Origin of the sequence: Novosphingobium sp. ST904, assembly GCF_001298105.1 — a bacterium.
Lineage (GTDB): Bacteria > Pseudomonadota > Alphaproteobacteria > Sphingomonadales > Sphingomonadaceae > Novosphingobium.
In genome coordinates this window covers 1-57671 of sequence record NZ_LGJH01000165.1, presented here as the reverse complement: position 1 = coordinate 57671, position 57671 = coordinate 1, and the positions used below count along the sequence as shown (strand labels likewise).

Annotated in this window: 48 protein-coding genes and 5 pseudogenes (1 of these 53 running past the window's edge); 33 read left to right on the top strand and 20 right to left on the bottom strand. The window is 65.4% G+C overall.

Going from position 1 to position 57671, the window contains the following annotated elements; genetic code table 11:
• The 3 genes and pseudogenes from ADT71_RS26705 to ADT71_RS26695 all read right to left on the bottom strand — a co-directional run.
• On the bottom strand, window positions 1–122 hold the 5' end (the start) of the coding sequence (locus ADT71_RS26705; protein WP_054441808.1) for a TonB-dependent receptor. Its footprint begins 2383 nt before the window's first position; the window shows 122 of its 2505 coding nt (coding positions 1–122); it begins with the start codon at window positions 120–122; its stop codon lies off the left edge, out of view.
• A gap of 136 nt (window positions 123–258) precedes the next feature.
• Window positions 259–1836, bottom strand: coding sequence for a cytochrome P450 (locus tag ADT71_RS26700; protein WP_054441806.1), 1578 nt, complete (start codon window positions 1834–1836; stop codon window positions 259–261).
• A 58-nt stretch (window positions 1837–1894) separates the two neighbouring features.
• Window positions 1895–2214, bottom strand: a pseudogene (locus ADT71_RS26695) (2Fe-2S iron-sulfur cluster-binding protein).
• Between the two features lie 289 nt (window positions 2215–2503).
• Here ADT71_RS26695 and ADT71_RS34560 point away from each other — a divergent pair.
• Window positions 2504–3115, top strand: a pseudogene (locus ADT71_RS34560) (glycosyl hydrolase); the annotation flags it as partial.
• Here ADT71_RS34560 and ADT71_RS34555 read toward each other — a convergent pair.
• The gene (locus ADT71_RS34555; RefSeq protein ID WP_231636279.1) at window positions 3080–3460 is read right to left on the bottom strand and encodes a hypothetical protein; all 381 of its coding nucleotides are present in this window, start codon (window positions 3458–3460) and stop codon (window positions 3080–3082) included. The pseudogene ADT71_RS34560 and the gene ADT71_RS34555 sit on opposite strands and share 36 nt — an antisense overlap.
• Here ADT71_RS34555 and ADT71_RS26690 point away from each other — a divergent pair.
• Together ADT71_RS26690 and ADT71_RS26685 are read left to right on the top strand one after the other, a co-directional pair.
• The gene (locus tag ADT71_RS26690; RefSeq protein ID WP_231636221.1) at window positions 3447–5999 is read left to right on the top strand and encodes a glycosyl hydrolase; all 2553 of its coding nucleotides are present in this window, start codon (window positions 3447–3449) and stop codon (window positions 5997–5999) included. The genes ADT71_RS34555 and ADT71_RS26690 overlap by 14 nt on opposite strands.
• 344 nt (window positions 6000–6343) lie before the next feature.
• Complete coding sequence (locus ADT71_RS26685; RefSeq protein ID WP_054441805.1) at window positions 6344–7864, top strand: glycosyl hydrolase; 1521 nt, start codon at window positions 6344–6346, stop codon at window positions 7862–7864.
• A 63-nt stretch (window positions 7865–7927) separates the two neighbouring features.
• Here ADT71_RS26685 and ADT71_RS26680 read toward each other — a convergent pair whose 3' ends face one another.
• Window positions 7928–8734, bottom strand: a complete 807-nt coding sequence (locus ADT71_RS26680; protein ID WP_231636220.1) for an SDR family NAD(P)-dependent oxidoreductase — start codon at window positions 8732–8734, stop codon at window positions 7928–7930.
• A 195-nt stretch (window positions 8735–8929) separates the two neighbouring features.
• Here ADT71_RS26680 and ADT71_RS26675 point away from each other — a divergent pair, with 195 nt between their 5' ends.
• Window positions 8930–9685: an SDR family NAD(P)-dependent oxidoreductase gene (locus ADT71_RS26675; RefSeq protein ID WP_054441803.1), complete on the top strand. Its 756-nt coding sequence runs from the start codon at window positions 8930–8932 to the stop codon at window positions 9683–9685.
• A 92-nt stretch (window positions 9686–9777) separates the two neighbouring features.
• Window positions 9778–10815, top strand: coding sequence for a dihydroorotase (gene pyrC / locus ADT71_RS26670; protein WP_054441802.1), 1038 nt, complete (start codon window positions 9778–9780; stop codon window positions 10813–10815).
• Between the two features lie 99 nt (window positions 10816–10914).
• On the opposite strand, the gene ADT71_RS26665 is transcribed toward pyrC, so the two are convergent.
• The 3 genes from ADT71_RS26665 to ADT71_RS26660 are packed head-to-tail and all read right to left on the bottom strand — an operon-like array spanning window position 10915 to window position 12087.
• The gene (locus ADT71_RS26665; RefSeq protein WP_231636268.1) at window positions 10915–11529 is read right to left on the bottom strand and encodes an ROK family protein; all 615 of its coding nucleotides are present in this window, start codon (window positions 11527–11529) and stop codon (window positions 10915–10917) included.
• Window positions 11412–11822 (bottom strand): hypothetical protein, encoded by a 411-nt coding sequence (locus ADT71_RS34550; RefSeq protein ID WP_231636219.1) that lies wholly within the window; start codon window positions 11820–11822, stop codon window positions 11412–11414. The genes ADT71_RS26665 and ADT71_RS34550 overlap by 118 nt, the downstream gene beginning before the upstream one ends.
• 10 nt (window positions 11823–11832) lie before the next feature.
• Window positions 11833–12087: a hypothetical protein gene (locus ADT71_RS26660; RefSeq protein WP_156336842.1), complete on the bottom strand. Its 255-nt coding sequence runs from the start codon at window positions 12085–12087 to the stop codon at window positions 11833–11835.
• Window positions 12088–12297: 210 nt separating this feature from the next.
• Here ADT71_RS26660 and ADT71_RS35290 point away from each other — a divergent pair, with 210 nt between their 5' ends.
• The 4 genes from ADT71_RS35290 (at window position 12298) to ADT71_RS34540 (ending at window position 17215) form a co-directional block, all read left to right on the top strand.
• Window positions 12298–13650 (top strand): TonB-dependent siderophore receptor, encoded by a 1353-nt coding sequence (locus ADT71_RS35290; protein WP_054441799.1) that lies wholly within the window; start codon window positions 12298–12300, stop codon window positions 13648–13650.
• The gene (locus tag ADT71_RS26650; protein ID WP_369818351.1) at window positions 13557–14987 is read left to right on the top strand and encodes a TonB-dependent receptor domain-containing protein; all 1431 of its coding nucleotides are present in this window, start codon (window positions 13557–13559) and stop codon (window positions 14985–14987) included. Before ADT71_RS35290 ends, ADT71_RS26650 begins: the two co-directional genes overlap by 94 nt.
• Before the next feature lie 78 nt (window positions 14988–15065).
• On the top strand, window positions 15066–16904 hold the full coding sequence (locus ADT71_RS26645; protein WP_231636218.1) for a hypothetical protein: 1839 nt from the start codon (window positions 15066–15068) through the stop codon (window positions 16902–16904).
• Window positions 16892–17215, top strand: a complete 324-nt coding sequence (locus tag ADT71_RS34540) for a PKD domain-containing protein (RefSeq protein ID WP_231636217.1) — start codon at window positions 16892–16894, stop codon at window positions 17213–17215. The genes ADT71_RS26645 and ADT71_RS34540 overlap by 13 nt, the downstream gene beginning before the upstream one ends.
• Here ADT71_RS34540 and ADT71_RS26640 read toward each other — a convergent pair.
• Window positions 17208–18782, bottom strand: a complete 1575-nt coding sequence (locus ADT71_RS26640) for an amidohydrolase family protein (RefSeq protein WP_054441797.1) — start codon at window positions 18780–18782, stop codon at window positions 17208–17210. The genes ADT71_RS34540 and ADT71_RS26640 overlap by 8 nt on opposite strands.
• Before the next feature lie 571 nt (window positions 18783–19353).
• Here ADT71_RS26640 and ADT71_RS26635 point away from each other — a divergent pair.
• On the top strand, window positions 19354–21846 hold the full coding sequence (locus ADT71_RS26635) for a TonB-dependent receptor (protein WP_054441796.1): 2493 nt from the start codon (window positions 19354–19356) through the stop codon (window positions 21844–21846).
• Here ADT71_RS26635 and ADT71_RS26630 read toward each other — a convergent pair.
• Window positions 21773–22951 (bottom strand): lipase family protein, encoded by a 1179-nt coding sequence (locus ADT71_RS26630; protein ID WP_082370582.1) that lies wholly within the window; start codon window positions 22949–22951, stop codon window positions 21773–21775. The two genes, ADT71_RS26635 and ADT71_RS26630, sit on opposite strands and share 74 nt — an antisense overlap.
• Before the next feature lie 235 nt (window positions 22952–23186).
• Here ADT71_RS26630 and ADT71_RS31735 point away from each other — a divergent pair, with 235 nt between their 5' ends.
• Together ADT71_RS31735 and ADT71_RS26620 are read left to right on the top strand one after the other, a co-directional pair.
• Window positions 23187–23570, top strand: coding sequence for a hypothetical protein (locus ADT71_RS31735; protein WP_156336839.1), 384 nt, complete (start codon window positions 23187–23189; stop codon window positions 23568–23570).
• Window positions 23564–24457 carry an MFS transporter gene (locus ADT71_RS26620; protein WP_054441793.1) on the top strand — a complete coding sequence of 298 codons (894 nt, stop codon included), beginning with the start codon at window positions 23564–23566 and terminating at the stop codon, window positions 24455–24457. Before ADT71_RS31735 ends, ADT71_RS26620 begins: the two co-directional genes overlap by 7 nt.
• Here the strand turns inward: ADT71_RS26620 and ADT71_RS26615 are convergent.
• Window positions 24406–25131: an SDR family NAD(P)-dependent oxidoreductase gene (locus tag ADT71_RS26615; protein WP_165913207.1), complete on the bottom strand. Its 726-nt coding sequence runs from the start codon at window positions 25129–25131 to the stop codon at window positions 24406–24408. The two genes, ADT71_RS26620 and ADT71_RS26615, sit on opposite strands and share 52 nt — an antisense overlap.
• 138 nt (window positions 25132–25269) lie before the next feature.
• Here ADT71_RS26615 and ADT71_RS26610 point away from each other — a divergent pair, with 138 nt between their 5' ends.
• The 3 genes from ADT71_RS26610 to ADT71_RS26600 are packed head-to-tail and all read left to right on the top strand — an operon-like array spanning window position 25270 to window position 27739.
• A complete protein-coding gene (locus ADT71_RS26610) occupies window positions 25270–26085 on the top strand; it encodes a D-glutamate cyclase family protein (protein ID WP_054441791.1) in 816 nt (271 codons plus the stop codon).
• A gap of 3 nt (window positions 26086–26088) precedes the next feature.
• Complete coding sequence (locus tag ADT71_RS26605) at window positions 26089–27042, top strand: phytanoyl-CoA dioxygenase family protein (RefSeq protein ID WP_197283130.1); 954 nt, start codon at window positions 26089–26091, stop codon at window positions 27040–27042.
• Window positions 26945–27739: an SDR family NAD(P)-dependent oxidoreductase gene (locus ADT71_RS26600; protein ID WP_054441788.1), complete on the top strand. Its 795-nt coding sequence runs from the start codon at window positions 26945–26947 to the stop codon at window positions 27737–27739. Before ADT71_RS26605 ends, ADT71_RS26600 begins: the two co-directional genes overlap by 98 nt.
• A 58-nt stretch (window positions 27740–27797) precedes the next feature.
• On the opposite strand, the gene ADT71_RS26595 is transcribed toward ADT71_RS26600, so the two are convergent.
• Both ADT71_RS26595 and ADT71_RS26590 read right to left on the bottom strand, forming a co-directional pair.
• Window positions 27798–29237: a glutamine synthetase family protein gene (locus tag ADT71_RS26595; protein WP_054441786.1), complete on the bottom strand. Its 1440-nt coding sequence runs from the start codon at window positions 29235–29237 to the stop codon at window positions 27798–27800.
• Between the two features lie 12 nt (window positions 29238–29249).
• Window positions 29250–30572, bottom strand: coding sequence for an aromatic ring-hydroxylating dioxygenase subunit alpha (locus ADT71_RS26590; RefSeq protein ID WP_054441784.1), 1323 nt, complete (start codon window positions 30570–30572; stop codon window positions 29250–29252).
• 261 nt (window positions 30573–30833) lie between these two features.
• On the opposite strand from ADT71_RS26590, the gene ADT71_RS26585 reads away from it, so the two are divergent.
• Window positions 30834–31421, top strand: a complete 588-nt coding sequence (locus tag ADT71_RS26585) for a TIGR00730 family Rossman fold protein (RefSeq protein ID WP_054441781.1) — start codon at window positions 30834–30836, stop codon at window positions 31419–31421.
• A 184-nt stretch (window positions 31422–31605) separates the two neighbouring features.
• Here the strand turns inward: ADT71_RS26585 and ADT71_RS26580 are convergent.
• From ADT71_RS26580 to ADT71_RS26560, 5 genes and pseudogenes are all read right to left on the bottom strand, one after another.
• Window positions 31606–32937, bottom strand: a pseudogene (locus tag ADT71_RS26580) (aldehyde dehydrogenase); the annotation flags it as partial.
• A gap of 4 nt (window positions 32938–32941) precedes the next feature.
• Window positions 32942–33358 carry a DUF3830 family protein gene (locus ADT71_RS26575; protein WP_054441779.1) on the bottom strand — a complete coding sequence of 139 codons (417 nt, stop codon included), beginning with the start codon at window positions 33356–33358 and terminating at the stop codon, window positions 32942–32944.
• A 19-nt stretch (window positions 33359–33377) separates the two neighbouring features.
• On the bottom strand, window positions 33378–34373 hold the full coding sequence (gene metC, locus ADT71_RS26570) for a cystathionine beta-lyase (protein ID WP_231636216.1): 996 nt from the start codon (window positions 34371–34373) through the stop codon (window positions 33378–33380).
• Entirely contained in the window at window positions 34370–34573 is a 204-nt protein-coding gene (locus ADT71_RS34535; protein ID WP_231636215.1) for a hypothetical protein, read from the bottom strand. The genes metC and ADT71_RS34535 overlap by 4 nt, the downstream gene beginning before the upstream one ends.
• A 14-nt stretch (window positions 34574–34587) precedes the next feature.
• Window positions 34588–35339 (bottom strand): annotated as a pseudogene (locus ADT71_RS26560) (SDR family NAD(P)-dependent oxidoreductase).
• A 252-nt stretch (window positions 35340–35591) separates the two neighbouring features.
• Between ADT71_RS26560 and ADT71_RS26555 the strand changes: the two are divergent.
• The 3 genes from ADT71_RS26555 to ADT71_RS26545 are packed head-to-tail and all read left to right on the top strand — an operon-like array spanning window position 35592 to window position 40352.
• A complete protein-coding gene (locus ADT71_RS26555; RefSeq protein ID WP_054441774.1) occupies window positions 35592–36599 on the top strand; it encodes an isopenicillin N synthase family oxygenase in 1008 nt (335 codons plus the stop codon).
• 7 nt (window positions 36600–36606) lie between these two features.
• Window positions 36607–38685 (top strand): hydantoinase/oxoprolinase family protein, encoded by a 2079-nt coding sequence (locus tag ADT71_RS26550; protein WP_054441772.1) that lies wholly within the window; start codon window positions 36607–36609, stop codon window positions 38683–38685.
• Window positions 38682–40352 carry a hydantoinase B/oxoprolinase family protein gene (locus ADT71_RS26545; RefSeq protein WP_054441771.1) on the top strand — a complete coding sequence of 557 codons (1671 nt, stop codon included), beginning with the start codon at window positions 38682–38684 and terminating at the stop codon, window positions 40350–40352. The genes ADT71_RS26550 and ADT71_RS26545 overlap by 4 nt, the downstream gene beginning before the upstream one ends.
• Before the next feature lie 51 nt (window positions 40353–40403).
• Here the strand turns inward: ADT71_RS26545 and ADT71_RS26540 are convergent, their stop codons facing one another.
• On the bottom strand, window positions 40404–41387 hold the full coding sequence (locus tag ADT71_RS26540; RefSeq protein WP_054441770.1) for a LysR family transcriptional regulator: 984 nt from the start codon (window positions 41385–41387) through the stop codon (window positions 40404–40406).
• Between the two features lie 213 nt (window positions 41388–41600).
• Here ADT71_RS26540 and ADT71_RS26535 point away from each other — a divergent pair, with 213 nt between their 5' ends.
• The 4 genes from ADT71_RS26535 to ADT71_RS26520 all read left to right on the top strand — a co-directional run bounded on the left by ADT71_RS26535 (window position 41601) and on the right by ADT71_RS26520 (window position 46473).
• Window positions 41601–42377 carry an SDR family NAD(P)-dependent oxidoreductase gene (locus tag ADT71_RS26535; protein ID WP_231636214.1) on the top strand — a complete coding sequence of 259 codons (777 nt, stop codon included), beginning with the start codon at window positions 41601–41603 and terminating at the stop codon, window positions 42375–42377.
• 26 nt (window positions 42378–42403) lie between these two features.
• Window positions 42404–43843, top strand: a complete 1440-nt coding sequence (gene allB, locus ADT71_RS26530) for an allantoinase AllB (protein WP_231636213.1) — start codon at window positions 42404–42406, stop codon at window positions 43841–43843.
• Window positions 43844–43936: 93 nt separating this feature from the next.
• Window positions 43937–44362, top strand: a complete 426-nt coding sequence (locus ADT71_RS26525; RefSeq protein ID WP_054441767.1) for a heme-binding protein — start codon at window positions 43937–43939, stop codon at window positions 44360–44362.
• Window positions 44363–44367: 5 nt separating this feature from the next.
• Window positions 44368–46473 (top strand): malate synthase G, encoded by a 2106-nt coding sequence (locus ADT71_RS26520; RefSeq protein ID WP_054441766.1) that lies wholly within the window; start codon window positions 44368–44370, stop codon window positions 46471–46473.
• 676 nt (window positions 46474–47149) lie between these two features.
• On the opposite strand, the gene ADT71_RS30810 is transcribed toward ADT71_RS26520, so the two are convergent.
• The gene (locus tag ADT71_RS30810; protein ID WP_082370580.1) at window positions 47150–48157 is read right to left on the bottom strand and encodes a site-specific integrase; all 1008 of its coding nucleotides are present in this window, start codon (window positions 48155–48157) and stop codon (window positions 47150–47152) included.
• 153 nt (window positions 48158–48310) lie between these two features.
• On the opposite strand from ADT71_RS30810, the gene ADT71_RS26515 reads away from it, so the two are divergent.
• The 10 genes and pseudogenes from ADT71_RS26515 (at window position 48311) to ADT71_RS26465 (ending at window position 57641) form a co-directional block, all read left to right on the top strand.
• Complete coding sequence (locus tag ADT71_RS26515; protein WP_054441765.1) at window positions 48311–49681, top strand: EAL domain-containing protein; 1371 nt, start codon at window positions 48311–48313, stop codon at window positions 49679–49681.
• A 294-nt stretch (window positions 49682–49975) separates the two neighbouring features.
• Complete coding sequence (locus ADT71_RS26510; protein WP_054441764.1) at window positions 49976–50263, top strand: hypothetical protein; 288 nt, start codon at window positions 49976–49978, stop codon at window positions 50261–50263.
• 109 nt (window positions 50264–50372) lie between these two features.
• The gene (locus ADT71_RS26505) at window positions 50373–50960 is read left to right on the top strand and encodes a hypothetical protein (RefSeq protein ID WP_054441763.1); all 588 of its coding nucleotides are present in this window, start codon (window positions 50373–50375) and stop codon (window positions 50958–50960) included.
• A pseudogene (locus ADT71_RS36045) lies at window positions 50884–51782 on the top strand (sugar transferase). The gene ADT71_RS26505 and the pseudogene ADT71_RS36045 overlap by 77 nt, the downstream one beginning before the upstream one ends.
• A 77-nt stretch (window positions 51783–51859) precedes the next feature.
• Window positions 51860–53125 carry a nucleotide sugar dehydrogenase gene (locus ADT71_RS26490; protein WP_054441760.1) on the top strand — a complete coding sequence of 422 codons (1266 nt, stop codon included), beginning with the start codon at window positions 51860–51862 and terminating at the stop codon, window positions 53123–53125.
• A gap of 2 nt (window positions 53126–53127) precedes the next feature.
• Window positions 53128–54453 carry a glycosyltransferase gene (locus ADT71_RS26485; RefSeq protein WP_054441759.1) on the top strand — a complete coding sequence of 442 codons (1326 nt, stop codon included), beginning with the start codon at window positions 53128–53130 and terminating at the stop codon, window positions 54451–54453.
• Entirely contained in the window at window positions 54450–55799 is a 1350-nt protein-coding gene (locus ADT71_RS26480) for a hypothetical protein (RefSeq protein WP_054441758.1), read from the top strand. Before ADT71_RS26485 ends, ADT71_RS26480 begins: the two co-directional genes overlap by 4 nt.
• Entirely contained in the window at window positions 55796–56098 is a 303-nt protein-coding gene (locus ADT71_RS35210; RefSeq protein WP_054441757.1) for an acyltransferase, read from the top strand. The genes ADT71_RS26480 and ADT71_RS35210 overlap by 4 nt, the downstream gene beginning before the upstream one ends.
• A complete protein-coding gene (locus tag ADT71_RS26470; protein ID WP_054441756.1) occupies window positions 56080–56874 on the top strand; it encodes an acyltransferase in 795 nt (264 codons plus the stop codon). Before ADT71_RS35210 ends, ADT71_RS26470 begins: the two co-directional genes overlap by 19 nt.
• A gap of 59 nt (window positions 56875–56933) precedes the next feature.
• Window positions 56934–57641 carry a polysaccharide biosynthesis/export family protein gene (locus ADT71_RS26465; RefSeq protein WP_165913208.1) on the top strand — a complete coding sequence of 236 codons (708 nt, stop codon included), beginning with the start codon at window positions 56934–56936 and terminating at the stop codon, window positions 57639–57641.
• Window positions 57642–57671: the final 30 nt, after the last annotated feature.

Here is a 57671-nt window from a genome sequence, read left to right as displayed (position 1 = left end):
AGCGACAGCGCTGCATTCGCCTCGCCCGTTGCCGCCGGTTCGGTCTGTTGCCGGGCAAGTGCCGGCGTGGACATTGCAAGCAGGCTGGCGCCCGCGAGCGTGAGAGCCCGTTCCCTACGCATCGAATCCCCTTCCCTTCTGTTTTTTATATTACGCATTTCGTGCGATACTGTATCGCATTGGTCAATCTGTTTTCATAAATTGGATTGACCATTCCCTTCGCCCCGTGCGTCCGGCGAGGCGAAGGGAAACGGTGCATCAGCCGGTCGGCAGTGCCGCCAGGTCCAGGTCAACGGCATCCAGCGCTTCGTTGGTAAACTGGCCGGGCGCGAACTTCTGGATGGCGCGCAGCGTCATCGATTTCGCCATGCCGATCCGCTTGTCTGCCGTGATCCCCGGAAAATGCGCATCGAGCACCGCCTTGGCTGCCTCGTCCTTTAACAGCACTGCCAGTCTGGTCCCGGCCGTGGAGTAACCCGCCGGAGCGACCGGTGACGGCGACGCCTCGACCGCAGGGGTCTTCCCGAGGATCGAAGGCTGCGCCGCGTTGAGATCGACGCCGTCTGCCGGGGTCAGTTTCAGATGCAGTTCCGCCAGCCCGCGAATGATGAAGCTCGGCTCGAAGTCGAGCTTTCGCGCACCGCGCGGCCCATGAACCGCGGGATCGAGGTCGATATCCGACGTGTACCTGAGCAGCTTCTCGAGAATGATCCGGACCTCGACACGCGCCAGTGGAGCGCCCGCACAGGTATGCGCGCTCCGCCCGAATGCGACATGCTCCCTGATCTTCGGGCGATTTAGCCTGAATTCCTGGGGATCTTCCCAACGTGCCGGATCGCGATTGGCCGCCGCGATCGCCAGCATGATCTTCGTTCCGGCAGGAACCTCGAGATCGCCGATCTTCGTGTCCTTGCGCGCCAAGCGCGCGGTCTGCTTGGTGGATCCTTCCAGCCGCAGCACTTCCTCGATCAGGGCCGGGATCAGCGCGGGGTCGGCACGGAGCCGGTCCTGAAGGCCGGGCTGATCGACTATGAAGCGCATCGCATTGCCCAGCAGCTTGGCGCTGGTGTCCTGCCCCGCCCCGAACATGAACATGCCCAGTTTGACGATGGCCATCTCGTCCGGAAGCGTCCCATCGGGGTAACGGGCGTTCGCCAGCTCGGAAAGGATGTCCTCGGTCGGATTGGCGCGGCGATCGGCAACGTATTGGGCGAAGTAGCCGCCCATGATCACGAAAGGATGGTCCTCGGCGTCAAGATCGAGTTCGCCGTCCAGATTTCCGGGGGGCGGCGCGTTCTCGATGATCTCGATGAAGCGCTGGCGATCCTCGGCGGGGATACCCAGAAGATCGGCAATGACCAGCGTGACGAACGGGGTCGCGATCGCCCGGACCAGTTCGACACTGCCGTTCGCCACCGCATCGCGCGCCAGTTCGTCGGAGAAGGCCTGGATGAATGCCTCGTTCGCCTTCAGGCGCGAAGGCGTGAACAGGCGGTTGACCAGCGACCGCAACTGAAGATGGGCATTGTCGTCCAGGTTGACGAGCAGGTCGCCGCCGTGGAAAGCCTCGCGGTGCGCCTCGATCTCGGCGGTGATATCGCAGCCCCGGGGTGTGAACGGCAAGGGCGCCGAGGCGCCCTGAAGCCCGATGATCGCCGAGAAATCCTCGGAATTGCGCATGATTTCGAGGGTCTCCTCGAACCCCGTGACGATCAGGTAATCCTTGCCCTTGGGTCTGTAGATCCCGCCCTTCCCGCGCACGGCCTCGAAATAGGCGTAGGGATCGACAAGGATTTCATGGTCGGTGAAATAGTCCCGATCGGCCAGTTCAGTCATCTATCCTGCTCCTGTTCCTTGCGCGGGTGCGTTGCCCGCAAGCAAGTGTTTCGGTGTTTCAGTCTTCGGGGGCGATCCTCACGCGCAGGCCATCGAGCGCATCGGTGACCTGCAACTGACACGAGAGCGCGAGCGCTCATTCCGGTGGCTCGACGAATCCAGCAGATCGCTTTCATCATCGCTCATGGGATCGAGGGCCTTCGTCCCCTGCACATGTTCGACATGGACGTGGCAGGTCGCGCAGGAGCAACAGCCCCCGCACAGCGCCAGCAGTTCATCGAACCCGGCATCCCGGATGATTTCCATGACGGTTTGCCCCGGCCTCGCCTCCAGGGCTCTTTCCTCTCCGGACGCGCCCACAACGATAATCGTCGTCATTTTCCAGCCCTCTCCCGCACCGCGGCCCCACCGGCTTCAAACCGGATCTCGTTTTTACGCGATACAGTGGCGCATAAACCTGACGCCGCATATGCGTCAAGCCCGAACGAGGATGGGAAGGGGGCATGCGGCGGCATCAGCCGGCCGAACCGCGTCACTGGCTTGACAGCGCTTCAATCCATTAATACGCGATACTGTATCGCAAAAAATACATGGCGCCGGAGACAGTACGCAAGGGCCTGTTCCGGCCAGGCATTCTTCGCGCAACGATGCAGGAACGGGCAGAGACATGGCAGCAGGGAATTTTCGTTTTGATGCCAAAGTGTTGAAGCAGTTTCTGTTACTCTCGGCCGCCATCTGCTCGCCCCCCGCGCTTGCCGATGGAGCAGATCCCGCCCAGCCCGCGGAAGCACGGGGTCTCGAAGCCGCCTTCAACGATCCTCCCATGGAAGCGCGGCCGCGCGTCTGGTGGCACTGGATCAACGGCAACATCACGCAGGACGGACTCCTCAGGGATCTTGCCTGGATGAAGCGCGCCGGTATCGGCGGTGCACAGTCCTTCGATGTCAATCTGCAGAGCCCGCAGATCGTCGACCAGAGACTGGTCTACATGACGCCCGCCTGGAAATCGGCGTTCAGGGCCGCCGCTCGGGAAGCTGACCGGCTCGGCATCGAACTGGCCATCGCCTCTTCGCCGGGATGGTCCGAAACCGGCGGGCCATGGGTGCCGCCCGCCGATGGCATGAAGAAACTGGTCTGGAGCGAGGTGACTATCGAAGGCGGAAAACCGTTCTCGCGGGCGCTCCCCGCGCCGCCTGCTATAACCGGGCCCTTCCAGTCGATCGCGGCAAAGTCGGGAACGAACTCAACCATTAACGAGAAGGCGCCCGAAGTTCCGCAGCCCTTCTACCGCGATGTCGCCGTGCTGGCTTTTCCAGCCGCCGTAAACGAGGTGCCGGCGCCCGCATCCTACAGGGACGGCCCCGGGCAGAAGATTGACGGAGCCGCCCTGGCGGACGGCGATCTCGAATCCGCGGTTGACCTCGCCAAGGCGGCGAAAGGCCCCTCGGTCCTGGAACTGGACTACGCCCGGCCACGCACGGTCCGGTCCGTGACGCTCTTCGTGCCCGGCGGTTCCGGCAAATTCGTCGGCGCCAACCTCAAGGCCAGACTGGAAGCCGAAAACGACCGGTGGGACGTGGACGGCAGTATCCGAAATACCGCTTTCGCGCGTGCCCACGACCATGGCCTTCCCGCCCGTGAAGGCAAGCCGGTTCCGCGCCGTGTTCGAGGAAGTCAGCAGCCTGCCCAACATCGCGCCGCCACCCGCAGGCGTCGATCTTTCCGCTCTGGCGGCAGGGTTTTCCGGCACCGGGCAGGCGAAGACCATCCGCATTGCCGAATTCGTCCTTTCCGAAACCGATCGCATCCATCGTGCCGAAGCCAAGGCCGGGTTCGACGTCGTGCCGGACTACTACGATCTCGACCACGGGCTCATCGACACACCGGGAACGCCCCCGACCGATGTGATCGACGTGACAGCGCGCCTCCGCCCCGACGGCACGCTGGACTGGCTGCCGCCAAAGGGGCGGTGGCGGATCATGCGGTTCGGCTATTCGCTCGTCGGCACCATGAACCACCCGGCGCCGCTGGAGGCCACCGGGCTCGAGGTGGACAAGTACGACGCCGCAGCGGTGCAGCGCTACATGGATCACTACCTTGAAACCTATCGCGACGCGGCCGGTCAGGACCTGATGGGCGGAAAAGGGATCCGGGCCATCCTGACCGACAGCATCGAAGTGGGCGCATCGAACTGGACGCCCGGCATGATCGACCGGTTCCGGCGCCTGCGCGGATACGATCCGGTTCCCTGGATGCCTGCCCTCACCGGGAGGATCGTCGGATCGCGAAGCCGGAGCGACCGCTTCCTCCATGACTTCCGCCGGACTTTGGCGGAACTGCTCGCCAGCGAGCATTACGGTACGGTCGCCCGGTCAGCCCACGAACACGGCATGATCGTCTACGGCGAAGCCCTGGAGGACCACCGTCCCATGCTGGGCGACGACATGGCCATGCGCAAGTTCGCCGACATTCCCATGGCCGCAATGTGGGCCTTCCCTCGCGCAGGAGGACCCAAGCCCACCTATCTAGCTGACATGAAGGGCGCGGCATCCGTCGCTCATATCTATGGCAGGACATTCGTGGCGGCGGAATCACTGACGTCCATGCTCTCGCCGTGGTCCTATGGTCCGGCCGATCTCAAGCGCATGATCGACCTGGAATTCGCAAGCGGCATCAACCGGCCGGTCATCCACACCTCGGTTCATGTGCCGGTGGAAGACCGCAAGCCGGGACTGCGCCTTTCGATCTTCGGGCAGGATTTCAATCGCAACGAAGCATGGGGCGAACTCGCGCGGCCGTGGATGGATTACATCGCACGCAACGCGCTGATGCTGCAGCAGGGAAGGAACGTTGCCGATGTCGCCTATTTCCACGGCGAGGAAGCGCCCCTCACGTCCCTTTTCGGAGATGGGCAAACTACCGGCGTTCCCACAGGCCATGCGTTCGACTTCGTGAATGCCGATGCGCTCATGGAAGCCGTGAAAGTCGATCGCGGCGAACTCGCCAGCATCGGCGGCGCACGTTACCGCGTGCTCTATCTCGGCGGTTCCTCCAGCCGGATGAGCCTTGCCGTGCTGCGCAGGGTCGCTTCCCTGGCAGAACAAGGCGCGATCGTGGTGGGCCGGCGGCCGATCGGCGACCCGGGGCTGGAAACGGACAAGGACCTATACGCTGGCCTGCTCGGCAAGCTCTGGCCGGGCCGGCCGGACACCGCCGTCGGGCAAGGCCGCGTGTTTAACACTAACGATCTCGCTTCCGTCCTGACCGATATCGGCGTCAGGCCCGACTTTTCCTACACCGGCGCGCAGGCCGACAGCCATCTGCCGTTCGTGCACCGACAGTCGCAGGAGGCCGACATCTACTTCATTTCCAATCAGAAGGACCGAACCGAGACGATCGAAGCCCGGTTCAGGATAGCCGGCAGGATACCCGAATTGTGGCATGCGGAGACCGGCCGATCCGAATCCGTCAGCTTCACGATCCGGGACGGCATCACGATCATCCCCCTGACCTTGCAGGCCGACGAATCCGTAAACGTGGTGTTTCGCAAGGAAACCCCGGCACGCCAGCAATCCGCGCCATCCCGCGATCCCGTCCCGCTGGCGACGGTTCCGGGCCTCTGGAATGTCGCGTTCGAACCCGGCCGCGGCGCGCCCGCAAGCGTTCGCATGGCGCTGGCGCCGCTGGACGAAAACGACGATCCGGCGATCCGCTACTTTTCCGGCGTGGCCACATACTCGCGCGAGATAGATACGCCGCGCGGCTGGAAGGCAGGCCAGCCTCTCCAGCTCGATCTGGGAGAAGCGCGGGAGATCGCGGAAATCAGCATCAATGGCCGCATTGCCGGCCACGCCTGGCATGCGCCTTACCGCGTCGACATCGGCGCGTTCATGAAACCGGGCAGGAACCGCGTGCAAGTCCGCGTCGCCAACCTCTGGGTCAATCGCCTCATCGGCGATGCCCAGCCGGGAGCGGACAAGGTGACATGGACCGCGACGCCCACCTACCGGAAAGACGCGCCCTTGCGCCGCGCGGGATTGATCGGTCCAATCCGGCTGCTCGGCTTCCCGTTGCAGAATTCCGGCAACGTCAACATGGACCGCAATGCAGCATTAAAAGCATCGCCGGGAAGAAAACGTGTGTCAGCGTCAGAAACACGGTAACAATCACTGGTCAGACCAATAAACAGAAAACGTGAAGGCCAAAAAAATTGCCGCGCGACATTATGGGAGATGACAAAGGCAAACGGCCGGCGACTTGTCGCTTCGATCGCTATGGGCGCCGCGCTTGCCGTGCCCGGCTCTGCACGTCCTTCCATCGAGCGTCCCAGCCGCTGGCTCGGGTCTGGCGATCACCACCGACCTGCTGAAAGAAGCGGGCGCCCTGCTCGCGGAAGTAACCCGCAGCTTACACGTCACGGTCACAGCTCGCCGGCTCAAGCTCGATTTTCGAAATAGAAATGGCGCACTGATCCTTCCGCGCATCCGACAATATTGTGGAGAGAAGCATGTTTGATCGACGTACATTCCTGGCATCCGGTGCCGCGGCGGCGGCCCTTGCCGCAAGGGGCGTCCGCGCGGCCGATATGGCGGTCCAGACCGTTCGAGTGGACACCCGCGCCGTAACCGGGCCGCTGCCCCACGTGTGGGAAGAATCGGTAGGCTCGGACCGCGCCGCGATCACCATGCGCGAGGAATGGCGGCAGGACATGCGGATCGGCCGGGCCGAAGCGGGCTTCAAGCGCGCCCGCTTCCACGGCATCTTCAATGACGAGCTCGGCGTATTCGGCAAGAGCATCCTGGAAATGCGCCGCAACGGCGGGCCGAACTGGCTGAATGTACACCGCGTCTACGACGGCCTGCTCGACATCGGCATCAGCCCTTATGTCGAACTGAGCTTCATGCCGGGGAAACTGGCCTCCGGCAAAACCCAATTCGGTTTCTACGGCGGGAACATCACCCCGCCGACTTCCGACGCGGAATTCGCCGGCTTCCTGAAGTCGTTCACCGCCGCGATGGTGGACCGTTACGGCATGGAAACCGTGCGCACCTGGCCGTTCGAGGTGTGGAACGAGCCCAATCTCGCGTTCTTCTGGACAGCGGACAAGCAGCGCTACTTCGATATGTACAAGGCCGCCGCAGTCGCCATCAAGTCGGTCGATCCGCGCATTCAGGTAGGCGGACCGGCAACGTCGAAAACGGCTTGGATCGGGGATTTCGCGCAGTGGTGCGCGGCGAACAACGCGCCGGTCGATTTCTTCGCCACCCACGTCTACGCCGGTGACGACCAGAACGACGTCTTCGGCAAGGACGCGCCCCGGCGCAACGTCAACGACGTGATCCCCGATGTGCTCGGCAATGCACGCCGGACCATCGACGCGGGTCCATTCGCGGGCAAGCCCTTGTGGCTTTCCGAATGGTCGTCGGACAGCCCGGCCATGATCGCCCACGTCATCGCTCAGGGCATGGCGCATTGTGCGGGGATGTCGCAGTGGACGCTCAGCGGCATGTACGAGGAACTGGGCGTGGACGACTACATGCTGAAGGAAGGCTCGATGGGCTGGAGCATGATGATCGACGGCATCGCCAAGCCTTCGTTCAACACTTATCGCCTGCTGCACCGCCTCGGCACCGAGCGGCTCTCCGCCCAGGGCCCGGCACTGGCTTCGCGCGGGAAGGACGGACGTGTTTCCGTGCTGGTGTGGAACCTGGCGGAAGTGGATCAACCCGGCGGCATTCCAGGCATGACCGCAGAACGCAGGATCAAGGGCGAGCCAAAGCGCATAACGCTTGCCTTCGACGGTATCGGCGGCCGTAAAACCGCGGAAGTCCGCTATGTGGACTGGGAGCGCGGCTCGCCCATGCCGGCCTGGCGAGCGATGGGTTCACCGCAGTATCCTTCGCGCGATCAGGTTGCGCAATTGCGCAAGGCCTCTCTACCCGTGATCGAACGCCGCCGCCTCGACAGTGACGGAACCCTCGCCCTGGACCTCCCGCCGGAAGGTCTCGCGCTCGTCGAACTGCTCTGATCCCGTCCGTCCCGGCGCCAGCCTCCAGAAGGTTGCCGCGGGCCGGCGGATCGCGGCGAATGCTCAGGCGGCGACGCCGCCGTCGAGCAGGAGCGTGCTGCCGGTCATGAATGCGGCAAGGTCTGACGCGCAGAACAGGATGGCGCGGGCGATATCGTCGGCCACACCCACGCGGCCGAGCCGGCTGGCCCCGATACCCGGAATGGGGCAGTTCCTGATCGTTTCCTCATCCCAATCGGCGATGAACATCGTCTTTTCCGTAAGAGAGAAGCCCGGAGCCACCCCCAGAACCCGGATGCCGTGCGCGCCGAGTTCGATGGACAACTGGCGGGTGAGGCCGACGACGCCATGCTTGGACGAACAATAGGCCGCCTGGCCTTCGGAAATACCCATGACACCGGCAAGGGACGCGACGTTCACGATCACCCCGCCCTGTCCGCGCGCGATCATCCGGCGCGCGGCTTCCCGCGCGCCCACGAACGATCCGCGAAGATTGATCGCCAGCACATTGTCGAATTCCGCGTCATCGAGATCGAGCAAGGGCGTGAACGAAGGAATGCCCGCATTGTTGACCCATATATCCAGCTTGCCGAACCGGCTCTCCGCCAGATCGGCCACGGCAGCGATCGAACCGCTATCGGCCGCATCCAGACAGGCGAACGAGACGTCGGCCGAATAGCGTTCCGACAGTTCCCCGGCTGTGGCAGCGGCCGCCTGCTCGTCGATGTCGGCGATGAGCACGGCCGCCCCCGCCTCGGCCAGCCGCCTCGCGGTTGCCTTTCCCAGTCCCCAGGCCGCCCCGGTCACGACCGCGCTCCTGCCCGCAAGGGAAATCAGTTCATTGATCGAGCGGTTGGAAACGTCCGGCACTGGCACTCTCTTTCTCCCATTCCAATTTTATCACGCGATCCGAATCGCGCGCTCCATGCCTATCGGTGGGCTGGACATCACGCAAGTTGTGCGCCACGATATCGCATAAACTAGCGATCCATACGCAGCGCGCTCGGGCCAGGAAGCTCGGCGGCGACCGCGCGGCGGAACGAAACGGATGGGAGAGAGAGCTAAATGAGCAGCCATGATCGTGTCGTCGTCGTCACCGGCGGAGCTTCGGGAATCGGATTGGGCGTGTCGCGCCTGTTCGCCCGCAACGGGCACCCCGTCGCGATGCTGGACATCCAGCAGGACGCGCTGGACCGGGAAAGCGCCGCGCTGCGCTCGGAAGGTGCGGCGATCCTTGCCCGCAAGGTCGACGTTTCCGACCGGAACAGCATCGAAGCCGCTTATGCCGCCGTGCGCGAGGAACTGGGCCCCATCGCCATCGTGGTCGCCAATGCCGGCATATCCGAGGGCATCCGCTTCCAGGACGTAACCGTGGAAACCTGGCAGCGCATGATCGACATCAACCTGACCGGCGTTTTCCATACGGTACAGGCCGCGCTGCCCGACATGGTCGCGGCAGGATGGGGCCGGATCATCACGATCTCGTCGCAGGCCGCCCAGTCCGGTGCGGCGGATCGTGCGCATTACTCCGCTGCGAAAGCCGGAGTGATCGGATTGACGCGCGCACTGGCCCGCGAATTTGCGGGCCAGGGAATCACCGTCAACACCATCCCTCCATCGGTCGTCGCAACGCCCATGGCAGAAGCGGGAATCGCCGCGGGGACATTCCCGCCGCTTGACGTGATTGCCCAGCACATTCCGATTCCACGCCCCGGAACCCCGGAAGATATCGCGGCGGCCTGCGAATACCTCGCATCCGACGGCGCCGGCTACGTCACCGGGCAAGTGCTCGCAGTCAACGGGGGGATGTTCATCGGGTAACTTTCGAACCGACAGCACGCATCGATCGTTGCATCGGAAATGTTCCGAATCCGGCATCGACGACAGCCATCGAGGTGGGCTAGAGCGGCCTCATGACATCGCAGATAACGATCCGCCGCCCCGACGACTGGCATGTGCATCTCCGCGATGGCGAGATGCTGAACGCAGTCGTCGGTTATACCGCGCGCCAGTTTGCGCGCGCCATCGTCATGCCGAACCTGACGCCGCCTGTCATCAGCGTGGCCTCGGCGCAGGCGTACCGGGAGCGGATAATCGCCGCCCTGCCGGCCGGGACGGACTTCACCCCGCTGATGGTCTGCTACCTGACGGACGATGCCGATCCGGCGGAAATCGAGCGCGGCTACGAACAGGGCGTGTTCGCTGCCTGCAAGCTCTATCCCGCCCATGCCACCACCAACTCCGCCCACGGCGTCACCGATATCCGCAAGCTCACCGGGCTGCTGGAAACGATGCAGCGGATCGGGATGCCGCTGCTGATCCACGGCGAAGTAACCGATCGCGATGTCGACATCTTCGATCGCGAAGCCGTGTTCATCGAACGCGTCCTCGCGCCGCTGGTCCGCGATTTCCCGGCGCTCAAGATCGTTCTGGAGCATATCACCACAGCCGACGCGGCAGAGTTCGTGGCTGAAAGCGGCCCCCGGATCGCCGCAACGATCACGCCGCAGCACCTCATCATCAACCGCAACGCGATTTTCGATGGCGGCATTCGTCCGCACGCCTACTGCCTGCCCGTTGCCAAGCGGGAACGGCACCGTCTCGCCGTTCGCAAGGCAGCGGTTTCGGGGTCGCCCAAGTTCTTCCTCGGTACGGACAGCGCGCCGCACGCCATCGGCCGCAAGGAATCCTCGTGCGGATGCGCCGGCATCTTCAATGCGCCGTTCGCCCTGGAAAGCTACGCGCAGGTCTTCGACGAGGAAGGCGTGCTTGACCGGCTGGAAGGGTTCGCCTCCGAACACGGCCCCAATTTCTACGGCCTGCCCCTGAACGAGGGCACGGTGACGCTGAAGCGCGAGGACGTGGCCGTGGCGGAAACGATTGTCGACGGCGACATCACCATCGTTCCCTTCCATGCCGGAGAGACGATCCGCTGGCGTTTCGTCGGCTAAGGCCGACCCGAAAGCAACCGCCTGCAAGCGCTCGACTGGGTAGATGAAGAGGATGACCCGGCTCTCCTCATCTACCCGCTCCCCGCCAAACCGTGAAATTCACGATGCGGCGTAGACATGCTCCAGCACCATCGCCGCAGCGCCGCGCGCATAGGCGCCCTGGTCCCGCGGCTTGAAGTGAAGCCTGGTCCGCCGGCGCAAAGCGGGGAAGGTGTTCTGTTCAAGAGCCGTGAAGAACGCGCCGCGCAGCTCATCCATCCGTGCAACGGGCGGCCCGATGATGATGACCGCCTCGGGGTCCTGCATGGTAATATGATTGGCCACCGCAATGCCGAGATAGTGGCTGGCCTGTTCCAGCACCGTCCGGATGTCGATCTCGGCAGCGGCATATTCTGCCATCAATCCATCGAAACAGGGGTTCATGACCTCGTGTGACGGCATCTGCCGCCCCAGTCGCTCACAGGACTGCTCGATGATCGAATGGATCGAGCAATAGGCCTGCAGGCAGCCCTTGGCGCCGCAGAAACAAGGGCGGCCGATGTCGGGCATGATCTTGGTGTGCCCGAATTCCGAAGCGATCCCGTGCGCGCCGCTGATCAGTTGCCCGCCCCGGTAAAGCGCCGCGCCGATGGCAAGATCGACATTGATGAGGGTGAAATCGTCGGCATGGGCACCTGCACCGTACCAGTGCTCCGCGCGGGCAAGCAGGTTGATGTTGTTGTCCACCAGCGTCGGAATCCCGAGCGCGCCCGAGACGATTTCCCCGAAGTTGCACGGGCCGGCTCGAACGTGATGATCTGCTCGACGATGCCGGTACGGCTGTCGACGATCCCGGGAAGCCCGACTCCGATCCGGAAAATCTCTTCCCGCTTCACCGGCCAGCCGGCAATGGCGTCTTCCAGCGCCGCCACGAACTGCTGCGCGAGATCCTCGATCCGCGTCGCCGGCTTTAATGCAGCCGTTGCTACGCCAAGGCTTTCGCCCCTCAGATTGACGATCTCGGCCACGGCCTGCCCGTCACCTGTCGCATTGATGCCGATGACGTACTTGCCGGTCGGATTGATCCGCAGGTTGACCCGGGCGCCCCGGGGCACTGGAGGCCACCTTCTCCTCGATCACGATGCCGCGCTTCACGAGATCGGCGGTGATCGCCGTGATCGTCCCCCCCGTCAGCCCGGTCAGCCCGACAAGATCGATCCGGGCAACCGGCTCGCTCGTCCGCACCTTCTTGAGCAGCAGAAGGCGATTATATTCCTGATCCGATAGACGCATGATCATCCCATCGGCCAATTCCCCGGCATCCGCAACACCGCGCGGCCCCGATTTATTTTAGCCGCTAAATTTTTCCCGAGACAAGCGACCGCGAATCTGCCAATCCTAGTGCTCCGGCGCTTGCGACAGCCTCACAGCCAACAGCAGAAGCGGCGGAAAACAAGACCGGCAACCCGGAAAAATCCGCAGGTGCCGCACAGGGGAGAGGGTATGAAAAGGACTTGCGGATCCGTCCGTCAGTGTGCGCTGTTCGGCGTCTCGATAATTGCACTCACACCGATCGCCGCGATGGCGCAGGCCGTTCCCGATCAGGAAAGCCCGCCGCCGCTGAGCGATAAGGAAATCCAGGAAATCATCGTTACCGGCACCCTGCTGCGCGGCGTCGCGCCGGCAGGTTCGGAAACGGTTTCGCTCAATGCCCAGGCGATCACCGCCGTGGGCGCCAATTCCACCGCGCAGCTGCTTGCCAGCGTGCCGCAAACCGCGTCGTTCAACGCCGCGCCCATCGTGTCGGCCGTCAGTTCGAGCCAGATCACCATCAACCGCCCGAACCTGCGCAACCTGCCCGGCGCGTCCGGCGGCGGTTCGTCAACGCTGGTGCTGGTCGATGGCCACCGCCTTCCCGGCATGGGCGTTCGCCAGACCGTTCCCGATCCCGACGCCATCGCGCCCGGCGCGATCGAGCGCGTGGAAATCGTGCTCGACGGCGGCTCCTCGATCTACGGGGCGGATGCTGTCGGCGGCGTCATAAACTTCATCACGCGCAAGCGTTTCGACGGCATCGAAGCCAGGGGACGCTACGGCGTGGCGGACGACTATCAGTCGGTCAATGCCGACATCACGGTCGGCAAGACCTGGGACGCGCTGTCCGTCTATGCGAGCTACAACTACGCTTGGCACGATTCGCTCTATGGCCGGGACCGCGATTACGTTCGCCGGCTGGACTATACCTCCGGCCTGCCGTTCGACCTGACCTGCGGGGCCGGCAACGTCTCTATCGGATCCACGGTCTATGCGCTGCCAGGGCTGACAGCCGGTTCCGGCAACCGCTGCGACGTCAGCGACAACCGCACCTTCTATCCCAGCGAACGACGCCACTCGGTATTCACCGGCCTTTCGTTCGATGACGGCGGCCCGGTCACCTTCGACGTGCGCGCATTCTACATGAACCGCGTGAACAAGGGCGATGGTGGCCCCGTTACCGCAACGGCCACCATCGCGCCGATCAATCCCTTCGTTCCCGGGACTGTGTTCAACCCCTATTATCGCAACACCGGCGATGCCAACAGCTTCCAGGCCCAGTCCGTTTCGATGGACTTCTCCTCTCTGCTGGGCGAGCATACCCGGCAGAGCACCAGGCTTGAGACCTGGGGCGTCACCCCCACCCTCACCGCCGATCTCGGCAGCGGCTGGCAACTGCGCTGGCTGGGGAACTACGGCCGCGGCGGTCAGAAGTCGCCAACGAGAAGATCGACGACGGCACCCTCTCCACGCTCGTCCTCACCGGCAACTTCGATCCCTACAACCTGTCGAACCCGGCCAATGCCGCCGTCCTGCCGCTGATCTCGAATTTCCTCGACTATGGTCTGGGCAAGAACGAGATGCTGAACACGCGCGTTGTCGTCGACGGCAGCCTGGCGCATCTGCCCGGCGGGGACGTGAAGATCGCGGCGGGCGGTCAATACAGCTATGAGAAGTATCAGTCCCGGATCGACGGCACCGTCAGCGCCAGCGCGGTGGACGATATGCCCTTTAACACCGCGAGCCGCCGCATCGCCGCGCTTTTCGGCGAAGTACAGGTGCCCGTGTTCGGTCAGGAAAACCGCACCGGAGGCTTCTATTCGCTGAGCCTGTCGGCATCGGGCCGCTACGATCACTACAGCGACTTCGGCGGCACCTTCAATCCGAAGTTCGGCGTGACTTACGAGCCGTTCGACGGCCTGAAGTTGCGCGGCACCTGGGGCAAGTCCTTCCAGGCACCCAGCCTTGCGGACGGCGCCGACGCCGCCCCGGCCACGATCTTCGCCTTCCCGTTCATCCTGTTCGCCAATCCGAATGTCGCCCCCCAGCCGGGGCAGGCACAAATCTTCCTCGGCGGCGGCGGCAACGACCTGAAGCCGCAGAAGGCCACGACCTGGTCGCTCGGCTTCGACATCGCACCCCCTTCATTGCCGGGGTTCCTCGCCACGCTCAATTACTACAACATCCGGTTCAAGGACCTGATCGACATTCCGCCGGTATTCAACCCGTCCACCTTCTACAGCCTGTTCACCAACAACTACGTCATGAACCCGACGATCGCGCAGGTGAACGCGCTGGCGTCGCAAGTGCCGGACGGGCTCGCGGCGGTTTCGCCCTACACCGTGGTTCCCGGACAGGTCTATTCGATTGCGGATGGCAGGCGCACCAACCTCGCCGCGGTCAATACCGACGGCCTGGACTTCTCGCTCGCCTACGACCAGCCGACCGGCTTCGGCTCGGTCTATACGCAGATCAACGGCAACTACGTGCTGAACCGCAAGGAGCAGGCCGTCGCCGGTGCGGGCTTCGTCGATACGGTGAAGGCGCAGACCCGCTTCATCCTGTCCACCACGCTCGGCGCCGCATTCGGCAACTTGCGCGCACAGGCCACCTGGCGCCACCTCGGCGGCTGGAACGTCGCGCCGCTGGCATCGAACCTCAACCAGTCTAAGGTCAAGGCTTTCGACACCATCAACATGTTCGCCCAATACGATTTCAAGGGCAGCGGCGCGATGAAGGACCTGTCGCTGACCTTCAACGTGGACAACCTCTTCGACAAGGACCCGCCGGTCTACAACGGTTCGCTGAACTCGCTGGACGGCTACGCCGTCACCAGCATCGGCCGCGTGTTCCAGTTCGGCATCAGCAAGAAGTTCTGATCGGCCGTCTCCCCGTCGCCGCCCGCTCTCCGGGGCGGCGGCGGCACCCTTTCCTCACGAGCATACGGAACCTGCGGCATGAAACGCGCGCGCAAGAATAGCGGCATCACCGGCAAATTCGTCAGGCTTGCCCTGACCTCGACCCTGCTCGCAGGGGGAATGGCAGGAGGGACGATGGCACAGGGATCGCCCGCCGGTACCGAAACCACGCCCGCAAGCGCGCCGATCCCCGATCCGGTCTTCGCGCAGCCCTATATCGATATCGACGAATGGCGGGACGCACCGGTCCGCCATCGCTACGTCCATGGCGGCTTCAAGGGGACCGACACGCGCTTCTCCTTCTACTTCCCGCCGAAAGGGCAATATCAGGGGCGGTTCTTCCAGCACTTCACCCCCGCGCCCGATAACGAGAACCTGGCCCAGCAACCCACTTCGCCCGCCAATGACAAGATCTCCTTCTCGATCTCCAGCGGCGGATACTTCGTGGAAACCAACGGCGGCGGACCGGCTGTGGCGGGGTTCGGTTCAAAGGACCCCACCATCGGCGCCTACCGTGCCAATGCGGCGGCGGCCCAGTATTCGCGCGTCGTGGCGCTCCAGATGTACGGCGGCAAACGGCCTTACGGCTATGCCTATGGCGGCAGCGGGGGCGCCTATCGCACCGTGGGATCGATGGAGAACACGCGCGGCGTCTGGGACGGCGCGGTCCCGCATGTGCTCGGTTCCAGCATGGCGATCCCCAACAGCTTCACCGTGCGAATGCATGCCATGCGCCTGCTGGAAGGCAAGTTCCCGCAGATCGTGGATGCCATGGAGCCCGGTGGCAGCGGCGATCCCTATGCCGGGCTGAACGCCGAGCAGGCAGCCGCCTTGCGCGAAGTGACCCGCATGGGCTTTCCGCTTCAGTCCTGGTTCGGTTGGAAGACCATGGGCATCCACGGCTTTGCCGCGCTTTACGGCGGCGTCGTCATGGCGGATCCGGGCTATTTCACGGACTTCTGGACCAAACCGGGCTATTACGGCTTCGATCATCCCGAAAGCTTCACCGGCTATCGCCTGCAGCACAAGGCGGCGATCGCCGCCCTTGTCACCGGCGCGGATGCAAAACGGCAGAAGCTCGAAACCAGCGTGACCAACGGCAAGACCACCGGCAACGTCGATGACAGCTATGCCGCGATGCAGGGCAAGGAGGCCCAATATGTCGTCGCCATTCGCCTGTCCTCTCCGCCGCCGGCCGTCCAGTTCCTTGGCGGCGACCTCATCGTCCTGTCGGGCGCCGCGAAAGGGGCGCGGCTGACGCTGAGCCGGATCGACGGGGACACTGCCGTCTTCGGTATCGTCGACCCCGCCGTGGCCGCAAAGCTGGCGCCGGGCGACGAAGTCCAGGTCGACAACAGCAACTTCCTCGCCGCGCAGACCTATCATCGCCACCAGGTGCCCGAAGCCGAATTCAAGGTGTGGGACCAGTTTCGCGGGGCTGACGGCAAACCGATCTATCCCCAGCGGCCGATGCTGCTCGGGCCGCTGTTCACCAAGGCGACGGCAGGGTCGGTCCCCGAGGGCAACTTCGAGGGCAAGATGATCCTGGTCGAATCCCTGTGGGACCGGGAAGCCTATCCCTGGTCGGCCGACTGGTACCGCGCGCGGGTGGACAAGCACTTCGGCGCGAAGGCGGACGACATTTCCGGCTGTGGTTCACCGACCACGCCCTTCATGGCGACAGCGACACGCAGGAGGACGCGATCCATACCGTCAGTTATGTGCCTGTGCTTAACCAGGCCCTGCGCGACGTGGCGCTGTGGGTCGAAAAGGGCATCGCGCCGCCCGCCTCCACCAGCTACCGCTATGACGACGGGCAGATCACCGTCCCGCCCACGGCCGCCGCACGCCGCGGCATCCAGCCGGTGGTCGTTCTAAAGGCGAATGGCGGCGAGCGCGCGGACATTGCCGCCGGACAGACCGTGACCTTCCGGGGCACGATCGAGGTTCCGCCCGGAACCGGCACCGTCATCGCGGCGGAGTGGGATTTCGAAGGAGCCGGCACTTTCGCGGTCCAGTCTCCGGTGAAAGCCGGCCTCAGGACGGCCACCGTCACCATCACGCACAAGTTCGACAAACCGGGCACTTACTTCCCGGCCCTGCGCGGCATCTCCCAGCGCGAGGGAGACCGCGAGACGGCATTCGGCCGCATCCAGAATCTCGGCCGGGTCCGCGTGGTCGTCAAATAGTCGCAGCACCTGCGCGTTCCCGTAGGGTTTGGCGGGGAACGCGCAGGTGCCGCCGCCGGGTATCGTGATAGTCCCGGTCAGATCGGGTCTTGACCGCCTGACCGATGACATCCGCAGCCGTAGAACGCCGCCACTGCTCCCTGCATCTCCGCAATGGCCGCAAGGTCCGGCGGAGATGCGCAAGCGACGCTCGCGCCGACGCGGTCAATCTGCGTTCCAGCTCCGGGAGATCGACACCGACACAGGCTCCGTTCTCGACAATCCGGCGCCCGCCCACCAGCAGGCATCGAACATGCCGGGACTGGGCCCTGCCGATGACGAGAGAGATCGTATCGGGTTCGGGCAGGATGTTGTCCGCGGATAGCGCCGCGAAATCGAGCACGAGGATATCGGCAGGGGCGCCCACCGCGATGGCCGCACCTTCCGTGCTGCCCAGCACCGACTTGCGCCCCGCCTCCAGAGCTCCATGCAGAACCGCGCTCGGGTCGAGCCCGCGCCCGCAGGAAGAGGTCCGCGCGTGGACGTGCCAGGCGAGGCGAAGCTCGCGAAGCATGTCCTCGTCGTCGTCCAGCGCCATTCCGTCCAGCCCGAATGCCACGCGCACGCCGGCATCGAGCAGCGCTGCGAGATCGGGCACCCCCGACCGCAGCCGCAAGTTGGAGGACATGTTGATCGAGACCGTCACCCCCCGTTCGGCAAGGAGCGCGATGTCTTCGGGTTCGAGCCAGACCGCATGGGCCACGGTAAGCCGATCGCTCAGGAGCCCCAGCCCGTCCAGCCATGCGAGGAACCCGCCGGGATGATGCGCCTTGGCCCATTCGCGCTGCAGTTCGGTTTCCAGCAGATGCATGTGAATGCGGCGCCCGTCCGCGGCGGAAGCGCGGGCAATCGCGGCAAGCGTTTCCGGGCGGGTCCATTGCGGCGCAACCGGGTGGTATTGCAGCACGAAATGTTCGTGCTCCAGCGCTTTTGCCTTCTCGAACAGGGCAAGGTTGGTTTGCAGGTCCCGCATGCCCGCCCCGGCGGCAAGCACGGCGCGCCGGCGTTCGTCCGGAAGAAATCCGGCCAGCCGCGCAAGGTCGCCGTAAACGCAAGGATTGCGGTCGAAGAACGGCCATCCGAAGGCCACCCGTATGCCCACGTCCCGCGCTGCGCGGGAGACGGCTTCGGCCTCCTCCAGCAGGGCCCGGCCGTCCTGCGTGTTGTGACAGTGATTGACGGCGCCCACCCCGCCCTGCGCAAGCCTTCCCAGCGCCACCGCCGCGTTCAGCCAGGGGTCGACACGCGGCTGCCGCGCAAGATCGGGCAACCAGGTTTCCAGCGACTGGTCGGCCGCGCCGAACGCCAGCGTCCTCAGCCCGCGTCCATGGTCGTGCCCGTTCGCAAGGCTTGGCATCATCAGAGCGCCGGCTTCCTCCGGCGTCAGGCTCTGCGGCGCGATGGCGCGCATGGCCGCGATGCGGCCGTCCGCGCCGATCTCGAGCTCGGTTGGCCCCAGGACCTTGCCGTCGGCGCTCGCGATCACGCGTCCGGCACGAAGCAGGCGGGGCGACGTCTCGCCGGTCATGCGGGCATTCCCGAAAGGCAGTTCCAGATGTGAGCCATGGGATCTTCCATAGGCAGGACGAGATACCCTGCGCGTTGCCAAAATGTATGTCCGGACTTCGGTTTGCGACAACACGGAAGACGAACGCACGGATTTGGCAACAGGTCGGTTCGTTAGTTGCAATGGTCCAGCCCGGAAATTTTTGCCTTCATGGCGCGGCGTGCCGGACAGCCCGGCCAAGCAAAAGGCCGGGACCATCTTCGGGAACCCGGCAAACCGACAGTGGAGGACCACGTGAGCACAGAAACGACCAAGCGTGGCGCGAGAGAGGGTCGAAAGGGAATTCGAGAGTTCCGACCAGAAAAGGGGTTTCGCGTCATGTCCCGTATCAACAATCCCAATGGGCTCACTACCCGTCACACGTCGCGGCTGAGCTGCTTGCAGTGCCTGCGCCGCCATCGCGCTGGCTGGCGGGGCACAGGCCGCGCTGGCTGAGGAAGCTGCCGAGGCCGCGCGTTCGGCAACCGACTCCGACTCCGATTCCGGGGCTATCGTCGTCACCGCGCTGCGCCGTGAGCAGAGCATCAACGAAGTGCCGATCTCGGTCGCGACCTATGACAAGCGACTGATGGACCAGCAGGGCATCCGCAGCATCGACGACCTGTCGCGAATGACCCCTGCCCTGAACTTCGCGCCGTCCTCTGGCGTTTCCGCCAATAACGGCAGCAACATCTCGATCCGCGGCATGGCCTCGGACGTGGGTTCGGCCACCACCGCGATCTATATCGACGATACCCCGATCCAGATTCGCAACGTCGGCTACTACGGGGGCAACCCCTATCCCAAGGTCTTCGATCTCGACCGCGTGGAAGTGCTCTACGGACCGCAGGGCACACTGTTCGGCGCCAGTGCCGAAGGCGGCGCGGTGCGCTTCATCACCCCTGGCCCGAACTACGACAAGTTGAGCATCTACAGCCGCTCGCAAGTGTCCTTCACCGAGGAAGGCGCGCCTAGCTACGAAGCCGGCCTCGCCTTCGGCGCCCCGATCACAGACAACCTCGCCTTCCGCGTGAGCGGCTGGTACCAGTATTCGGGCGGCTATATCGACCAGGTCGCACAGGGCACCGACACCGTCATCAAGAAGGACGTGAACTCGGGCAACTCCACCGTCATCCGCGCATCGCTCGGCTGGAAGCCCACCGACACCCTGACCATCACCCCGAGCTTCTACTACCAGCACGTCGAGGCCAATGCCCGTGACGACTACTGGGAAGGCTACGGGCTGGCCAAGGACAACGACTACCACACCGGCGTCTATTCCCTCGAACCGAGCAATGACACGTTCTACCTCCCCTCGCTCAAGGTGGACTGGAACATCGCGCCGAACATCGAGCTGATCTCCAACACCTCGTACTTCGCCCGCAAGCAGGAACAGACGCTCAACTACGCCACCTATTTCTCGGTGCTGCGCACGGGCAATCCGTTCGGGGTCTATTCCAACAAGGATCTCGACAACACCAACGACTACCTGACGATGAAGCAAAAGAACTTCGTCCAGGAAGCGCGGCTCCAGTCCTACGACAACAAGCTGATCGACTGGACCGCCGGTGTCTATTACGCGCACACCAAGCAGGACTTCAGCAACTACACCGGCTCCGGGCGCATCCCCGGCACGCTCATCAACGGCTATCAGCAATACGACGGCCGCTTCAGCTACGTGAATCTCGTCCATGCCAAGGATGAGCAGATCGCCGGTTACGGCAGCGTCGACGTGAAGCCGATGGAGAACCTGACCCTCACCGCCGCCATCCGCTACAGCCACGTCGCCTTCGACTTCGTGAACGTCGGCGACGGCACCACCACCGGCAACGTCCGCACCGTCACCACCGCCAACATGAAGGAAGGCGCCTGGACGCCGAAGTTCGGCATCTCGTACAAGATCGCGCCGAACAACATGGTCTATGCCTCGGCGACCAAGGGCTTCCGCCCCGGCGGCGCACAGGCCAGGATCCTGAGCGACCTGTGCACCGGCGACCTTGCCACGCTGGGCCTGACCGAAAGCCCCACCGCCTATACCTCGGACTCGCTGTGGTCCTACGAAGCCGGCACGAAGAACTCCCTCTTCGGCGGCAAGGTGAACTTCGGCGCCAGCGTCTACCTGATGAAGTGGAAGAACATCCAGCAGTCCGTGCGCCTGCCGACCTGTTCGTTCTCGTTCATCTACAACCTGGGCAATGCCACCGGCAAGGGCGGGGAGCTTTCGCTCGACGTGAAGCCGGTCGAGGGGCTGACGCTGGGCGGCAACGTGGCTTATGTCGATCTGACCTACGATCATGACGTATTCGGCGGCAACGGCCTGATGCTGAAGGCCGACGGCCAGCACATCGGCGGCCCTTCGTGGACCGGCCACCTCTACGGCACTTACGAGCGTGAAGTGGGCCAGGGCGTCGATGCCTATCTGCGCAGCGACTTCACCTTCGCCAGCCATACCTACCAGACCTCGGTTTCCGGCGCCTATGGCTACGATTCCGGCCTGACCGAACTGGATGCCCGCAATTACCTCTCGGCCGCGCGGTGCCAGGTTCAGCGGCGTGGACCTTTCGGTCTTCGTCGAGAACCTCCTCAATTCGAGCGACGTTCTCTCGCGCGGTCACGACTCGATCGGCTCGTCGCTCTACTACAACCAGAGCTATCGTCCCCGCACGGTCGGCATGACCCTGCAGTACCGCTACTGAGGCCAGCTTTCCCGAAAGGGTCGCACAGGGCGGCGGGGGCAGAGATGCTCCCGCCGTTCTCGTTCGTGCAGCCGCTCTGTGCGGCGGCGCCCAAAATGAAAGGCCCCCGCCAATGGCAGGGGCCTTCGTTCTTGCGGAAAGGGCGTTCGGATCAGCTGCTGGTGGCGGCCTTCTTCTGGACCGGACCGGGCGGGGTGATGGACGCGCAATTGGATTGCGGCACCTTTCCTGCCAGCAGGGCCCGCGCGAAGGGGATCGAATCGCGCGCCGAAGCATTCACCGCGCTGCGTGATCCTCGCCGGGATAAGTATGCCACTGGATGTTGCTGCCCGCCGCGCACATCGCCTTGACCGCGTTGTACTGTCCCTGCGTCCCCGCCATGTCGTCCGCAAGGCCCGTACCGGCAAAGATCGGGCCGGGCATTCGGCCATCGGGGAAATCGAAGTTGGCGCTCATCGTCCCGTCTATCGGATCGATATTCTCGACGAAGACCTGCTGCCCGGTCAGCCCCTCCTTGTCGGCCTGCGCGAAGAGATCGTGCAGGCAGGCCTTGCGCGATGTCCGCAGCAGCGGGCGGCCGGCGGGCTTCACGAAATCGGCCGGGTCCAGATCGGGATGGAGCGCCCGGTCGATCCCCGCGATCCGCAGCATGGCGAAACCGGGAGGCATGTAGTGCGGATCGGTGAGAGTATTGGACTTGGCAACGTAGTCGGCCGTGTGCGGGGTATCGAAAGTCATGACCAGTCCGGTCGCCACGGTGCCCAGCATGTGGAGCTGCGGCGCATAGCTCTTCGCCAGATAGGTCGCCCCCAGCGCCGCGCCCGATCCCTGAGACTGGCCGACGACCAGTACACGATTGGACAGCGCGGCGGGATAGGCGCCAAGCGCCGCCCGTGCCGCATCGAGCACCGAGCGTCCCTCCGAACGCCAGATCAGGTACGGGTGGACGCCCTTGGTTCCCAGCCCCTCGTAATCGCTGGCGACAACCGCGAAACCGGCCGCGAGCCACTTTTCGAGATACTCCTTGTCGCGCTCCGAAGTGCCGGTCCACGAAGGCGCGCAGACATCGGCAAAACCGGTCGTGCCATGCGCCCAGGTGACGATAGGCCAGCCACCCTTCGGCGGCTTGCCCTTGGGCAGGAACAGCATGCCGGAAACCGCGACGGCCCCTTGCCCTACCCCGCTCGTCGAACTGTAGAGCACCCGCATCGCCTTGCCTGCCTCGGGCTGGGTGCGTTCGGCAGGCAGGGCTTCCTGCCGCAGCATCCGGCCCGGCGCGCCGATGGTTCCGTCCCAGCGGTAGAAATCGGTCACGCCGCCGTCGCCGTCGATATGGCCGAGGTCGGCCGATCCTGCCTGTGCCTGTGCGGTCAGCGGAACGCCCGCCGCCAGCGAAAACGCCGCCAGCAGGGCCATATGCGAAAGGCGGGTCTTCATGTGGGGCCTGTTCTTCATGTCGAGATCGTTCGCTCCTTCTGATCGCGAGCTGATGCTGCCGCGAGCCTACGCCCTTTCCACCGGCCATGCGGACGCCGTTCCCGCATCGCCCCATTGCATCTGCGGTAACGCCCCGCCGGATCGGCCGCGGACCGCTTCACCGAAAAGTATACGCCTCGGTGCAGATTCCGAACCCGCCTTGTCCGATCATGCCCCCGGCCTATCCTCCGAGGCGGACAAGGAGATGGTCGCAATGGCAGTGTCGATGGCAAGCACCGGACCGCGAGGGAACTGGACGACCGTAGCCCTCGTCTACGCCATCGGGCTGGGCAGCATGGCTCTCGTCGGCATCCTCTCGCCGCTGGCGCTGCGGATCACGGCATCGCTGCACGCCCCGGCCTCGGCTATCGGCCTGACGATAGCACTCTTCTCGCTTCCGGCAGCGATCGTCGCCACCATCGGCGGCGGCGTGGTGGACCGCCTCGGCCCTCGCCTCGTCCTGCTTCTGACTTCGCCCGTATTCGTGCTGGCCGATGCGATAGTATGGCTGGCCCACGACATCTGGCTGCTCAACTTCGGCGTGCTGCTGGCGGGGATCGGTTATCTGGGCATTCTCAACGGCGGCGCGCCATGCTGATCGGCGCACTGGAAGGCACGGCACGAACCAGGGCGATGACGCTCTGGTCCACTTACGCGCCGACCGGCTTCTCGCTCGGCCTGCTGATCGCGGCGCCATTCACCGCCGGCGAGGCGTGGCGCTGGGCGATACTGCTCCACGGCGCCTTTATGGCGCTTTGCGCCGCCGGATCGTTCGCACTGCCCCATGTCGCGCTGATCCGCGCAAGGGGCGCCAGCGCGCGGGAAAAGCTGGCGAGCCTGTTCGCCGGGCTGCGCCATCCCGCAATCCTGATGCTCGGCCTTGCCATGGCGATGCCCGCGATGATCTCCTACGGCACCAGCCTTGCCGCGGCGACCTACATCGCCAAGGTCCACGGGGTCTCGCTTGCCGCATCGGCAAGCATCGTCGCCGTCGCCAAGATCGCGGCCGTCCTGCTGGGCGGAACCGTTACCGGCGCGCTGCTCACCCGCGATTTCCCGCCCCGGCGCCTGCTCGCCATCGTGGTGGTCATCGGCATCCTGGCGCAGACCGCGCTGTTTTTGCCGACCAGCCCGCTGGTTCTGGCGATAGCCGGGCTCATGGCCTGGCTCTTCACTTACGGCGCCGCGACCGGCGTGTGCATGGCGACGATGCCCGCACTTTCCACCAAGGATATCGGCGGCGGCAGCGTGGCGGGACTGGTCAACCAGTTCGTCTCGATCGCCTCGTTCCTGACGCCGACGATCTACTTCTCGCTCACACACTGGACCGCTTACGTCGCCATCGCCGTGATCGGGCTGATCGCCTGCCTCGCCGCGCTTCCAACGGTGGGTGCGAGAACAGGTGCAAAAGCGGCGCAGCCGCATGCGGCGGATCACACCGCGGTATCGCCTCCGTCCACCGGAAGCATCGCCCCGGTCAGGTAACTCGCCGCGCCGGATGCCAGGAACCGCACGAGCGCGGCAGCCTCGCCTGCCGTCCCGTGGCGGCGCAGCGGAATGCGTCCGTCCACTTGCGCGCGCTGCGCCGCTGCATCCTCCACGCCGTCCCAATAGGCCCGTGTGAGCGGCGTATCGAGCCACCCGGCCAGCACCGCGTTCACCCTGATACCCTCCGGCCCCAGTTCGGCGGCAAGGCCGCGCACCAGTCCCGCCACACCGGCCTTGGTCGCCTGATAGGCATGAGTGAAGGGTTGCCCGCGCATCGTCGCGGTCGATGAAACGATCGTCACGCTGCCGTTGCCGGACTGCGCAAGCCAGGGCTGGGCCGCCTGCGTCACCAGGAACGGCAGCCGCAAGTTGATGGCGGCGGCCTGGTCCCACATGGCGACGGTCCACTGCGCGATCGGAGCGCTTTCCATGGCCGCCGCCGCGATAACGACGCCGTCTATCCCCGCGAAAAGCCCCGCAGCCTCCGCCGCAGCCCGCGCGCCGGTATCGGCGGCGGCAAGGTCGAGCCTCAGGAAATCCACGCCCGGCGCGATCCCCGCCGGAACCGGACACTCGTCCACCAGCAACACGCGGTCTCCTCCCTCTGCGAAGGCCGCCGCGATTTCTCCGCCCAGTCCGTTCGCCCCGCCGATTACCAATATGCCTGCCATGATTGCTTTCGCCCTTTCCATTGCCGCAAAAGCGCAGCGAAGCACGAGCGCTTTCATTCCGCCCATGGCCGGATCGGCAACGGCTCAGGCATGAAAAAGCAACTCTCGGCAACACCCGGGTTGGCTATCTATGCTGGCATGACCCAGGCATCCCTGATCGACATCGCCCGGCCTGACTTCGACACCGACGATCCGGCCGCCGTGCGCCGCGCCATCCGCGAAGGGCGCTTCACCGGCTTCACCAACCATGTCGCGCGCGGCCATGTGCAAGGCAACCTCGTTGCCGTGCCCGAAGCCCATGCCGACGCCTTCGAACTCTACTGCCGTTCGAACCCTCAGGCGCTGCCCATCCTGGGCCGCAGCGCGCCGGGCTCGCGCGAGATTCCCGAACTCGCCGCCGACATGGACCTGGCGCGCGACACCGGCGGTTACATGGTGTTCCGGAACGGCGAACTGGCCGAGACGCCGCGCGATGCCCGCCATGCCTGGGCAGACGATCTTGTGTCCTTCGTTCTGGGGTGCTCGTTCTCGTTCGAGGCGATCCTGCAGAGCCACGGCGTGCGCCTGCGGCATCTGGACGAAGGCAATGTCTCCGCCATGTACGAGACCGCGCGCGAAACGGTGCCGGTCGGCCCGTTCGGCGGCAGGCTGATCGTCTCCATGCGTGCGCTCTCCCCGGAAGACGCCGTGCGCGCAACGATCCTTTCCGCCCGCTACCCCCAGTTCCACGGCGCGCCGGTATCGCTCGCCCTGCCCGGGGATCTCGGCATCGGCGATCTGGGCCAAAGTTACGGCGGGCACGGCCTGACCCGGCTGAATACGGGCGAAGTCCCGGTATTCTGGGCCTGCGGCGCCACCGGGCAGAACGCGGTGCGCGCCGCGCGCCTGCCGCTCTGCATCACGCACTACAAGGCGCACATGGTCGTCACCGACCTGCCTCTCCCCAAGGACTGAGCCATGAACCTCGACGAGATCATTTCCTTCTATCACGAGCACGGCTACGTGGTCGTCCCCGGCCTGTTGCAGGGGCCCGTGCTGGACAGGCTCCGCGCGCTGACCGATGAAGTCGCCGCCCGCGCCGCAGAGGCGGAAGGCGACGATGCCTGGTTCGATTTCGATACCGATGCCGATGGACAACGCACGATCCAGCGCATCAAGAAGCCCAACCGCATCGACCCCTATTACGCCGCGCAGGCAGGCAATCCGCAAGTGCTGGAAATCCTCACCGCGATCATCGGCAAGCTGGTCCGGCTCAGCCATACCAAGATCAACATGAAGTCGGCCAATGGCGGCGCCGCGCTGGAATGGCATCAGGACTGGGCCTTCGCGCCGCACACCAACATGTCCACTTGCGTCGCCTCGATCATGCTCGACGGCGCCAGCGCGGCCAATGGCGCGATGCAGGTCATCCCCGGCAGCCACAAGGGCCCGCTTCTGGATCACCACGACGAGGAAGGCTTCTTCTGCGGCGCGGTCGACACGGCGGAGTTCGACATGTCCAGGGCCGCGCTGCTCGAAGGCCCTCCGGGCACCGTCAGCTTCCACCACCCGATGACGCTGCACGGATCGAGCGTGAACCGCTCGGGCGATCCGCGCCGCATCCTGTTCTACGAATATGCCGCCAGCGATGCATTCCCGCTGTTCTACAAGGTCGATTGGGAAGAATACGAATCCCGCATCGTCAGCGGGCCTTCCACCACCGAAGTCCGGTTCGAGGACAATTACGTCAAACTCCCCTTCCCCTCGCGCGCGGCAGTTCGATCTACAAGATCCAGGCCGAATCCAGGCGCAAGTTCTTCGCGGACGCCAAGTGATGGGAGCCTCCGGCAAACGCCCCGTCGCTTTCGTCACCGGCGCCAGCGCGGGCACGGGGCGCGAGATCGCACTCTCGCTCGGCACGGCGGGCTATGACGTTGCGCTCGTCGCGCGGCGGACCGCCGAAATGGAAGCCGCCGCCGAAATCATCCGCGCGGACGGCGGCGAGGCACTCGTGCTCACCGCCGACGTGCGCGACGGCGAAGCCCTGAATGCGGCGCTGGACACCTTCCTCGACTGGTCGGGCGGGACGGTGGACGTCGTGGTGAACGCGGCAGGCTATACCGGGCCGCTATCGCCGCCGATCGGCGAATTCAGCCTTGAGGAATTCGACAGCACGGTTGCCACCAACCTGCGCGCGCCGTTCATCGTGCTGTCGCGGCTGCTGCCGGTCATGCGCCGGGCCGGATCGGGCCGGATCGTCAACATCGGCGGCAACCACGGCATGCGCGGCCGCGCCGGACGATCGAGCTATTCCGCCTCGAAATGGGGCCTGCGCGGACTGACCCGCAGTGCCGCCCTCGAAGCGGGGCCTGACGGCGTGACCGTGAACTACATCGCCCCCGGCCCCATCGCCGTGCCGCGCATGAAGGCGAACTGGCGGGCGCTGGCGCAGCAACGCGGGCTGAGCGAGGAGGAGGCGCTCAGGGCCTATGTCGCGGACATGGGCATTCCCCTCAACCGCCCCAGCGAGATGGAGGACATCGTTGCCATGGTGCTCTATCTCGTCGGCGAAGGCGGACGGAACGTCACCGGGCAGGAACTGGTCGTGGACGGCGGCGCCACGCTATAACGCCGTGCAAAGGCCGCGCCGTCCCGGTTCGATTTGGGACGGCGCGCCTTTTTCCGATTCAGAACAGGTCGAAGTATTCGCGGTGCTCCCAGTCGGTCACCGTCTGGTTGTAGCGCATGACTTCCGCGCGCTTGATCATCAGGAAATGATCCACGAAATCGCTGCCGAAGGCACCGCGCAGCAATGTGCTGTCATCCAGCAGGTCCAGCGCCGCCTCAAGGCTGCGCGGAAGCCGCTCCGCCTCGGCAGCGTAAGGGGAATCCACCGATTCAGGCGGCTCCAGTCCCGCCTCGATACCCGCCAGTCCGGTCGCCATCTGGGAGGCGAGATAGAGATAGGGGTTGGCTGCGGGCTCACCCACGCGGTTCTCGATACGGCGCAGCTTCGCAGGCCCCCTGGCGAGCACCCGCAGCAGCGCCCCGCGATTGTCCTCGGCCCAGGCAAGGCGGTCTGGCGCCAGCGAGTTCGGGCGGTAGCGCTTGTAGCCATTGATCGTGGGGGTCGAAAACGGCGTAGCCGCCGCCGCACCCGCCAGCAATCCGGCCAGGAAATGCCGCCCGACCGCGGAGAGCCCCGGCGCACCGTCTTGCGGCGCGAAGGCGTTTGCTCCGGTCTTCAGGTCACGCAGCGACTGGTGGAGATGCCACCCGCTCGCCATGGCTTCGGGAAGCTGCGGGCGGCACATGAAGCTGACGTGATAGCCATGCCGCCGGGCGACCTGCTTGGCCATGCCACGGAACAGCACCATGTCGTCGGCCGGGCCGATGCCGGAGCCGACCTTGAACACGAATTCGCACTGGCTTGGGCCGAATTCCACTTCCATCGAATGCAGCGGCAGACCCAGCGCCAGGCAGTTCTGCCTCAGAACATCGACGATCGGCTCGATCTGGTCGTAGCGCTGCTCGGTCAGGTAATTGTAACCCTGGTGAAGCAGCGAGACACGCGGCGGACGCGCAGGCTGGCCGGCATCCTCGGGGCTCAGCGCCGCATCTTCCAGACGGGTGAGATAGAATTCCACCTCCAGCCCGCTGACGAATTCGAACCCGCGCCCGGCCAGCCGCGCGGAGGCGTCCCGCGCCAGCCTTCTGGTGGATGAAACCACCGGACGGCCGTCATTGTGGTAGAGATCGCAAAGCATCCAGCCGGTACCGGGCGCCCAGGGCAGGAGGCGGAACGTCCCCGGATCGGGCACCATGACGACATCGCCGCCGCCCTGGAGATCGGCATTGCCGATCCCCGCCCCGGCCGAGAAGACCGGCGCTACGGTACGGTGCGCTGTGTCCTTGAGCAGCAGCGTGGAGGTGATCGCGCAGCCATCCTCGAAAGCGCCCTCCAGCGAGCCTGCCAGCAGGGTCTTTCCGCGCGCGATGCCGTGCATGTCGGCAAAGACAAGCCGCACGGTGGATACGTCGTCCGCCTCCACCCGGCGCAGCACTTCGGCGGCGAGGCGGCGCTGGTCCTCGTTCCAGAGGCCATGGGCCTCGACAAATCCGGTCATGGCGCGCCCCGCTTATTCGGCGGCGTTCGCGGGCGCAGCCCAGGGCGCGGCACCGCGGCGGCGGGCATCGACAGCGCGCCAATACGCCTCGAGATCGGCTCCGGCAGGCGCCACCCCGTCAACCGTGCCCGGATCCGCCACCGCCAGCGCTTCCTCCGCCGTCAGGTCCAGCAGCGGACGCTCGCCGTTCTCCATCTTGCGGAGCTGCCTGAGCAGCATGGTGCGATACGCGACGATGCCCTTGTCGGTCGTGCCGAGATGCTCCCGCGTGCGATCCTGGATACGGCCCATGGACTCCACGGCCCACTGGTCGTGAACGTTGATATCCTCGCCCATGCCCGTGTAGGTCCGGCTCTTCTGCTCCACCACGTCATAACCGTAATCATTCGCGCGGCTGAGGCGCGGCTTGTAGTCCGGCAGTTCGTAAAGCGTCAGCCGCTGGCGGCGCATCTCCTCCTTGTCCACCGCATCGGTGAAGCTGGTGAAGGCGGCGTACCAGTAGCAGCTCGTGTCATCGATCGGCACGTGCCACTGCGTGATCGTCATCGTCTCCGACAGCGGAATGACGAAGGCCTGCGGGAAGAACAGGTTGGTGATGCGCACATGGGTCTGCCCTTCAGGCAGCGGGCGCAGCGCGGTGAGCCGGAAGCCGATGTCTGTAGGTGAAATCGTGATGTCCGGGTTCTCGAACTCGCGCAGGACCTGGATCATGGTCATGTCGCTGTCGGCCGAACGGGCGCGGAACTGCTTGCCATAGGCATCCGCTTCCTCGTCCTCGAAGAAACGGTGAAGGAAGCTGGCGTGCGCCGGATCGATCCCCACCTCGAGCGCCTGAAGCCAGTTGCAGTCGAGATAGCCCTTGAAGGCGAAGACATGGCTGCCGGGCGCCGCGAAGCAGTCCAGCCCCGGAAAGGCCGGGGGCTCGCCTTCACCCAGGAAGCCGAAGATCATGCCCGCCTGCTCGATCACCGGATAGGCACGCTGCCTCACGCGCGTGCAGAGCTTCGAGCCTGCCGGTTCGCCCGGCGTCTGGATGCAGTTGCCGTCCACATCGAACAGCCAGCCGTGGAACAGGCAGCGCAGCCCGCCGTCCTCGAGCCGCCCGAAGGCAAGGTCGGCGCCGCGATGGGGACAATCGCGATCGAGCAGGCCCAGCCGCCCCTCCTGGTCGCGGAACAGCACCATGTCCTGCCCCAGCACTTTCACCGCCTTGGCCGGGCGCGGTCCCTCCAGTTCCTCCAGCAGCGCGATCGGCTGCCAGTAGCGCCGCAGCAGCGCGCCAAGCGGGCGGTCGCGGCCGCTGAGGGTGACGAGATCGTTCTGTTCAGGTGTCATGGGCGTCTAATCCGTCAATCATCGAACCGAGGCCCTGTCCGGCATGCCGCGCGGGCGTTACGCGCCCTTCGGCCCTTTTCGCGGACCGTTCGCTGCGGCAGCCTTCGGCCACTTCCCGCGTCATGCCCCAACGCGCGGGCGCCGCGTGTTGCCGAGACCACCCCGGCTCGTTGCCGAAACCGCACCGCACACCTCGTTGCCGCGCCAGTTTTTAGAACATAGACCTTGAACCCCTTAATCGCTTCGAGAGTCGCCCCCCGAATGAGCCAGTCCCCGCGAGAAATCCGCCATGTCGCCGTCTTCTGCGGCTCCAACACCGGCCTGGGCGACAGGTACGAACATGCCGCCGCCGCGCTTGGCGGCGCACTGGCCCGCAAGGGGATCGGGATCGTCTATGGCGGCACGCACAAGGGGCTGATGGGCATTCTTGCCGATGCGGCCCTGGCAGAGGGCGGGCACGTCCACGGCGTCATCAACCAGCGCCTGTTCGACAAGGGCCACCTCCACCCCGGCCTCTCGCTGCATGAAGTGGTCGAATCCATGCGGGTGCGCAAGGAACGGATGCTGTCGATCGCCGACGCCTGCATCGCCCTGCCCGGCGGCATCGGCACGCTTGAGGAATTCATGGAAGCCTGGACCCTCAATCAGCTCGGCGAGATCGACAAGCCGGTGGGCCTCTACAATGTCGGCGGCTTCCACGAACCGTTCATGGCCTTCATCGACAAGATGATCGAAGAGAAGTTCCTGCCGCCCGAACATCGCAAGGGCATCGTCCTCGAAGCCGATCCCGAAGCACTGATCGATGCGCTGGCCGCATTCGAGAAGCCGGTCGTGCCGAAGTGGCTCTGACTTCGGCGATCTGACTTCGGCGGGACAGGATCGCCTGCCCCGCCGAAAACCTTCCTTGTTCAGACAGTCGTGTCGATCCAGATCGACTTGGTCTGGAAATGCTCCTCGACGTGCTGGCGGCCGTATTCGCGGCGTGCCCGCTCGCCTTGATCCCGCCCGACGGCACCGCAGGGTCGATCCGGTTGTAGCAGTTCACCCAGACCGAGCCCGCCTTGAGCGCACGGGCCATGCGGTGCGCGCGGCCGAGATGGCTCGTCCAGACCCCGGCGCCGAGCCCGAATTCCGTGGCATTGGCGCGGGCGATCACTTCATCCTCGCTATCGAAAGGAAGCGTCGCCAGGATCGGGCCGAAGATTTCCTCCCGCACCGCGCGCATGCCGTCGCGGGCCTCGACGAGAACGGTCGGCGGGAAGAAGAAGCCCTTTTCGTAGGCTGCGCCCGATAGCCTGCTCCCGCCCGAGAGCGGGGCCGCGCCCGCCGCCAGCGCATCGTCCATATGGCCGCAGACGCGCTCAAGCTGACGCGCCGAAACCAGCGGGCCGAGGTCGGTTTCGGGATCGAGACCATCGCCGATCTTCAGCGTGCCCGCGATCCGCGCGACTTCGGCGGCGAATTCGCGGTGAACCGCGCGCTCCACGAAAAGACGCGTTCCGGCGCTGCAAACCTGCCCGGAATTGGCGAAGGCCGCGATCACCGCGGTCTTCGCCGCCGCTTCGAGGTCGGCATCGGCGAACACGATATTGGGAGACTTGCCCCCCAGTTCCAGCGAGAGCCGCTTGAGGTTGCCCGCCGAAGCCTGGACGATTCGGCGGCCTGTCGCCTCCGAGCCGGTGAAGGCGATCTTGTCCACCCCGGAATGCGCGGCGAGCGCCGCCCCGGCCTCGGCACCGAAACCGGTGACGACGTTGAACACGCCCGCCGGCACGCCCGCTTCCAGCGCCAGTTCCGCAAGGCGCAGCGGCGCGAGGCTGGCGTCCTCGGCAGGCTTGAGCACCAGCGTGCAACCGCTTGCGAGCACCGGCCCGAGCTTGAGAACACTGGCCCAAAGCGGTCCGTTCCAAGGGATGATCGCCCCGCAAACGCCAACCGGTTCCTTCACCGTGCAGGCGAAAGTTCCGGGATCGGACGGCCGGTTCGTGGTGCCTTCGACAGACCGCGCAATTCCGGCGAAATAGCGCAGCAGGTCTACCAGCATCGCCACCGAGCCGCGGGTGTGGCGGATCGGCGAGCCCATCTCCTGCGTATCCAGCCGGGCGAACTGCTCGGCATCGCGCTCCAGCAAGTCGGCCAGGCGCAGGATCAGCTTCTGCCGATCGGCCGGCGAGAAGCGCGGCCACGGCCCTTCCTCGAAGGCGCGCCGCGCGGCATCGACCGCACGGTCCACATCACCCGCCGTGCCCCGCGCGATCCGGGCCAGCACTTCGCCGGTCGCCGGATTGCGGGTTTCGAAGGTTTCACCGGATTGCGCCGGAAGCCATGCTCCGCCGATCAGCAGTTTCTCGTCGCGAACTGCCATGCCTTCAATCCCTCAACCGGAAGCTGACGCCCTGCGCGCCTTCCCAGAGCACCGTTCGGCCCAGTTCGGGCAGATGCTCAAGCCCTTCCACGATGGTCAGGAAGTGAATGCCCGCCAGCGGCCCGAGCTTGCTGGCGAAAGCCACGCCGCCATAGGCAAGCAGGATCTCGCACTCGCTGTAGCCACCGGGATAGAAGATGAACTGGCCGGGCGCGGGATAGCGCGTGGGATTTTCCCAGGGCAGGTCGTAGTGCGCATCGCCCAGCGGAATCCACACGCCCTCGCCGCTCCAGCGGACATGGATCAGCTTTTCGTCGTAAGGCAGCATCGCCTTGAAACGGGCGGCGGTGACAGGAGCGAGTTCCTCCTCCAGCCGGGCAACGAACCGGAAAGGGCCGGCGGTAATGTCGATCAGGGTCATTTATCGTGTGTCCGTAGGGTCAGGCGGCAGCGACAAGGCGTGCAAGGCCGCGTTCGAGATCGGCGATCAGGTCTTCCACCGCTTCGAGGCCGACATGGATGCGCACGGCCGGGCCGGGGGCGGACCACTCCGTCGCCGAACGCAGGGTGTTCGGGTAAGTCGGCACCACGAGGCTTTCATAACCGCCCCAGGAATAGCCCAGCTTGAACAGGTCCATGTGGTCCATGAACGCAGCGAACTGCTTGTCCGTGCAGGCTTCCAGCACGAAGCCGAACAGGCCGGAGGCGCCGTCGTAATCGCGCTGCCAGATCGCATGGCCGGGATCGCCCGGCAGCGCGGGATGCATGACGCGGTGGACTTCGGGGCGGCCTTGCAACCATTCGGCGATGGCCAGCCCCGAGGCATGATGCTGCTTCATGCGCAGCGGCAGGGTCCGCAGGCCCCGCATGGCCATGTAGATATCGTCCGGCCCGGCGCAGTATCCCGATGCCGACGCGGTTTTCTTGACCGGGATGAAGGCATCCTCCGTGGTGACGGCAATGCCGAGCATGAGGTCGGAGTGGCCTGAGATGTACTTCGTCGCGGCATTGATCGAAACGTCCAAGCCGTGCTCCAGCGGCCGGAAATTGATCGGCGAGCCCCAGGTATTGTCGAAGATCGTCCAGATGCCCCGCGCCCGGCATTCCTTCGCGATCGCGGGAACGTCCGTCATCTCGAAGGTCAGCGAACCGGGGCTCTCCATGTAGACGACACGGGTGTTCGGCTGCAACAGCTCGGCGATCCCGGCGCCCACGTCCGGCCGGTAATAGGTCACGTCCACGCCGAACTTGCGCAGGAAGCTCTCGCAGAAATCGCGGGCTGGGCCGTAGAGGCTGTCGACGATCAGCAAGTGGTCGCCCGCCGAAAGGAACGCGGTGAGCGAGGCGCAGATCGCGCCAAGGCCGCAGCTCGTCGTGATCGCGCGGTAGCCGCCTTCCAGGAGGGTGATCGCATCCTCGAAGGCACGCGTCGTCACCGTGCCCTCGCGTCCGTAAGTGAAGCCTTCGAAGCGCCCGAGGCCCGGTCGCGCCGCGTTTCGAGCAGGGCCTCCACGGAATCGAACAGGACTGTCGAACAGTGGTAGACCGGCGGATTGACGACGCCGAAATTGTTCTTCGGATCGCGGCCTGCGTGGAGTGCCTGGGTATCGCGCTTGAACCCGGTGATATCGGTCACTTCGTGAGGTCTCCTTAGATGACGGTGCCGGAATCGACGACGATGTCCTGCCCGGTAATCATGCGCCCCGCCGGTCCGACGAGGTGGAACAGGGCTGCGGCGATATCGTCCTCGGTAACGAGGCGGCCGAGCGCCGTTCCGGAAAGGAAGCGTTTCAGGGGCGCATCCTCGGGCTCGCCGTTGCGCTGGGCGGTTTCGCGGAACAGGCGGTGGATACGCTCACCCTCGACCCCGCCGGGCGAGATCATGTTGACCCTCACCCCGTGCGGTGCGCATCGAGCGCGGCAGACTTCACCAGCCCGCGCAGCGCCCATTTCGACGCGGAATAGAGCGAGAACCCGGCCACGCCCTTGTGCCCGTAAGTCCCGCCGACGGCCACGACACGCCCTTCGCCCCGCGCCGTCATGCCGGGCATCACGGCAGCCATGGCATTGACCACACCCAGCACGTTGATGTCGAAGCATCCGCGATAGTCCTGCGGGCTCGCTTCCCAGACCGGGCGGCGGGGCGCCCCGACACCGGCCGCGCAGACCAGTATGCCGGGCGCGCCCAGTGTCCGTTCGGTCCGGGCGGCAGCCTCGCACATCGAGGCATCGTCGGATACGTCCGCAGCGCAGGCGATGACGTTCAACCCTTCGGCAACGAGGGATGCCGCCGCCCGCTCTCCGGTTGCCGCATCCCGGCCCACGATCGCCACGCCGGCGCCCGCGCGGCCAAGCGCCCGTGCGAGGCCCAGGCCGAGACCGCGCGTCCCTCCCGTCACCATGGCAACCTTGCCTTCGAGGCTCATCGGCGCGTCATCCGCATTTATCGTCCTTGATTGGGCTTCCCTGATGACTTGGTAGCGCAAGATCACGGGTCGGGAAGGTGACCATTAGGCGACGGGTCCGCACCGAAAAAGCACCGCCGGGGCCATGGGTGTTGTCCTAAACAGTTCACGGCGAATGGATCATGGCCTGCCGCTCCCGGCTGATTTTCCGCAGCTTTCCGGGGCCCGCGCCATCAAGGAGTCTCGATAATGAGCCGTAGCGAAAGAAGCGAGGACGACATTGCGGCAGCAGCCGCCGTCTCGCTCGAAGAAATTCCCGTGATCGACTTCGCGCCGTTCCTGAGCGGCGATCCGGAAGCCCGCCGCACGGTGGCAAGCGAGATCGCGCGGGCCTGCGAGGAGATCGGATTCTTCTACCTCACCGGGCACGGTGTGCCGCAGGCGGTGATCGACGCGATCTTCGCCGGCGCCGCCGACTTCTTCGCCCGCCCCGCCGCCGAACGTGCCCGCGCCCATGCCACGCCCGAATGGTATCGCGGCTATATCCCGATGCCGGAACGCCAGCCGCTTTCGCGCAATACCCGGATGTTCGAGCAATACCGCCTCCAGCACGAATGGCCCGCCGATCCGGGCGACATGGAACATGCCCGTATCTTCGACCAGGCAAACCGCTGGCCCGAAGGCATGGCCGCATTCCGCGAGGCCGGAGAGGACTATCTCAGCGCCATGCTGGGCCTTGGCCGCGAACTGCTGCGCGCCTTCGCGCTTGGCCTCGGGCTGGAGGAAAGCCGGTTCGACGACTGGTTCAGCCAGCCGCCCTCGCAGCTCAGCCTGAACTATTACCCCGTGCTCCCGGACAGCGCGGACACCGACGTGTCCAACATGATCTCCCACACCGACGAGGGTCCGTTCACGATCCTGGCCCAGGGCGCGATCGGCGGGCTGGAGGTCAAGCGCCGCGACGGGGCATGGATACAGGCACCGCCGATCCCGGGCGCCTTCACCATCAATGTCGGCGACATGATGATGTGGTGGTCCAACGGCCGCTTCATCTCGAACTACCACCGCGTGCGCAACCGCACCGACGTGGAGCGTTTCTCGGTCCCCTATTTCGCCAATCCGGACCGCACGGTGACCGTGGCCCCCCTGCCCGAACTGCTGGGCGAAGGCCCGCGCTATGCGCCCGTCCGCGTCGCCGACCACCTCGCCCGTTTTTACAGCCAGCTCTCCAAGAATCCTCATGAAGCCTACAACTGAGCCCCATATGACCGCAAAGATCGGCGCCGACATCGGCGGCACCTTCACCGACGTCGTGCTCGAAATCGGCGAGCGGCGCCATTCCACCAAACTGCTCACCACTTACGATGCCCCCGAACGGGCACTGCTCGACGGGGTGACGCTGCTGCTTGCCGAAGCGGGAATCGAACCGGCCGACGTCTCGCTGGTCGTCCATGGCACCACGCTGGCCACCAATGCCCTGATCGAGCGGCGCGGCGTGACCGTGGCCATGCTTACCACAGAGGGGTTCCGCGACGCGCTGGCGCTCGGCACGGAAAGCCGGTTCGACCAGTACGACATCGGCATGGAAAAACCCGCCCCGCTGGTGCCGCGCCGCCTGCGCCTCGGCGTGCCGGAGCGGCTCGATGCGCTGGGCGAAGTGCTCGTCCCGCTGGACGAGGACGCCGTGCGCACCGCCGCCGCCGCATTTCGCGATCAGGGCGTTGAAAGCGTCGCGGTCGCCTTCCTCCACAGTTACGTCAACGATGCGCACGAGAAGCGCGCGGCCGAAATCCTGCGCGAGGAAATGCCCGGCGTCTCGATCTCGCTCTCCTGCGAGGTCTCGCCGGAAATGCGCGAATACGAGCGGTTCTCGACGACGACGGCCAATGCCTATGTCCAGCCCCTCGTAGACGCCTATCTGCGCCGCCTCGAAGGCCGTCTCACCGAAATGGGCTTCACCTGCCCGCTCTACCTCATGCTGTCCTCGGGCGGGCTCACCACGGTCGATACCGCCGCGCGCTTCCCGGTGAGGCTGGTCGAAAGCGGCCCGGCGGGCGGCGCCATCTTCGCGGCCTCGGTCGCGGCGGAATGCGGCGCGGACCGCGTGCTCGCCCTCGATGTCGGCGGCACCACGGCCAAGATATGCCTCATCAACGACGGCGCCCCGCAGACCTCGCAGGTCTTCGAGGTCGGCCGCGTCCACCGCTTCCGCAAGGGCAGCGGCCTGCCGCTGCGCATCCCCGTCGTCGAGATGGTGGAGATCGGCGCGGGCGGTGGTTCGATCGCCTCGGTCGACAGTGCCGGACGCCTCGCCGTCGGCCCGCACAGCGCCGGCTCCGAGCCCGGCCCCGCCGCTTATGGACGGGGCGGAGAGCGGCCCACCGTGACCGATGCCGACATTACCCTGGGCCGCATCGACCCTTCGCGCTTCGCGGGCGGCAAGGTCACCCTCAGGCCCGAAAACGCGCAGGCAGCGCTGGCCGGGCTCGGCCTCTGGGACGGCCGCGCCGAAACCCTCGCCGTCGGCGTCAGCGAGATCGTCGACGAGACCATGGCAAGCGCGGCCCGCGTCCACGCGGTGGAACAGGGCATGACCCTGGACGAACGCAGCCTCATCGCCTTCGGCGGCGCGGCCCCGCTGCACGCGGTCAGCTTCGCCGAAAAGCTGGGCATCGGCACCGTCATCATTCCCTCCGGCGCAGGGGTCGGTTCGGCAGTGGGCTTCCTGCGCGCGCCGGTCTCCTACGAAGTCGCGCGCAGCCTCACCATGCGGCTGGACGCGGTGGACATCGACAGGCTGAACGCTCTGCTTGATGAGATGGCAGGCGAGGCGCGAAACCTTGTGAGCGCCGGGGCGCCCGGTGCGAAGCAGACGGAAAAGCGCGTCTGCCTCGCCCGTTATCAGGGACAGGGTTACGAAATCCCCTTCGAGTTCCCCGCCCGCACGCTTGGCCCCGGCGATATCGCCGTGCTCAGGGAGGCGTTCGAACAGGCATACCGTGCGCAGTACGGCGGCATGGTGCTCGACCTGCCGATCGAGATGCTGACATGGCGCGTCACTGTCGGCGCGGGCGGTTTCGCCTCGGAGGCGGCGGCGGCCGAAGCGACGCCGCGCGATGCCGCGCCCGTCGGAAGCCGCAAGGTGATCGACCCGGCCACCGGCGAAGCGCTCGACTTCGCACTCTATGCCCGCGAGGAGATGCGGCCCGGAGACCGGTTCTCCGGCCCCGCCCTCGTCGCAGAGCGCGAGACCACCACCGTCGTCTCCCCCCGCTTCGACGGGCGCATGGATGAACGCGGCTATCTCGTACTGACCCGCCGCGACCAAGGACTTTCCCGATGAGCCAGACTTCCTCCGGCACCGCCCTTACCGAACTGCGCATGCAGGTGATCTGGACGCGCCTGATCTCGATCGTCGAGGAACAGGCGCAGACGCTGATGCGCACCGCTTTCTCCACCACGGTGCGCGACGCGGGCGACCTTTCCGCCGCGTTGTTCGACCTCGAAGGCCGTCTCGTAGCCGAGGCGGTTACCGGCACACCCGGCCACGTCAATTCGATGGCAGAGGGCGTGCGCCACTTCCTGGCCAAGTTCCCGGTCGCCACGATGAAGCCGGGCGACCATTTCATCACCAACGACCCATGGCTCACGGCGGGGCACCTGCACGACGTCACCGTGGTTTCGCCCGCGTTCCATGACGGGCGGGTCGTCGGCCTGTTCGGCGTGTGCTGCCACCAGGTCGACATCGGCGGGCTCGGGCAAGGGCCGGACGGCCGCTCGATCTACGAGGAAGGGCTCCAGATCCCCCTGCTGAAGCTGGCGGACGCGGGCCGGATCAACCAGGATCTCATCGATATCCTGTGCCAGAACGTGCGCATGCCGATGCAGGTCAAGGGCGATGTCCTGTCCTACATCACCAGCAACGAGGCGGCATCGCGGCGGCTCAGCGCCATGCTGGGCGAATTCGCCATGGCCGACCTTGCGCAAGTGGCGGACTACATCATCGAGCGCTCGCTGGCGGCAACCCGCGCCGAGATCGCCAGGCTGCCTGACGGCCAGTGGACCAGCACCCTGGTGATCGACGGTTACGACAAGCCGGTGACGCTGGTGGGCACGCTGACCATCGCCGGGGATACCCTGTCGATGGACTACGAAGGCACCGATCCCTGCCTGCCGCGCGGCATCAACGTCGTGCTCAACTACTGCCGCGCCTACACCGTGTTCGGCCTGCGCTGCGTGATCTCGCCAGACGTGCCCAACAACTTCGGCGCGCTCGATCCTTTCGTCGTCACCGCGCCGGAAGGTTCGATCCTCAACGTCCAGCGGCCATGGCCGGTCGCGGCGCGCCACGTCATCGGGCAGATGCTGCCGGACCTCGTGTTCGGGTGCCTCTCTCAGGCAATCCCCGACCGCGTTCCGGCAGAGGGCAGCTCGTGCCTGTGGTCGGTTCAGCTTCGCGGCAACCTGCCCGCCCAGGGCAATGCGCGGCAGGGCGAGAGCTTCGATGCGATCTTCTTCAACTCCGGCGGTTCCGGCGCGCGGCCCGAGCAGGACGGCCTGTCCGGCACCGCCTTCCCCAGCGGGGTGCGCGCCATGCCGGTGGAAGTGACCGAGAGTTCGGCCCCCATCGTCATCTGGCGCAAGGAACTGCGCGCCGACAGCGGCGGCCCCGGCGAACGCCGCGGCGGTCTGGGCCAGACGGTGGAAGTGGGCATGCGCGACGGCAGCGGCTTCGAAGTGCTCGCCATGTTCGAACGGGTCGACCGCCCGCCAGGGCGCGACGGCGGGCATGACGGAGCGGCGGGCAAAGTCACGACTTCGGGCGGCAAGACCATGCGCGCCAAGGGGCTTCAGGCGATTCCGGCGGGCGAGCGGCTCGTGCTGGAAATCCCGGGCGGCGCCGGGCTCGGCGCACCCGCGACACGCGATCCCGCCAAGGTCCGCCGCGATATCGAGGAAGGAATGATAACGCCCGAGGGCGCTAGCCGGGACTACGGCTTCACCGGCTAGAAACCTGGGGGCGGGGGTAAAATCCCCCGCCCCAGGTTCACCTGTTCCGGTTCATTTCTCGACAGCGATCTCGTCGATTTCCTCGTCCTCGTCGGCGTACCAGTTCTCGCTGCCGGGGATGGTCGGCAGCGAACGGCAATCGTTGAGGTCGCGCGCGATCTGCTCGGCGAACTTGGCCGCGACCAGCGGCAGCGGGCGCCCCTTGAGTTGCCCCAGCACCAGCGGCCCGTAAGTCCGGTCGATATCGCTGATCCGCCGCACCGCAAAGCGCGGATCGTGGCGCCACACATCGGCGCCGATGTCGATCTGGAAGGTAATCAGATCACTGCCGGCAACCAGCTCCGCCAGGAAATCGAAGCTGTTTGCCTCCACCGCGACATTGAGCTTGGCAGAGCTTGAAAGCAGGCGGCTCTCCACGATTTCGCGCCCGCCGAAGGCCATGTCCGGCATGGCCACGTCGTAATGCGCGCATTCCCTGAGCCGCAGCACTTCGTTCTTGGCAAGCGGATGGTCCGCCGCCATCACCGCGACCAGCCCCTGCCCGATGGACATGATCGGATGCAGCTCCGAGGAGCGCAGGGGGCGGAAGATCAACACCAGGTCCATCTCGTATTCCATCAGCGCCCGCACGGCGGTGCTGTGGTCGGTAACGCTGACCTTGAACTTGACGTTGGGATGCTTCTCGCGAAAATCGGCGACGTGGCGAAGCACGAAGCTGCGCGCCACCGCCTGACTGCAGGCAATCCGGACTTCGCCGCGCTGCAGCCCTTCGAGCTCCTCGATCTGGGAGTAGACCCGGCGCAGTTCCGATGTCTGCATCCTGATCCAGCCGATCAGCACCTCGCCGGCGGCCGTCAGCCTGACACCCGAGGTGTGCCGCTCGAAAATGGTCGAGTTCAGATCGTGCTCGACGTCCTGAATTCGTCGCAGCAGAGCCGAGGGGGTGACGTTCAGCCGTTCGGCCGCCTGGCGCACGGACCCGACCCGCGCGACTTCATCGATATATTGCCAGATCCTCTGGTTGCGTAGCGCCATCTGCGACTCCGTTCGATTTTCGGCTACACCCTGCCCGTGGTTTAACACCACTTGGGCAACGGCACATCCCTTATGCAACGAACGTCACGAGGCAGCGGCTTGGGAAGAAGCGCCTCCTCGTAAAACTCACAATATCGCCCGCCGGTCAACATTATTGTTATCATCGGGGTATTATTTAAATCACGTCTTCGGGGTGTTCCAATGGACCTGCAATTGAAGGATAGAATTGTTGTCATTACCGGCGCGGGTAAAGGCATGGGTCCGGCCATTTCTACATCGTTCGCCAAAGAAGGCGCCAAACTTGTTCTGCTGGGCCGCGACACCGAAGCGCTCGATGTACTGAAGATGGCGATCGACGAAATCTCGTCCGCCCTTGTCGTCAAGTGCGACGTTACCGATCCCGCAGCCTGCGCTGCCGCCGTCACCGCGGCGGAATCCCATTTCGGACCGGTCGATGTCCTCGTCAACGTTGCCGGCGGCACCGGCCCGGTCGGCGCAACGGCATGGGAAACCACACCCGAAGGCTTCGACGAGATCATCCAGCTCAACATGGGCGGCTGCTTCCTGATGATGCGCGCGGTGCTGCCCGGCATGGTCGCCCGGCGCTATGGCAAGATCGTCAATGTCGGCGGCACCTTCGGCATGCACGGCCGCGCCGGGCGCATGGCCTATTCCGCCTCGAAATGGGGCCTGCGCGGCATCACCAAGTCCACCGCGATCGAAGCGGGGCCCTACAACGTCAACGTCAACATCGTCGCCCCCGGCATGGTGGACGGGCCGCGCTTCCGCACCAAGGTCATGCCCGGCATGGCCGAAGCCCGCGGACTGACCGAAGACGAAGTGATCGCCGAGCATGCGGCCGAATATGCCCTGCGCCGGATCAGCACGGCCGAGGACGTGGCTTCGGCCTGCCTGTTCCTCGCCTCCGACGTCTCGCGCCAGATCACCGGCGTCGACCTGCCGGTCGACGGTGGCTGGGCCTCGCTCTGAACCCTGAATTGCATACGGAACGCCCCATGACTGCTGAGCCCATGACCGCCGATATCGTCATCAACGGCGCAACCCTCGTCACTGACAGCGCCATGTTCGCAGCCTCGATCGCCATCAAGGACGGCGCGATCCTGGCGATCGGCGCGCCCGAGGCGATGCCGGACGCCGCCGAAGTGGTGGACGCCACCGGCAAGTACATCCTCCCCGGCGCCATCGACGCCCACGTCCATTTCCGCGATCCGGGCTATACCCACAAGGAAACCTGGGAAACCGGAACCGCCAGCGCGGCCATGGGCGGCGTCACCACGGTGTTCGAGATGCCCAACACCAACCCGCCCACGGGTAATGTCGAAGCGCTCAACATGAAGCTGGAATCGGCGAAGAAGGCCTATGTCGATTTCGGCATCTACGGGCTCCTGGGCGAGGACAACCTCGACCAGCTCGAAGCGCTGATCGAAGGCGGCGTGGCCGGGTTCAAGTGCTTCATGGGCAATACCTTCGGCAACCTGCCCTCTCCGCCCAGCGGCGCGATCCTCGAAGGTTTCGAGATCGTCGCCAAGCACGGCTACCGCGTCGCGCTCCATGCCGAGAATGCCTCCATCATGGCGCGCCGCTCGAAGAAGCTGCGCGAGAACGACTGCTGCGACCCGCTCGCCCATCTCGACGCGCGGCCGCCGGTAGTCGCAGTGGAGGCGGTGTCGCGCGCGGCGATCCTGGCCGAATGGACCGGCGCACGCATCCACGTCCTCCACGTCTCCTCGGGCGACGAACTGCGCCCCCTGCGCGAGGCCAAGGCCCGCGGCGTGGACATCACGGCGGAGACATGCCCGCACTACCTGCTGCTGGACGAACACGCCTATACCGAGAAGAAGTCCCTGATCCGCGTCAATCCGCCCGTGCGCGAGAAAGTTCATCAGGAGCAGCTCTGGCAGGGCGTTGCCGACGGCACGATCGACATGATCGCCACCGACCATGCCCCGCACAGCCACGCGGAAAAGCACAACGACGACATCTGGCGCGCCGACTGCGGCTTCACCGGGGTGCAGACGCAGATGCCGCTCATGCTCACCCAGATCGCCAATGGCCGCATGACGCTGAACCAGTATGTGCGCATGACCTCGCTGGCGCCCGCCAAGGCGTTCGGCCTCTATCCCCGAAAGGGCGCGCTGCTGCCGGGTTCGGACGCCGATATCGTCGTCGTCGATCTCGACAAGGTGGTGAAGGTCGATTCCGCGCTGCTCAAGTCCAAGGGATCTTCCACCCCGTTCCAGGACTACGAAACCCGCGGCGCGCCGATCCACACGCTGGTGCGCGGACGCTTCGTGATGCGCGACGGCGAACTGGTGACCGAAGCGATGGGCCACGGCCTCAACGTGCGGCGCATCCAGCAGATGCCGACGCCCAGGCCCACGAACACGCACACCACCACCCGCGCGATCCTCGAAAAGCGCGGCAAGCGTTACTGAGCCGGACGCACCGCCAGACCGGTCCCTCACTCGGACGGCGCCCAGCAAACGGCGCCGTCCGTTCTTTCCCATGTCCCGAGCAGAAGAGTGTCCATGTCCATCAAGCTCGACCAGGCCCGTGCCATCGTTTCCGCCGCGCTCGAAAAGGGCCGTGAAATGGGGCTCAAGCCCTTGACGGTCGCCGTGCTGGATGCCGGTGGCCATCTCGTCAGCTTTGGACGCGAGGACGGCTCCTCGACCCTGCGCCCGCAGATCGCCACGGCCAAGGCGGCGACGGCGCTGGCGCTCGGCCTGTCCTCGCGCGCCGTTGCGGCCATGGCTGCCGACCGTCCGGCATTCGTGGCCTCGCTCGGCGCCATCGCGCCGCAGGGCATCGTTCCTGCCGCCGGCGGTCTGCTCGTCATCGGCCCGGACGATACCGTGATCGGAGCCGTCGGCGTGACCGGCGACCTTTCGGACAACGACGAAGCCTGCGCCCTGGCGGGGATCGCCGCCGCCGGGCTTGCAACGAAGGAATAAGCCGCATGGCCACCCAGACGATCGACCGCGCCGGCCTCTCCGTCGAATCCTCGCTTGCGGCCTTCATCGAGGAGCAGGCCCTTCCCGGCACCGCGATCGCCCCTGAGGCCTTCTGGCACGACCTTGCCGTGATCTTCGCGCGCTTCACCCCGCGCAACGCCGCCCTCCTGGCGACCCGCGACCGACTTCAGGCCCGCATCGACGCATGGCACCGGACGCACCGCGACCAGCCCTTCGATGCTGCCGCCTATCAGGCATTCCTGAGCGAGATCGGCTATCTCGCAGCCGAGCCGGCACCTTTCAGGATCGCCCCCGAAAACGTCGATCCCGAACTTGCCGCGATCGCCGGGCCGCAACTTGTCGTGCCGGTGCTCAATGCCCGCTTCCTGCTCAACGCCGCCAATGCGCGCTGGGGCAGCCTTTACGACGCGCTCTACGGCACCGACGCCCTGCCCGGCAAAGCCACGGGTCCGGGCTACGATCCTGAACGGGGCGCTGAGGCGATCGCCTGGTCCAGGGCCTTCCTTGACCGCGCGGCCCCGCTCTCCAACGGCTCCTGGGCCGACTTTGCGGGCGGCGATCCCGTGCTTGCCGATCCTGCCGCGTTCGCCGGGCGCCGGGGGGCCAACATCCTGCTGCGCCATCACGGCCTGCACATCGAGATCGTGATCGATCCCGCCCATCCCATCGGCGCCGCCGATCCGGCGGGCATTGCCGATATCCAGCTTGAAGCCGCGATCACCACGATCGTCGACCTCGAGGATTCCGTCGCCGCCGTGGACGGGCCGGACAAGCGCGATGGCTACGCCAACTGGCTGGGCCTGATGCAAGGCGATCTCGAAGCGACCTTCGAGAAGGGCGGCAAATCGGTGCGACGCCACCTTTCGCCGGACCGCGCCTACACCGCGCCCGATGGCAGCCCGTTCTCGCTGCGCGGCCGCAGCCTGCTGCTCGTCCGCAATGTCGGGCACCTCATGCGCACGCCCGCCGTCCACCTGCCAGACGGCAGCGAGGCCTTCGAGGGCATACTCGATGCCGTCGTCACCAGCCTGATCGCGCTGCACGACCTTGACGGCAGGGGCCGCTATCGCAACAGCCCGGCCGGCTCGATCTACATCGTCAAGCCGAAGATGCACGGGCCGGACGAAGCGGCCTTCGCCAACGACCTGTTCGATGCGGTGGAAGACATGCTGGGCCTCGCCCGGCACACCATCAAGATCGGCGTCATGGACGAAGAGCGCCGCACATCGGCCAATCTGGCAGCCTGCATCCATGCGGTGAAGGACCGGATCGTCTTCATCAACACCGGCTTCCTCGATCGTACCGGCGACGAGATCCACACGTCCATGCAGGCCGGGCCGATGCAGCCCAAGGGCGACATGAAAAGCGCCCGCTGGCTTGTCACTTACGAGAACCGGAACGTGCAGATCGGCCTCCAGACCGGATTTTCCGGCCGGGCGCAGATCGGCAAGGGCATGTGGGCCGCGCCGGATCGCATGGCCGACATGCTGGAGCAGAAGATCGCCCATCCGCTCAGCGGTGCCTCCACCGCCTGGGTGCCTTCGCCCACGGCGGCAGTGCTTCATGCCACGCACTACCATGCGGTGGACGTGGCAACGCGCCAGTCCGAACGCGCAGCCGAACCCCCGGCATCGCTGGGCGACCTGCTGACGCTTCCGCTGGCCCGCCCCACGGATTGGAACCGGACCGCTATCGAACGGGAACTCGACAACAACGCGCAAGGCATCCTCGGCTACGTCGTGCGCTGGATCGACCAGGGCATCGGCTGCTCCAAGGTTCCGGACATCAACGATGTCGGGCTGATGGAAGATCGCGCCACGCTGCGTATCTCCGCGCAGGCGCTCGGCAACTGGCTGCTTCACGGCGTCTGCACGCAGGACGATGTGGAAGCCGCGCTGGCCCGCATGGCGGAAAAGGTCGACGCCCAGAACGCGGCTGACCCGGATTACAGCCCGATGTCACGGGATCGGGAGCGTTCGGTGGCATTCCAGACCGCCCGCGCCCTGATCTTCGAGGCGGCCGCCCAGCCGAACGGATATACCGAATGCCTGCTGCACCGCTTCCGGCTCCAGCGCAAAAGCGCAGCCTGAACGGTCGTAACGCACTTAACGGAAGAATTTGACGGATCGCGGCTGCGGCCGCGGTCCTGATTCCTGCGCGGGCCCCTTTTCCCGGCCACATTCCCTCTGCCCTGCCCGGCATCGAGGAGCGGCGCCCCCGCACGGCGCCTCAAGACCATTCGCTGAGCGCAAGAGGATGGCCCACGGGCGCATAGTTGCCCGCCCCTTACCCCGAAAGACCCCGCCGGCCGGTTTCGCGCCGGGCTATAGTTGTGAATGCCGCCTTGCGGCGGTCATGCCGCCGCCGCGAAGGCGACCTGTCCCGCATGGACCACGTTCCGGCGGGAAGCGCTGGCATTTGGGCGCCGGGGACGAAAGAGCGCTCGCGCCATGAATGTATTGTAATTGGCACCCGCAAATGTGCGCTCGTATCCCCTGCCTCGTCATCGGCAGGGCAGGGAGCACGCCTCAGCGGGCCCCGTCCGTCCGATCGCCGTGGCATGCGGCTTATGCCGGATATCAAAGGCCTGAAGACCGGAAGAATTGAGGCCTGAGAAGGTGAAGCCAAAGAATTGAGGAAAGTGTCTGCATAAACAGAACGACTGGACACCGCTTCAGGCAGCATCAGGCCGGAATGGCCTCTTCCAGGCCAGCCGCGCCTGACAGGGAAGGCTGGAATCGGAAGCCGCGCCCTTAACAACTAACATTAACAACCGTCGTAAAGCGACTGGAGAGCACTCTCCACGCCCAGAGGCCAGAAGGCTCTTGCAGAGCGCCCGCAGAGGCGTGCGGAGCCTGCCGAAGGGTCGTTCGCCGGATCGGCCAAATTATTCGCAGGATCAACGCATGTCATTGAATTACAACGAAAATGATCGCGACACTTTAGCCAAAAGTGTATCACAGAGCAATAGGTTATTCTTTTTAGAGGGGATTGTGATGCTTTCTGCGGCCAAGGCTGCGGATCACCGTTAACCGGCAGATTAAGTAAATCACCTTTACCGGGGTTTACCATATCCTTCGACGACGGCCTGTTAACTGACCCGCCTGACACACCCTCTGCCACCTTCGCGGTCGATACCGGTTCTCCGGCGAATTCCACCAAGTCGTCACCGGGCAACATATCGGAGAATTTCGATTTCTCCGTGATCTTTTGCCGCCACATACGGGCCGCGATTTCCCGCTCTTCTGGTCCGACTGCGCTGGTATAGATTGCTGTTGTCTTGATGTCCGCATGTCCAAGCCATCTCTGGACCAGTGTAAGCGGCACTCCGGCCTGGATCGCACGGACGCCGAACCCGTGCCTCAGACCCTTGGGGCTGGCATAAGTGCCGGTTATTCCCGCACTTTCCATGACCTCGCAGATCCGGCGATAACCCGTCATGCGGGACCATGGCCACAACTCGGGATCGTCGCTGGAGCGCGATCGGAGCCATTTATACAAAACTCTCAGAAAGTTGGGCGGAAGAGGAATTGCCCTAAATATGCGTTTGCCGCGCTTTTTCAGGCACTGGATAATGACGTGCTTGGCCTCGAAGTCGATACTGTCGACGGTCAACGACAGCGCCTCGGAGATTCGGCAGCCAGTATAGGCCAGCATCCAGCAAAACGTTCGCACATCCGCACTTCGATTACGTGCGGAACGTATGAATGCGTCGATCTCATTATTAGTAAGATATTTGCGTTGTCCGTGCCGATTATAGACAGTCCATGGCATATGATGAAGCCCTCGCGGTGACGGATTATCCGGTAAAGACATAGCGTTAACGCCGCTACCAAAACCCCGCTCCGGGCGGTTTGAGACACTTTTGGCTAAACCGTCTCAGACACGGCAGTTCCACTCGGAGTCTTGCTGATGTGGGGGTTGGCAATGGCTATTAACGCGGACAGACGAAGAACCGAGGGCACCAGGGCCGGCGCGGCTCACGTTGCCCGCCTGGCCAGATACCCTGACACGGCGCTCTTCTGGTTCCGCATTGGAAACTATCCGCATCTCGTGGCCGCCTATGGCCAGGAACTCGCTTCCGAGGCGGTGGCGACCGCTCATGACCATATCGCCCGGCTCGTCCAGGACAATGGCACCATGGAGACATGCCGCGCGGATGTCCTGGAGGTCAGGATCAAGCGCGGCACCCGGCTCGGCGACACGATGACCCCCGCGAGCGGCGCGGCCTGGGCGGCGACGGTCTGCGAAGCGATCCCGCTGCTGGCCTTCGCCAGCAAGGCGGGGCCGATCCATGTCTGGGTTTCGGCCTGCTGGAGCATCTTCACCCCCGAAAGCGATTCCGGCGAAAGCGATTCCGGCGAAGACGCTTCCAGCCCGGGCGATGTTTCGGAATGGATGTTTCCCTTCGTCGGCGCCCTTCCCGAGTATGGCGAGGAAGCCGAGCGTTACCGGGCCGACATGGCGATCGTCTCCCACGCCCTCACGGCGCTCAAGTCGATGCGGGACGGCACTGCCGGAAGCGGAGGCCTGCGCCCGTTCTGGCAGAAAGTACGCTGCGCGGACTCGGGGGTGACCCGTTACTTCGAGGCGCTCGCCCGGCTATCCGACAGCAAGGGCCTGCCGGAACGCCCCGGGACCTACATCCTCTCGATGGAGCGGCTGGGCTTCGTGCGCCTGCTCGATCTCTTCATGGTCCGCCAGGTGATCGCCGAACTGGAACGCTCGGAAGACATCCAGATCGCGGTGAACCTGTCCGCCCTGAGCCTGAGCGACGATCCCTGGTGGGACGACATCCGGTCCACCCTGCGGCGCAACGGTCACATCGCCCGGCGCCTGCTGCTCGAAATCACCGAAACCGCATCTTTCCCGAAAGTCTCCGATGCCGTGCGGTTCGTCGATACGATGCGCCGCCTCGGTTGCGGCATTGTGCTTGACGATTTCGGCACGGGGTACGCCTCGGTCAGGCAATTGCTGGCTTTCGCGCCCGACATCATCAAGATCGACAGCCTGTTCCTGCGCCGGGCCACCGCTTCGGAGCGCGGCCGCGCGATCTTCGTTTCCCTTGCTCAACTGGCCAAGTCGATCAGCGCCACCGTCGTCGCGGAAGGGGTCGAGACCTCCCAGCACCGGAATATCGCGCTGGAGGCAGGGGTGAACTGGCAGCAGGGCTACCTGTGGGGCCAGCCCTGCGGCTGCCGACCAAGACCTTACGTGGCGGACGGACTTCCGCAACCGCCGGAAACATCACGGGGCTGGCAGTGCGCGCCGGAACCTTCGCTGAGATTCGTCCAGTGAAGAGGCCGGCGTCCTGCGGGCGTCCAACTTCCTTCGGGTCGCCTCCGAAGGCCGAGAGGTGCGGCACCTTGTTTCGTGGGGGCGAACAACTGCCCGGCCGCACCTCTCCGTTCACTATATTATATGAATTAACTCGTTAAATATCAGAATTTATCTCGATACATTTATATAGACAACATTTCAGATAACGAAAACACTCCGAAAAACGCATTTATTAAAACAGAAATGCAATAATTTTTCCCACCATACGGCGGATTATCTTCGGATATATCCGCCCGGATTGGAGAATTTCACATGTCCGGATTTCGTCCGACTTATCTCATCGCGGGCATTGCCGCATTCGGCCTCGTGGCAGCAGCGCCTCCGGCGCCCGAGCGCGTGAAGCGCGCCAGCACCAGGATGGCCACGCAGACCGGCGCCGAAGGCCTGCCCGCTGCCGGCGGCGGCGCTGCCGCCGCGGCGGGCGGAGGCATCCTGCAAGGCTCGTGGCTATGGGCTCTGGGCGGCATCATTGCCGCAGGCGGCCTGACCGCGGTTGCCATCAGCAACTCCGACGATCCGCCCGCCAGCCCGGCGTCCTGATCCGCGCGCCGCCTCTGGGGGAGGCGGTTACATCCATTGAAGACACAGTCGCGCCGGACGGTATCGCCCGGCGATAGGGGGGCGTGTGCTCACTTCCGTTCAAAGTCCAATGCCTTTCATCGAGGCACCCGACAGCGGCGACCTGCCGCTGCGGGACGCCGTCGCCGCGCCTTATGGCAAGCCGCTCCGCTTCCTGCTGACCGGATGCCAGTTGCTGGCGGCCGACGGCGCCGGATTCCTGGCCGGCCATGCCCTGTTGCTGGCGTCCTGGCCCGCCGCCTGGGGAAACCTGCACGAACACGTCATGCTCATGCTGGCGGCCACCTATTTCCCAGTCGCCTGCTACGGCGGCAGTTTTTCGCCGGCGCTGGCCTCCAATGCCGTGCGCAGCGTGCAGCGGGCCTGGCTCGCCATTCTGGTGACGTTCCTGACGCTGCTGGTACTGGCCGCCCTGTTCGAGCGGACGACCGGCCGCATTTCGGAAACCCTCGCCTGCGCGGTCGGCGCTTCGGCCCTGACCATTGGTGTAGCACGGTTCGGGCTGGCCAGCCTGCTCGCGTCGCGCTGGTGGCGCGCGCGTCCGGTCATGCCCGACGATCGTGCTGCTGGACGACCAGTCGATGGCCACGGCCATGGCGATTTCCGACGGCATCATCGTCGACGTGAAGGCCCACGGGCTGCGCGCCGATCTCAATGACCCCGCCGCCCTTGCCCGTCTCGGCACGCTGGCGAACAACGCCGATCGCGTCGTCGTGGCCTGTGCCTCAGACAAGCGCGCCTTGTGGGTGGCGGCGCTGCGAGGCGCCAATGTTCCGGTGGAAGTGGTCGTGGACGAAGTCGGCGAACTGGCGCCGATGGGAGCCGGCCAGTTCGACGGACGCACCACGCTCAAGGTCGCGGCCGAGCCGCTCTCGCTCGACCAGCGGATCACCAAGCGCGGGTTCGACATCCTGTTCGCCAGCGCGGCGCTGGTGGCCCTGCTGCCGCTGCTGCTGTTCACCGCCCTTGCCGTCAGGATCGACAGCGCCGGCCCGGTGATGTTCCGCCAGCCGCGCATCGGACGCGCAACCGCACCTTCCTGATGCACAAGTTCCGCAGCATGAAGGTGGAGACCCAGGATCTCCACGGCAGCCAGTTGACGAGAGGTCGCGACGACGACCGGATCACCCGCGTCGGCCGCTTCATCCGCGCCACCAGCATCGACGAACTGCCGCAGCTGATAGACGTGCTTCTCGGCCACATGAGCATCGTCGGACCAAGGCCCCACGCGCTCGGCGCGAAGGCCGGGGACCAGCTCTACTGGGAAGTCGATGCCGCATACTGGCACCGCCACGCCGTCAAACCGGGACTGACCGGACTGGCGCAGGTGCGCGGCTTCCGCGGGACCACTTTCGTAGACACCGACCTCAGGAACCGGCTGGAATCGGATCTCGAATATGTCCGCAACTGGTCCCTTTCGGGCGACATCAGGATCGTCTGCCGGACCGTCATGGCGCTGAGCGGCAAGTCCGCCTTCTGACCAACACTTTCCCTTCTTGCATCTCCGCCGGGTGAAAGCCCGGCCGGACCGAACGCATACATACAGGAACTGGCGTAATGCATATTGCTGTTTTCGGAATGGGCTATGTCGGCCTTACTGCGGCCGCGTGCCTGGCACGATCGGGACACATGGTCAGCGGCGTCGAGGTCAACGAGGCCAAGGTCGCGGAGCTCAACGCCGGCGGCTGCCCGATCGCCGAACCGGGCCTTCACGAACTGCTGCGCGAAGGCCGTGAGCTGGGGCTCCTGTCCTATACCCAGAACGCTGGCGACCTCGTCAACGAATGCGACATGGCGATCGTCTGCGTGGGCACGCCGAGCGGCCCCGACGGTTCGCACAACATGTCGTACATCGGCGAGGTCAGCCGCCAGATCGCCAACGCGGTCACCACGAACCGGCCGCGTCCGCTGACCGTGGTATACCGCTCCACCATCCGGCCGGGCAGCCTGGAAACGCTGGTTCACCCTATCTTCGAGGCGGAACTGGGCGACCGGCTGCCGCAGGCCATCGAACTGGTCTACAACCCGGAATTCCTGCGCGAAGCGACCGCGATCGAGGACTATTTCCACCCGCCCAAGATCGTGATCGGCACCGTGGATGGCGCGCCCTCGGAAAACATGACGGCGCTTTACGACGGCATCGCCGCGCCCACCTTCGTCACCCGCTTCCGCGAAGCGGAATTCACCAAGTTCGTCGACAACACCTGGCACGCGGTGAAAGTGGCCTTCGCGAACGAGATCGGGCGAACGGCGGTAAAGCTCGGCATCAGCGCGCAGAGCGTTCACGAGATCTTCGTTTCCGACACCAAGCTGAACATCTCGCCCTACTACATGCGCCCGGGCGGCGCCTTCGGCGGCTCCTGCCTGCCCAAGGACGTGCGCGCGCTCCAGTATATCGCCGCCGATGTCGGCGCGCATACCGTCATGATCGATTCCGTCCTGCGGTCGAACGAGAGCCACAAGTACTTCCTGTTCCAGTACGTGCGGGAAAACGTGCCGGAAGGCGGCAAGGTGCTGATGGCGGGCCTTTCGTTCAAGGCGGACAGCGACGACTTGCGCGAAAGCGCCAATGTCGATCTTGCCCGCAAGCTGCTGGAATCCGGATATCAGCTTTCGGTCTACGATCCGACCCTGATCCCCTCAAAGCTGATCGGGCAGAACCTGGGCTATGCCTATAGCCAGTTGCCCGCCCTCAACCGCCTGTTCGTGCCGCGCGACGTGGCCGAGAGCGAGGAATGGGACCTGGCGATCGACACCATCGGCCTCATCGCCGACCTGAAGGTGAACGCGCGCAAGCATGTCAGCACCAACCGTCTGCCGTGACCATGGAGGCGCTTCCCAAAGTCATGGACTGCCCGCCGAGCGATCGCCCCCTGCGGATTGCGATCGTCTACAGCAGGCTGCCCTTCCCGATGATGCGCGGCGACCAGTTGACCGTCGCGCATCTCATCAGCTTTCTGGCCGCGCGCGGGCACGATGTGGACCTCTACACGCTCGACATGCAGGGGAAACTGTCGGGAACCCAGCGCGAGTGGCTGGAGCGCAATTGCCGCAAGCTTCGCATCTACCGGCACGGTCCGGTGCGGATCTTGCGAGGGCTGATCGCCGGGCTGTTCAGGCGGGAGCCCGCCCAGGTCGCGATGTTCCGCAACGAAGTGCTGGCACGCGAACTCGCCGCCGCCACGCGTTCGAACGCCTATGACGTGATCTACTGCTACTACATGCGCAGCGCCCACGCGGTGCTGCAGCCGCCCGCACGCCTCCATCGCAATGCCACCACCTTTCCGGCGACCTTCCTCGCGATGCAGCTTTCGCAGTCGCTCAATACCCGCCGCATCCTCGAAAACGAACGCAACCCGGTGCGGCGCTGGCTCTACCGGATCGAGACCGCACGCTGCGAGTGGTACGAGGCGCGCGTCTGGCAACGCTTTACGCGTTCCGTGCTGATCGGCCCGGCCGACGTGGCAAAGGTCAAGGCGGTCTGCGCCGCGCAGGGCCAGCCGGAGATCGACAACTGGGTCTACGGCGCTCACGGCACCGACCTCAGCCACTATCGCCCCGCCCGCCCGGACGAAATCGTGCCCGGCCGCGTCGTGTTCTCGGGATCGATGCTCTACCAGCCGAACGTGCAGGCGGTGCTGTGGTTCGTCGAGCATTGCTGGGCGCGTATCCGCGCCGCCGTTCCCGATGCCCACCTCGTCATCCAGGGCCGCGATCCCACCGCGCCGATCCGCGAGCTCGACGGGCGTGACGGCATCAGCGTGACCGGGACGGTCAGCGACATGGGCATCAACATCCGATCTGCCAGCGTCTGCATCAATCCGATGCGGGCGGCGGGCGGAATGCAGAACAAGCTCATCGAATACATGGCCAGCGCCAAGGCGATCGTCGCCACCTCCATCGCCAACGAGGGCACCATGGCCCCGGACGACGCGCTGCTGCTGGCGGACGAAGCGCCCGCCTTCGCCGATGCCGTGATCGGGATCCTCTCCGACCCGCGGCGCGGCGCCGCCCTCGGCGCGGCCGCCCGGCACTACGTCGAGAGCAACTGGACCTGGGAATCCCATTTCCTCAAGCTTGAAAAAGCCATCTTCGAAAGCCTTGGCCTGCCTGCCGATCCGGTCGAGGAACGGGCAGCCGTACCGGCATGAACGACAGGCTTTACGTTGCCCCGCCGTTCGCCGCCGATGACGGGGACGACATCATCAGCGCCAGCCTTCTCGCCGGCGCCGTCGTCCTGTGCTGCCTGCCCTACCTGGTGTTCGGCCCGATCGCCGCGCCTTCGCAGGTCCAGCCCTGGGCCGCGCTGCTGTGCTGGGCCTTCGTGCTGCACCGCGTGCTGACATCGTCGCTGCGCATCAACGGCTTCCAGCTGCTGGTGCTGGCCTTCGCGTTGTGGTTCATGCTCTACGTCAATGACCCGGGCAACGTCGGGCTCGACTATTACCTGCGCCGGTCGGCAAGCTTCGTCATCTGCTGGGCCATCATCGTGGCCGCGCCCTACGTCTCGCCGATCCTGCTGTGGCGCGTGCTCACGATCACCCTGCCGCTGTGGAGCGGCTTTGCGGTGCTGGGGTTCGTCAGCAAGGGCCTGTACCTGGCGATTACCAAGCCGCTGGTTCCCACGGCGCAGGGCGTGGCCGGCGGGCGCGGGGCGACCGGGCTCGCGCCCGAGGCCACCGACTTCGGCTTCACCATGGCCTTCATGGTGCTGCTGGCGCTGATAACCCGCAAGGTTCTGTCGGACCGCGGATACAAGGTGCCTGCCTGGCCCATCGGCCTTGCCCTGTTCAATGTCGCGCTGTCGCAGTCCGGTTCGGGCTTCTTCGCCGTGATCGTGCTTGGCGGGCTGTTCTACCTGACGCGGGAAGGCGCGGGCAGCCGGGCCGATATCCGGGGCGCCGTGGCCTTTCGCCTGCTCGCCGCAGGCGGCGTGGCGGCGGCGCTCGTGCTGACCATCGGCATGGCCCCCGAAACGGGCGTGCGCGGGCTCGATCTGGTCATCCTGTCGCTGCGCTCGCCCTCGGGCCTGCTCAACACCACCTTGTCCTACCGCATCGTCCACAATGCCGTGGGCATCCTCGGCATGATCGATTCCCGGCTGATGGGCTACGGCGCGGGCTCCTTCCTCAAGGTCGGCGCGCAGCTCTACGCGCAGTACGATCTCGGCAGGTTCTTCGGCCTGACCGGCTATTACGCGGCTTCGGTCCCGCTGAGCTTCACCGGATCGCCGGTCGCCTATTTCCCGGTGCTGTTCCTGGAATACGGCCTGGCCGGGCTGGCTTTCGTGCTCCTGCTCTTCAGGACCGTGAGCCTTTCGGCCCTGCCTTACGTGCCGCTTGCCCTGGCGATGATGTTCATGACCTGGGTGCAGAGCTTCCCGGCCGCCTATCCGCCTTTCTGGCTGCTGATCGGGCTCGCGCTCAATCCCGGATTCCGTACCGGCAACCGCAGCGCCCTGCCCGCCGTTCCGGCGCACCGGGAGATGGCGGCATGACCGCGCATACCAACCAGACCCGTGCCCGCTTCGGCTACGTCAGCGGGCTCGACGGGCTGCGCCTCGTTGCCGTGGCGATCGTGATCGCCGCCCATTACCAGCTGGTGCCCTATATCCCCGGCGGCTTCGGGGTTTCGATCTTCTTCTTCATCAGCGGGTTCCTGATTACCCGGCTCATGCTTGCCGAGGAGAAGACATACGGACAGATCGCGCTTGGCCGGTTCTATGTCCGGCGCTTCATCAGGCTGCTGCCGCCGCTCGCGCTCATGGGGACGTCGCAGTGCCCCTGCTGGCGCTGACGGACCCGGCCGGCTTCTCCTGGAGCCAGGTCCTGCTCTCGTTCTCGTACCTGGGCAACGTGCACAAGATAGGCTCCCGCCTGCTGGGCTGGAATGCCGGTTACGACGCGCTCGAACCGCTCTGGAGCCTTGCGGTGGAGGAGCATTTCTACCTGCTGCTTCCCCCCGTGCTCCTGCTGGTACGGGGCAGCGCGGGCCGGATCCGCATGATCTCGGCGGTGCTGGCAGGCGCACTGGTCCTGCGGATGCTGGTCTGGGCCGCCACGCCCCGGTTCGCGGACGACATCAACTACAACTTCACCCTGACCCGCATCGACGCGATCGGCTGGGGCGTGCTGCTCACCCTCCTGCTCGACGGGGGCCGGATCGGGCAGGCATGGATCGAACGCCATGGCGCCGTGCTGCTCTGGGGCGGGGCGCTGGCGATGCTGCTCTCGCTGGTCCACTGGTCCGGGTTCTACGAAACGGCCTTCAAGTACACGCCGCAAAGCATCGCCATCGGCGCGGCTTTCTGCGGTGCGATCTTCCCGGCGCGTAACGCCTGGGTCCGCCGGATCGCCGAACTGCCGCCCATCCGCTACCTCGGAAAGACCAGCTACGAACTCTACCTCTGGCACTATCCGGTCTATTCCCTGGCCGAGCGGTTCGTCGTCTCTCCGCACTTGCGCGCGGTGCTCTCGCTTGCAGCGACCATCGCGATCTCGTCGCTGGCCTACAGCCTGACGACCAGACGGCTCGCGCCCCTGCGAAAGCGGTTCGGAGGCCATCCCGTGTGATGCCCGCCCGGTTCGAACGGAACGCCCCCTCGACACCCCTTCAATCCAGGACAGCGAACGTGACACCCCTTTTCCCGCGGCCCCACCGAATTTCCGGCGTGCTTGGCTGCGCCGTGCTGGCTTCGCTCCTCGCAAGCTGCGCGCGACCCGACCTGCCGCGTGACGAGGCGGCTTACGAGGTCATCCCCGCCGTTTCCCCCGAAAGCGGGCGCGACTACATCCTCGGCCCTTCCGACGTCATCAGCCTCACCGTGCTGAACGAACCAGACCTCAGCCTCAAGGATGTCCAGATCACCACCGGCGGCAACATCTCGCTGCCGCTGATCGGACAAGTGAGGGCCAGCGGCTTCACCACGGACGGGCTGGCGTCAGACATCGCCGCCCGGCTCGGCCAGCGCATGCTTCGCAATCCCGACGTTTCCGTCAATCTCACCACGGCGGTGTCGCAGAAGGTGGTGGTGGAAGGCTCCGTGACCAAGCCGGGTATCTACCCCGTGCAGGGCAGGACCACGCTGCTGGGCGCGATCGCGATGGCCGAAGGGACCAGCCGCATCTCCGCGCTTGGCGAAATCGTCATACTGCGCACGGTCGACGGCAAGGCCATGGGCGCGGTCTTCGACGTGGGCATGATCCGCAGAGGCGAACTGCCCGATCCCGAAATCCTTGGCGGGGACACCGTGGTCGTCGGCTTCTCGTCGCTCAAGGCGGCCTGGCGCGACATCCTGACGACGGCGCCGCTCGTCGCCGTGTTCCGGGCCTACCGATGAGCCATCCCGCCGCCGCCCCCTGCCGCCCTG

Coding starts and splice junctions, on each gene's coding strand:
- ADT71_RS26700 (WP_054441806.1), bottom strand. CDS start 1,836: ATGACTGAACTGGCCGATCGGGACTATTTCACCGACCATGAAATCCTT.
- ADT71_RS34555 (WP_231636279.1), bottom strand. CDS start 3,460: ATGGTCGTGGGCACGCGCGAAAGCGGTATTTCGGATACTGCCGTCCAC.
- ADT71_RS26685 (WP_054441805.1), top strand. CDS start 6,344: ATGTTTGATCGACGTACATTCCTGGCATCCGGTGCCGCGGCGGCGGCC.
- ADT71_RS26675 (WP_054441803.1), top strand. CDS start 8,930: ATGAGCAGCCATGATCGTGTCGTCGTCGTCACCGGCGGAGCTTCGGGA.
- pyrC (WP_054441802.1), top strand. CDS start 9,778: ATGACATCGCAGATAACGATCCGCCGCCCCGACGACTGGCATGTGCAT.
- ADT71_RS26660 (WP_156336842.1), bottom strand. CDS start 12,087: ATGCGTCTATCGGATCAGGAATATAATCGCCTTCTGCTGCTCAAGAAG.
- ADT71_RS35290 (WP_054441799.1), top strand. CDS start 12,298: ATGAAAAGGACTTGCGGATCCGTCCGTCAGTGTGCGCTGTTCGGCGTC.
- ADT71_RS26645 (WP_231636218.1), top strand. CDS start 15,066: ATGAAACGCGCGCGCAAGAATAGCGGCATCACCGGCAAATTCGTCAGG.
- ADT71_RS26640 (WP_054441797.1), bottom strand. CDS start 18,782: ATGACCGGCGAGACGTCGCCCCGCCTGCTTCGTGCCGGACGCGTGATC.
- ADT71_RS26630 (WP_082370582.1), bottom strand. CDS start 22,951: ATGAAGAACAGGCCCCACATGAAGACCCGCCTTTCGCATATGGCCCTG.
- ADT71_RS31735 (WP_156336839.1), top strand. CDS start 23,187: ATGGCAGTGTCGATGGCAAGCACCGGACCGCGAGGGAACTGGACGACC.
- ADT71_RS26620 (WP_054441793.1), top strand. CDS start 23,564: ATGCTGATCGGCGCACTGGAAGGCACGGCACGAACCAGGGCGATGACG.
- ADT71_RS26615 (WP_165913207.1), bottom strand. CDS start 25,131: ATGGCAGGCATATTGGTAATCGGCGGGGCGAACGGACTGGGCGGAGAA.
- ADT71_RS26610 (WP_054441791.1), top strand. CDS start 25,270: ATGACCCAGGCATCCCTGATCGACATCGCCCGGCCTGACTTCGACACC.
- ADT71_RS26605 (WP_197283130.1), top strand. CDS start 26,089: ATGAACCTCGACGAGATCATTTCCTTCTATCACGAGCACGGCTACGTG.
- ADT71_RS26600 (WP_054441788.1), top strand. CDS start 26,945: ATGGGAGCCTCCGGCAAACGCCCCGTCGCTTTCGTCACCGGCGCCAGC.
- ADT71_RS26595 (WP_054441786.1), bottom strand. CDS start 29,237: ATGACCGGATTTGTCGAGGCCCATGGCCTCTGGAACGAGGACCAGCGC.
- ADT71_RS26590 (WP_054441784.1), bottom strand. CDS start 30,572: ATGACACCTGAACAGAACGATCTCGTCACCCTCAGCGGCCGCGACCGC.
- ADT71_RS26585 (WP_054441781.1), top strand. CDS start 30,834: ATGAGCCAGTCCCCGCGAGAAATCCGCCATGTCGCCGTCTTCTGCGGC.
- ADT71_RS26575 (WP_054441779.1), bottom strand. CDS start 33,358: ATGACCCTGATCGACATTACCGCCGGCCCTTTCCGGTTCGTTGCCCGG.
- ADT71_RS26555 (WP_054441774.1), top strand. CDS start 35,592: ATGAGCCGTAGCGAAAGAAGCGAGGACGACATTGCGGCAGCAGCCGCC.
- ADT71_RS26550 (WP_054441772.1), top strand. CDS start 36,607: ATGACCGCAAAGATCGGCGCCGACATCGGCGGCACCTTCACCGACGTC.
- ADT71_RS26545 (WP_054441771.1), top strand. CDS start 38,682: ATGAGCCAGACTTCCTCCGGCACCGCCCTTACCGAACTGCGCATGCAG.
- ADT71_RS26540 (WP_054441770.1), bottom strand. CDS start 41,387: ATGGCGCTACGCAACCAGAGGATCTGGCAATATATCGATGAAGTCGCG.
- allB (WP_231636213.1), top strand. CDS start 42,404: ATGACTGCTGAGCCCATGACCGCCGATATCGTCATCAACGGCGCAACC.
- ADT71_RS26525 (WP_054441767.1), top strand. CDS start 43,937: ATGTCCATCAAGCTCGACCAGGCCCGTGCCATCGTTTCCGCCGCGCTC.
- ADT71_RS26520 (WP_054441766.1), top strand. CDS start 44,368: ATGGCCACCCAGACGATCGACCGCGCCGGCCTCTCCGTCGAATCCTCG.
- ADT71_RS30810 (WP_082370580.1), bottom strand. CDS start 48,157: ATGCCATGGACTGTCTATAATCGGCACGGACAACGCAAATATCTTACT.
- ADT71_RS26515 (WP_054441765.1), top strand. CDS start 48,311: ATGGCTATTAACGCGGACAGACGAAGAACCGAGGGCACCAGGGCCGGC.
- ADT71_RS26510 (WP_054441764.1), top strand. CDS start 49,976: ATGTCCGGATTTCGTCCGACTTATCTCATCGCGGGCATTGCCGCATTC.
- ADT71_RS26505 (WP_054441763.1), top strand. CDS start 50,373: ATGCCTTTCATCGAGGCACCCGACAGCGGCGACCTGCCGCTGCGGGAC.
- ADT71_RS26490 (WP_054441760.1), top strand. CDS start 51,860: ATGCATATTGCTGTTTTCGGAATGGGCTATGTCGGCCTTACTGCGGCC.
- ADT71_RS26485 (WP_054441759.1), top strand. CDS start 53,128: ATGGAGGCGCTTCCCAAAGTCATGGACTGCCCGCCGAGCGATCGCCCC.
- ADT71_RS26480 (WP_054441758.1), top strand. CDS start 54,450: ATGAACGACAGGCTTTACGTTGCCCCGCCGTTCGCCGCCGATGACGGG.
- ADT71_RS35210 (WP_054441757.1), top strand. CDS start 55,796: ATGACCGCGCATACCAACCAGACCCGTGCCCGCTTCGGCTACGTCAGC.